General features: G+C 61.7%; 57 protein-coding genes (2 of these 57 running past the window's edge). 37 read left to right on the forward strand and 20 right to left on the reverse strand.

What is annotated here, in order from left to right; genetic code table 11:
* The 3 genes from JK202_RS05205 to JK202_RS05215 all read left to right on the forward strand — a co-directional run.
* A protein-coding gene (locus JK202_RS05205; protein WP_211558906.1) for an SIMPL domain-containing protein crosses the window boundary here: on the forward strand, positions 1-186 show its final stretch. Its footprint begins 558 nt before the window's first position; 186 of the gene's 744 nt are visible here — the last part of the coding sequence; its start codon lies off the left edge, out of view; its stop codon occupies positions 184-186.
* Positions 155-562 (forward strand): DUF393 domain-containing protein, encoded by a 408-nt coding sequence (locus JK202_RS05210; protein WP_249199688.1) that lies wholly within the window; start codon positions 155-157, stop codon positions 560-562. Before JK202_RS05205 ends, JK202_RS05210 begins: the two co-directional genes overlap by 32 nt.
* Before the next feature lie 81 nt (positions 563-643).
* Complete coding sequence (locus JK202_RS05215; RefSeq protein ID WP_211558908.1) at positions 644-2,158, forward strand: tetratricopeptide repeat protein; 1,515 nt, start codon at positions 644-646, stop codon at positions 2,156-2,158.
* A 78-nt stretch (positions 2,159-2,236) separates the two neighbouring features.
* On the opposite strand, the gene infC is transcribed toward JK202_RS05215, so the two are convergent.
* The 5 genes from infC to JK202_RS05240 all read right to left on the reverse strand — a co-directional run bounded on the left by infC (position 2,237) and on the right by JK202_RS05240 (position 7,679).
* Positions 2,237-2,758: a translation initiation factor IF-3 gene (gene infC / locus JK202_RS05220; protein WP_011252394.1), complete on the reverse strand. Its 522-nt coding sequence runs from the start codon at positions 2,756-2,758 to the stop codon at positions 2,237-2,239.
* 153 nt (positions 2,759-2,911) lie between these two features.
* Positions 2,912-4,849: a threonine--tRNA ligase gene (gene thrS, locus JK202_RS05225; RefSeq protein ID WP_211558910.1), complete on the reverse strand. Its 1,938-nt coding sequence runs from the start codon at positions 4,847-4,849 to the stop codon at positions 2,912-2,914.
* A gap of 113 nt (positions 4,850-4,962) precedes the next feature.
* Positions 4,963-6,018 carry a glycosyltransferase family 2 protein gene (locus JK202_RS05230; protein WP_211558912.1) on the reverse strand — a complete coding sequence of 352 codons (1,056 nt, stop codon included), beginning with the start codon at positions 6,016-6,018 and terminating at the stop codon, positions 4,963-4,965.
* Complete coding sequence (locus tag JK202_RS05235; RefSeq protein ID WP_211558914.1) at positions 6,015-6,935, reverse strand: glycosyltransferase family 9 protein; 921 nt, start codon at positions 6,933-6,935, stop codon at positions 6,015-6,017. The genes JK202_RS05230 and JK202_RS05235 overlap by 4 nt, the downstream gene beginning before the upstream one ends.
* A 78-nt stretch (positions 6,936-7,013) precedes the next feature.
* On the reverse strand, positions 7,014-7,679 hold the full coding sequence (locus JK202_RS05240; RefSeq protein ID WP_211558916.1) for a nucleotide exchange factor GrpE: 666 nt from the start codon (positions 7,677-7,679) through the stop codon (positions 7,014-7,016).
* A 162-nt stretch (positions 7,680-7,841) separates the two neighbouring features.
* On the opposite strand from JK202_RS05240, the gene JK202_RS05245 reads away from it, so the two are divergent.
* The gene (locus JK202_RS05245) at positions 7,842-8,612 is read left to right on the forward strand and encodes a response regulator transcription factor (RefSeq protein WP_283091778.1); all 771 of its coding nucleotides are present in this window, start codon (positions 7,842-7,844) and stop codon (positions 8,610-8,612) included.
* Between the two features lie 177 nt (positions 8,613-8,789).
* Positions 8,790-10,457, forward strand: coding sequence for a stimulus-sensing domain-containing protein (locus JK202_RS05250; RefSeq protein WP_249199711.1), 1,668 nt, complete (start codon positions 8,790-8,792; stop codon positions 10,455-10,457).
* Between the two features lie 134 nt (positions 10,458-10,591).
* On the opposite strand, the gene JK202_RS05255 is transcribed toward JK202_RS05250, so the two are convergent.
* Together JK202_RS05255 and JK202_RS05260 are read right to left on the reverse strand one after the other, a co-directional pair.
* The gene (locus tag JK202_RS05255) at positions 10,592-10,951 is read right to left on the reverse strand and encodes a UrcA family protein (protein WP_211558920.1); all 360 of its coding nucleotides are present in this window, start codon (positions 10,949-10,951) and stop codon (positions 10,592-10,594) included.
* A gap of 169 nt (positions 10,952-11,120) precedes the next feature.
* Positions 11,121-11,471, reverse strand: coding sequence for an endoribonuclease L-PSP (locus tag JK202_RS05260; protein WP_211558922.1), 351 nt, complete (start codon positions 11,469-11,471; stop codon positions 11,121-11,123).
* Positions 11,472-11,563: 92 nt separating this feature from the next.
* Here JK202_RS05260 and JK202_RS05265 point away from each other — a divergent pair, with 92 nt between their 5' ends.
* From JK202_RS05265 to JK202_RS05320, 12 genes are all read left to right on the forward strand, one after another.
* A complete protein-coding gene (locus tag JK202_RS05265; protein ID WP_211558924.1) occupies positions 11,564-12,025 on the forward strand; it encodes an HPr kinase/phosphorylase in 462 nt (153 codons plus the stop codon).
* Between the two features lie 49 nt (positions 12,026-12,074).
* Complete coding sequence (gene rapZ / locus JK202_RS05270) at positions 12,075-13,040, forward strand: RNase adapter RapZ (RefSeq protein WP_211558925.1); 966 nt, start codon at positions 12,075-12,077, stop codon at positions 13,038-13,040.
* Complete coding sequence (locus JK202_RS05275; RefSeq protein ID WP_211558927.1) at positions 13,037-13,477, forward strand: PTS sugar transporter subunit IIA; 441 nt, start codon at positions 13,037-13,039, stop codon at positions 13,475-13,477. The genes rapZ and JK202_RS05275 overlap by 4 nt, the downstream gene beginning before the upstream one ends.
* Before the next feature lie 14 nt (positions 13,478-13,491).
* A complete protein-coding gene (locus JK202_RS05280; protein ID WP_211558929.1) occupies positions 13,492-13,782 on the forward strand; it encodes an HPr family phosphocarrier protein in 291 nt (96 codons plus the stop codon).
* Positions 13,775-15,646 (forward strand): phosphoenolpyruvate--protein phosphotransferase, encoded by a 1,872-nt coding sequence (gene ptsP, locus JK202_RS05285; RefSeq protein ID WP_211558931.1) that lies wholly within the window; start codon positions 13,775-13,777, stop codon positions 15,644-15,646. Before JK202_RS05280 ends, ptsP begins: the two co-directional genes overlap by 8 nt.
* A gap of 59 nt (positions 15,647-15,705) precedes the next feature.
* The gene (locus JK202_RS05290) at positions 15,706-16,260 is read left to right on the forward strand and encodes a Fur family transcriptional regulator (RefSeq protein ID WP_211558933.1); all 555 of its coding nucleotides are present in this window, start codon (positions 15,706-15,708) and stop codon (positions 16,258-16,260) included.
* Positions 16,261-16,266: 6 nt separating this feature from the next.
* On the forward strand, positions 16,267-16,719 hold the full coding sequence (locus JK202_RS05295; protein WP_211558935.1) for a hypothetical protein: 453 nt from the start codon (positions 16,267-16,269) through the stop codon (positions 16,717-16,719).
* Positions 16,720-16,751: 32 nt separating this feature from the next.
* The gene (locus tag JK202_RS05300; protein ID WP_211558937.1) at positions 16,752-17,771 is read left to right on the forward strand and encodes an asparaginase; all 1,020 of its coding nucleotides are present in this window, start codon (positions 16,752-16,754) and stop codon (positions 17,769-17,771) included.
* 87 nt (positions 17,772-17,858) lie between these two features.
* Positions 17,859-19,286 (forward strand): sugar porter family MFS transporter, encoded by a 1,428-nt coding sequence (locus tag JK202_RS05305; protein WP_249199690.1) that lies wholly within the window; start codon positions 17,859-17,861, stop codon positions 19,284-19,286.
* An 87-nt stretch (positions 19,287-19,373) separates the two neighbouring features.
* The gene (locus JK202_RS05310; protein WP_211558939.1) at positions 19,374-19,784 is read left to right on the forward strand and encodes a hypothetical protein; all 411 of its coding nucleotides are present in this window, start codon (positions 19,374-19,376) and stop codon (positions 19,782-19,784) included.
* Between the two features lie 140 nt (positions 19,785-19,924).
* Positions 19,925-20,350 carry a hypothetical protein gene (locus tag JK202_RS05315; RefSeq protein WP_211558941.1) on the forward strand — a complete coding sequence of 142 codons (426 nt, stop codon included), beginning with the start codon at positions 19,925-19,927 and terminating at the stop codon, positions 20,348-20,350.
* Positions 20,351-20,371: 21 nt separating this feature from the next.
* A complete protein-coding gene (locus tag JK202_RS05320) occupies positions 20,372-21,109 on the forward strand; it encodes a DUF4097 family beta strand repeat-containing protein (RefSeq protein ID WP_211558943.1) in 738 nt (245 codons plus the stop codon).
* Here the strand turns inward: JK202_RS05320 and JK202_RS05325 are convergent.
* From JK202_RS05325 to JK202_RS05345, 5 genes are all read right to left on the reverse strand, one after another.
* The gene (locus JK202_RS05325) at positions 21,100-21,897 is read right to left on the reverse strand and encodes an RluA family pseudouridine synthase (RefSeq protein WP_211558945.1); all 798 of its coding nucleotides are present in this window, start codon (positions 21,895-21,897) and stop codon (positions 21,100-21,102) included. The two genes, JK202_RS05320 and JK202_RS05325, sit on opposite strands and share 10 nt — an antisense overlap.
* Positions 21,887-24,604: a DNA translocase FtsK gene (locus JK202_RS05330; RefSeq protein ID WP_211559174.1), complete on the reverse strand. Its 2,718-nt coding sequence runs from the start codon at positions 24,602-24,604 to the stop codon at positions 21,887-21,889. The genes JK202_RS05325 and JK202_RS05330 overlap by 11 nt, the downstream gene beginning before the upstream one ends.
* A 118-nt stretch (positions 24,605-24,722) precedes the next feature.
* Positions 24,723-25,322: a 16S rRNA (guanine(966)-N(2))-methyltransferase RsmD gene (gene rsmD / locus JK202_RS05335; RefSeq protein WP_211558947.1), complete on the reverse strand. Its 600-nt coding sequence runs from the start codon at positions 25,320-25,322 to the stop codon at positions 24,723-24,725.
* A 3-nt stretch (positions 25,323-25,325) separates the two neighbouring features.
* Positions 25,326-26,126 carry a pseudouridine synthase gene (locus tag JK202_RS05340; RefSeq protein WP_211559176.1) on the reverse strand — a complete coding sequence of 267 codons (801 nt, stop codon included), beginning with the start codon at positions 26,124-26,126 and terminating at the stop codon, positions 25,326-25,328.
* 32 nt (positions 26,127-26,158) lie between these two features.
* Positions 26,159-26,893, reverse strand: a complete 735-nt coding sequence (locus JK202_RS05345) for a gamma-glutamyl-gamma-aminobutyrate hydrolase family protein (protein WP_211558949.1) — start codon at positions 26,891-26,893, stop codon at positions 26,159-26,161.
* Positions 26,894-26,899: 6 nt separating this feature from the next.
* Between JK202_RS05345 and JK202_RS05350 the strand changes: the two genes are divergently transcribed.
* On the forward strand, positions 26,900-27,406 hold the full coding sequence (locus JK202_RS05350; RefSeq protein ID WP_211558951.1) for a nucleoside deaminase: 507 nt from the start codon (positions 26,900-26,902) through the stop codon (positions 27,404-27,406).
* Positions 27,407-27,524: 118 nt separating this feature from the next.
* Positions 27,525-29,090 (forward strand): Do family serine endopeptidase, encoded by a 1,566-nt coding sequence (locus JK202_RS05355; RefSeq protein WP_211558953.1) that lies wholly within the window; start codon positions 27,525-27,527, stop codon positions 29,088-29,090.
* 93 nt (positions 29,091-29,183) lie between these two features.
* Here JK202_RS05355 and JK202_RS05360 read toward each other — a convergent pair whose 3' ends face one another.
* Complete coding sequence (locus JK202_RS05360; RefSeq protein ID WP_349291823.1) at positions 29,184-30,551, reverse strand: lipopolysaccharide biosynthesis protein; 1,368 nt, start codon at positions 30,549-30,551, stop codon at positions 29,184-29,186.
* A gap of 176 nt (positions 30,552-30,727) precedes the next feature.
* Here JK202_RS05360 and JK202_RS05365 point away from each other — a divergent pair, with 176 nt between their 5' ends.
* Positions 30,728-31,843 carry a CDP-glycerol glycerophosphotransferase family protein gene (locus JK202_RS05365; RefSeq protein WP_211558955.1) on the forward strand — a complete coding sequence of 372 codons (1,116 nt, stop codon included), beginning with the start codon at positions 30,728-30,730 and terminating at the stop codon, positions 31,841-31,843.
* Positions 31,844-31,863: 20 nt separating this feature from the next.
* Here the strand turns inward: JK202_RS05365 and JK202_RS05370 are convergent, their stop codons facing one another.
* Both JK202_RS05370 and JK202_RS05375 read right to left on the reverse strand, forming a co-directional pair.
* Positions 31,864-33,222 (reverse strand): L-serine ammonia-lyase, encoded by a 1,359-nt coding sequence (locus JK202_RS05370; protein WP_211558957.1) that lies wholly within the window; start codon positions 33,220-33,222, stop codon positions 31,864-31,866.
* Positions 33,223-34,287 carry a low specificity L-threonine aldolase gene (locus JK202_RS05375; protein WP_349291824.1) on the reverse strand — a complete coding sequence of 355 codons (1,065 nt, stop codon included), beginning with the start codon at positions 34,285-34,287 and terminating at the stop codon, positions 33,223-33,225.
* Positions 34,288-34,370: 83 nt separating this feature from the next.
* Here JK202_RS05375 and folD point away from each other — a divergent pair, with 83 nt between their 5' ends.
* From folD to JK202_RS05390, 3 genes are read left to right on the forward strand one after another with little or no spacing between them, the layout of a single operon-like run.
* A complete protein-coding gene (gene folD / locus JK202_RS05380; RefSeq protein WP_211558961.1) occupies positions 34,371-35,303 on the forward strand; it encodes a bifunctional methylenetetrahydrofolate dehydrogenase/methenyltetrahydrofolate cyclohydrolase FolD in 933 nt (310 codons plus the stop codon).
* Positions 35,300-36,052 (forward strand): methylenetetrahydrofolate reductase, encoded by a 753-nt coding sequence (locus JK202_RS05385; protein ID WP_211558963.1) that lies wholly within the window; start codon positions 35,300-35,302, stop codon positions 36,050-36,052. The genes folD and JK202_RS05385 overlap by 4 nt, the downstream gene beginning before the upstream one ends.
* Before the next feature lie 32 nt (positions 36,053-36,084).
* A complete protein-coding gene (locus JK202_RS05390) occupies positions 36,085-38,085 on the forward strand; it encodes a M1 family metallopeptidase (protein WP_211558965.1) in 2,001 nt (666 codons plus the stop codon).
* A gap of 152 nt (positions 38,086-38,237) precedes the next feature.
* Here JK202_RS05390 and JK202_RS05395 read toward each other — a convergent pair whose 3' ends face one another.
* Both JK202_RS05395 and JK202_RS05400 read right to left on the reverse strand, forming a co-directional pair.
* Positions 38,238-38,657 carry a flagellar biosynthesis regulator FlaF gene (locus JK202_RS05395; protein WP_211558967.1) on the reverse strand — a complete coding sequence of 140 codons (420 nt, stop codon included), beginning with the start codon at positions 38,655-38,657 and terminating at the stop codon, positions 38,238-38,240.
* Positions 38,658-38,788: 131 nt separating this feature from the next.
* Positions 38,789-40,741: a flagellin gene (locus JK202_RS05400; protein ID WP_211558969.1), complete on the reverse strand. Its 1,953-nt coding sequence runs from the start codon at positions 40,739-40,741 to the stop codon at positions 38,789-38,791.
* A 178-nt stretch (positions 40,742-40,919) separates the two neighbouring features.
* On the opposite strand from JK202_RS05400, the gene JK202_RS05405 reads away from it, so the two are divergent.
* From JK202_RS05405 to JK202_RS05420, 4 genes are all read left to right on the forward strand, one after another.
* On the forward strand, positions 40,920-42,152 hold the full coding sequence (locus tag JK202_RS05405) for a putative DNA modification/repair radical SAM protein (RefSeq protein ID WP_211558971.1): 1,233 nt from the start codon (positions 40,920-40,922) through the stop codon (positions 42,150-42,152).
* On the forward strand, positions 42,149-43,633 hold the full coding sequence (locus JK202_RS05410) for a UdgX family uracil-DNA binding protein (RefSeq protein WP_211558973.1): 1,485 nt from the start codon (positions 42,149-42,151) through the stop codon (positions 43,631-43,633). Before JK202_RS05405 ends, JK202_RS05410 begins: the two co-directional genes overlap by 4 nt.
* A gap of 158 nt (positions 43,634-43,791) precedes the next feature.
* Positions 43,792-44,898: an HlyD family secretion protein gene (locus JK202_RS05415; protein ID WP_211558975.1), complete on the forward strand. Its 1,107-nt coding sequence runs from the start codon at positions 43,792-43,794 to the stop codon at positions 44,896-44,898.
* Positions 44,895-46,472, forward strand: coding sequence for a DHA2 family efflux MFS transporter permease subunit (locus JK202_RS05420; RefSeq protein ID WP_211558977.1), 1,578 nt, complete (start codon positions 44,895-44,897; stop codon positions 46,470-46,472). The genes JK202_RS05415 and JK202_RS05420 overlap by 4 nt, the downstream gene beginning before the upstream one ends.
* Here the strand turns inward: JK202_RS05420 and JK202_RS05425 are convergent.
* Entirely contained in the window at positions 46,466-47,134 is a 669-nt protein-coding gene (locus JK202_RS05425) for a TetR/AcrR family transcriptional regulator (RefSeq protein ID WP_211558979.1), read from the reverse strand. The genes JK202_RS05420 and JK202_RS05425 overlap by 7 nt on opposite strands.
* Positions 47,135-47,232: 98 nt before the next feature.
* Between JK202_RS05425 and JK202_RS05430 the strand changes: the two genes are divergently transcribed.
* The gene (locus JK202_RS05430) at positions 47,233-48,810 is read left to right on the forward strand and encodes an efflux transporter outer membrane subunit (protein WP_211558981.1); all 1,578 of its coding nucleotides are present in this window, start codon (positions 47,233-47,235) and stop codon (positions 48,808-48,810) included.
* 48 nt (positions 48,811-48,858) lie between these two features.
* Here the strand turns inward: JK202_RS05430 and fbaA are convergent, their stop codons facing one another.
* Positions 48,859-49,935 (reverse strand): class II fructose-bisphosphate aldolase, encoded by a 1,077-nt coding sequence (fbaA, locus tag JK202_RS05435; RefSeq protein ID WP_211558983.1) that lies wholly within the window; start codon positions 49,933-49,935, stop codon positions 48,859-48,861.
* A 170-nt stretch (positions 49,936-50,105) separates the two neighbouring features.
* Here fbaA and JK202_RS05440 point away from each other — a divergent pair, with 170 nt between their 5' ends.
* The 6 genes from JK202_RS05440 to JK202_RS05465 all read left to right on the forward strand — a co-directional run bounded on the left by JK202_RS05440 (position 50,106) and on the right by JK202_RS05465 (position 54,638).
* Positions 50,106-50,876: a response regulator gene (locus tag JK202_RS05440; RefSeq protein ID WP_211558985.1), complete on the forward strand. Its 771-nt coding sequence runs from the start codon at positions 50,106-50,108 to the stop codon at positions 50,874-50,876.
* 71 nt (positions 50,877-50,947) lie between these two features.
* Positions 50,948-52,261: an ATP-binding protein gene (locus JK202_RS05445; RefSeq protein ID WP_349291825.1), complete on the forward strand. Its 1,314-nt coding sequence runs from the start codon at positions 50,948-50,950 to the stop codon at positions 52,259-52,261.
* 117 nt (positions 52,262-52,378) lie between these two features.
* Entirely contained in the window at positions 52,379-52,942 is a 564-nt protein-coding gene (locus JK202_RS05450) for a NifU family protein (protein ID WP_211559182.1), read from the forward strand.
* 3 nt (positions 52,943-52,945) lie between these two features.
* Complete coding sequence (locus JK202_RS05455) at positions 52,946-53,566, forward strand: malonic semialdehyde reductase (RefSeq protein WP_211558987.1); 621 nt, start codon at positions 52,946-52,948, stop codon at positions 53,564-53,566.
* On the forward strand, positions 53,551-54,198 hold the full coding sequence (tsaB, locus tag JK202_RS05460) for a tRNA (adenosine(37)-N6)-threonylcarbamoyltransferase complex dimerization subunit type 1 TsaB (RefSeq protein WP_349291826.1): 648 nt from the start codon (positions 53,551-53,553) through the stop codon (positions 54,196-54,198). Before JK202_RS05455 ends, tsaB begins: the two co-directional genes overlap by 16 nt.
* Positions 54,195-54,638 carry a GNAT family N-acetyltransferase gene (locus tag JK202_RS05465; RefSeq protein WP_408872141.1) on the forward strand — a complete coding sequence of 148 codons (444 nt, stop codon included), beginning with the start codon at positions 54,195-54,197 and terminating at the stop codon, positions 54,636-54,638. Before tsaB ends, JK202_RS05465 begins: the two co-directional genes overlap by 4 nt.
* Here the strand turns inward: JK202_RS05465 and JK202_RS05470 are convergent.
* On the reverse strand, positions 54,625-54,873 hold the full coding sequence (locus tag JK202_RS05470; protein WP_211558989.1) for a sulfurtransferase TusA family protein: 249 nt from the start codon (positions 54,871-54,873) through the stop codon (positions 54,625-54,627). The two genes, JK202_RS05465 and JK202_RS05470, sit on opposite strands and share 14 nt — an antisense overlap.
* Positions 54,874-54,954: 81 nt before the next feature.
* Between JK202_RS05470 and JK202_RS05475 the strand changes: the two genes are divergently transcribed.
* The 3 genes from JK202_RS05475 to JK202_RS05485 form a co-directional block, all read left to right on the forward strand.
* Positions 54,955-55,362 (forward strand): MucR family transcriptional regulator, encoded by a 408-nt coding sequence (locus tag JK202_RS05475; protein WP_211558991.1) that lies wholly within the window; start codon positions 54,955-54,957, stop codon positions 55,360-55,362.
* A gap of 104 nt (positions 55,363-55,466) precedes the next feature.
* Entirely contained in the window at positions 55,467-56,000 is a 534-nt protein-coding gene (locus JK202_RS05480) for a Fur family transcriptional regulator (protein WP_211558993.1), read from the forward strand.
* A gap of 110 nt (positions 56,001-56,110) precedes the next feature.
* Positions 56,111-56,409, forward strand: the 5' portion of a protein-coding gene (locus JK202_RS05485) for a GNAT family N-acetyltransferase (protein ID WP_211559188.1). The gene runs 532 nt beyond the window's last position; 299 of the gene's 831 nt are visible here — the first part of the coding sequence; it begins with the start codon at positions 56,111-56,113; its stop codon lies off the right edge, out of view.

Genomic DNA, 56,409 nt, shown 5'->3' on the forward strand with positions numbered 1-56,409 from the left:
AGCGCACAGACTCTTGGTCTGCACCTCGCGCGCCTGAAAGAAATCCGGATTTCCTATCAGGAGCCTGGCCCGCGCCCCATGATGCTCATGGCAGCGCGCATGGCCGACTCCGCGCCGCCACAGCGCAGCCCGGACGAGCAGACCCTCCGTGTGAATGTCTCCGTGCAGGCTGAACTGTCGCCATGACGCGCTCTCTGCCGGGGCGTTGCCGGACATGGTGACGGTCTGGTTCGACGGGGGATGCCCATTATGTCGGCGTGAGATCGCCCTGATGAGACGTCTTGATCGTCGCGGCGCCATTCGCTTCATCAATCTGGAAACGGCTCAGGCGTGTCCGCTGGATCGGGCCACCCTGCTGGCCCGGTTCCATGCTGAAGAGGACGGGCAGCTCTATGAAGGTGCTGCCGCATTCGCCGCTATGTGGCGGGCCATTCCCCTGCTGCGGCCGTTGGGTCTGGCCGCGCGGAATCCGGCTGTGCTGGCCGTACTGCAATGGGGGTACGGAAAATTCCTGCGGATGCGGCCTCTTTTGCAACGGCTGACCCGAAATCTGGAACGTTGAGACGCAGGTAGGGGCAAAAAAACGGAAGAATTTAAGGGTTTCTTAGGGAGCGTCCGCTACCACGGAAAAAAAGGAGCCTTCATGCCCAACTCTTTCCGTTTGCTGGCGCAGGATATTCTCGCTCTTGCCGATGCGAATGACATCTCCGGCGCGATTGAAAAGCTGCATGAAGGTGTCCGGGACCTGCCTCAGGATGCTCATTCCACGTTTCTGGCGGGATGTCTGTATGAACGTCTCAGGGACTGGGCACAGGCCCGACACTTTTATCTTCAAAGCCTGCATCTGGACGTCAATGCCCCGCGTATCTGGCACCGTCTGGGTATCGTGAGTCTCGAAAGCGGAGATCTGGACGGCGCGGAACGAGCCCTGAAGGTCGCGACCCAGCAGCAGCCTTCAAACGCCCATTACCACGTCGATCTCAGTATGGTTCTGGCCAGAAAGGGAGCGTTCGACATGGCTCTTGAGAGCGCCATGACCGGTGAGGCGCTTAGTCCCGATCATGTGCCGGCTCTCAACAATATTGGTCATGTCCTTCAGGGCCTGGGGCGCAGTGCAGAATCGCTGCCATATTACGACCGGGCCATAAGCCTTGATCCTGAAAATGGTGTCTGTCGTTTCGGGCGGGCCGTCAGTCTGCTGAAGATGGGCGATTTCGAGCCCGGATGGGGTGAATATGAGTGGCGGTGGCGGTGTTCCCAGACACCGCGTACAGATCTTGCCATCCCACAATGGGAAGGTGAGGATCTGCAGGGCAAGACCATTCTGATCCATCACGAGCAGGGCTATGGAGATACGCTTCAGTTCATTCGTCTCGCCCCCCTGCTCAAAATGCGTGGAGCTACAGTCGTAGTGCAGGTCCCCATTCCTCTTGTCCGCATTCTGGAGCGGGTTGAAGGAATCGATCAGGTCGTCTCGACGCTCGACCCAGTGTTACATCTGGATGTGCACTGTCCGATGGTCGGCCTGCCACTGCGACTGAAAATAACGCCGACCACGGCGCCGGGCTGTCCATATCTGTCCGTTTCCACTGAAGAACAGGAGCGGCAGGGCGGAGCGCTGCGGCGGAGTCTGCTGGAAAACATGCAGCAGCCTGACCTGATTGTCGGTCTGGTCTGGAGTGGAGATCCACGGCCCCATGACCCTGTTGCTACTCAGGTGGATCGACGCCGGAGTGTGAAGCTGGAAAAGCTCGCACCTCTGATGGATGTGGACGGTATTCGGTTCGTCAGCTTCCAGCTTGGCATGCCTCGACATCAGATTGCCGAGACAGGATTACCGGTGATCGAAGTGACGGACGGAATCGTGGATTTCGCCGATACGGCCGCACGACTGTATGGCGTGGACCTGTTGATCAGCGTTGATACGTCCATGGTTCATCTGGCGGGAGGGCTTGGTCTGCCGGTCTGGATGCTCTCGCGTTACGATGCCTGCTGGCGTTGGGGAGAAAACGGTACGACGACTCCCTGGTATCCGAGTATGCGGATTTTCCGTCAGTCGGGTCTGGGAGACTGGGACACCCCGGTCGCCGAGATCGCGGGTATGCTGAGGCAGTTTGTAGCTCTTTACCGGGCAAACCTTGAAGCTGAAGCGGCCTGAGGCACAAGCCATAAAAAAAACCGGCCGCTTCCCGAAAAGGGGGCGGCCGGTTTTTCAGGTGCAAGATGAAAGCACCCCTTAGCGGGGAGCAATCACCATCAGCATCTGGCGGTTTTCAAGGCGGGGCATCTGCTCCACCTTCGCCTTTTCTTCGACTTCCTGTCGGATACGCTCAAGCATCTTGATACCGAGCTCCTGATGGGCCATTTCGCGGCCCTTGAAGCGCAGGGAAATCTTGACCTTGTCGCCTTCGTCAAGAAAGCTGTGAATGGCCTTGAGCTTGGTCTGGAAGTCATGCTCGCCCGTACCGGGACGAACCTTCACTTCCTTGATCTCAATGACCTTCTGCTTCTTGCGGGCTTCGTTCTTCTTCTTCTGCTGCTCATACTTGAACTTGCCGTAGTCGAGAATCTTCACGACAGGAGGAACAGCGGTCGGGCTGATTTCCAGAAGGTCGAGACCTACCGAAAAAGCGCGCATCAGGGCATCCCGGGTCGTCATGACGCCCTGCATTTCGCCTTCTTCGTCAATCAGACGAACCTGCGGAACACGGATTTCCTCGTTGACGCGCGGTCCTTCACGGGTTGGCGCGGCCTGCATCGGCGGTCTAGCTATGGTCAGCTCCTGTCATCAGTTTCGTTCGGGTCCGGCACTCTGTATCCGCCTTCATGAAGAAAGGCGGGATACGGCCATTTCCGATCCCGGTCCTTCTGCACATAGTCCTGCCTTACGCCCGGTGCAAGGGGATTACGTTCAATCCTTTGCAGCACGTGCGATGTCAGGGGCCTGAGCTTCCTTCGTGAGAGCCGAAACGGCCTCGTCGAGGGACAGGATCTCCTGTGCTGCGCCGCCCAGACGCCGCATGGCAACCTTGCGCTCCTCGGCTTCACGACGACCCAGCACAAGGATGACCGGAACGCGTGCCAGGCTGTGTTCGCGGATCTTGGCGTTAATCTTGTCGCTGCGGATGTCGGTCTCGACCTGGAGTCCCGCGGCCTTGAGTGTCGCGGCCACTTCGTTGGCGTAATCGCCGGCATCGGAGACGATGGACGCCACGACAACCTGCGTCGGCGCCAGCCAGAGCGGGAACTTGCCGGCATACTGCTCGATCAGGATGCCGATGAAGCGCTCGAAACTGCCAAGAATCGCGCGGTGCAGCATGACCGGGCGATGACGGTTGCTGTCCTCACCGATATAGGACGCATCCAGACGTTCCGGCAGAACGTAATCCACCTGAAGCGTGCCGCACTGCCAGTCACGGCCGATGGCATCGGTCAGCACGAATTCGAGCTTCGGACCGTAGAACGCGCCTTCGCCCGGATTGTACTCGTATTCGACGCCCGCGATCTCGCAGGCCTTCTTGAGCGAACCTTCCGCCCGGTCCCAGACCTCATCCGAGCCCGCACGCGTTTCCGGACGGTCGGAGAACTTCACGCGGAAACTCTCAAATCCGAGATCCGTGTAAACTTCGGCCAGCATCTTTACGAACTTCGCGGTTTCGTCTGCGATCTGCTCGTCCGTGCAGAAGATATGGGCGTCGTCCTGCGTGAAGCCGCGGACGCGCATGATGCCGTGCAGGGCACCAGACGGCTCGTAACGGTGACACGCGCCGAACTCAGCCATCCGCAGCGGCAGCTCACGATAGGAGCGCAGGCCATGACGGAAGATCTGCACATGGCACGGGCAGTTCATCGGCTTGAGTGCGAGGGTCTTGTCCTCGTCCTCGACGGTCGCGATGAACATGTTCTCGCGATACTTGTCCCAGTGGCCAGAAGCTTCCCACAGAGCGCGGTCCACGAGCTGCGGGGTGCGGACTTCCTCGTAGTTGTTCCGCTCCTGCGCGCGACGCATGTAGTCCTGCAGGACTGTGTAGAGGCGCCAGCCCTTGCGGTGCCAGAAGATCTGGCCGACGGCTTCTTCCTGAATGTGGAAGAGGTCCATTTCGCGCCCGATGCGACGATGATCGCGCTTTTCGGCTTCCTCAAGGCGCAGGAGATGGGCGTCCAGCTCCTTCTTGTCGCGCCATGCGGTGCCGTAAATGCGGGTGAGCATGGGGTTGCGGTGATCGCCACGCCAGTAGGCCCCGGCCACGCGCATCAGCTTGAACGCCGTGCCGACATCGCCGGTGGTGCGCAGATGCGGGCCACGACACAGGTCGAGCCACTCGCCCTGACGATAGATCGAGATCTGCTCGGTTTCCGGCAGGTCCTGAATGAGCTGTGCCTTGAAGTCCTCGCCCTTCTCCTCAAAGAAGCGGATGGCCTCGTCCCGGTCCCAGACCTCGCGGACGAACGGCGTGTTGGCCGCCACGATCTCGCGCATCTTCTCTTCGATGGCTGGGAAGTCTTCAGGCGTGAATGGCTTCTCGCGGGAGAAATCGTAGTAGAACCCGTCCTTGATGCTCGGCCCGATCGTGACCTGCGTTTCAGGCCACAGGGACTGCACGGCTTCGGCCAGAACATGCGCCGCGTCATGGCGGATCATTTCCAGCGCGTCCTCATCCTTGCGGGTGACGAACTTTACGGACGCGTCACTGCTGATTTCGGTGCTAATATCGACGGGGTTGCCGTCCACTTCCATCGCCATGGCGGCCTTGGCGAGACCTGGCCCGATGGAGGCCGCGATCGTCGTGCCCGTCACCGTCCCGTCGAATGTGCGGACGCTTCCGTCGGGGAGTGTGATGGCGGGCATGGAGATCGCTCCTGTGCGAGTGGGAACGGCAGATCGCTCTGCCGAAAAATGAACCGGTAAATGGCCTTAATCCCCGTCAGGCCGCAACCCCCAGACGGGCAGACGGACTGTTTTCAGGTCGCTTTGTCCATCCGAAGCACAAGAGGAGGGGCGTCCTGAGCAGCGGGCGCCCGCCCTTCGTCCCATCCGAGCGTGACATAATGGATGAGGGGCCAGATCCCGTAATAGGGGTCCTGCGTCACGTCCGGGTTGCTCCGGGCATAATACAGTGGATCGAAAAGCCGATATTCGTGCTGCTGCCCGTCATCGCGTGCCCGATGCGCCACAAAGCCGGACGGGATGCTGAGGGGAGGGTGCGGAACGCTTTCGCCGGTGCCCAGCAGGATGTCCGGATCGACGCCCAGATCCCGGAAGCGCTGCGCGATCATGGGCGCATACAGATCCGGCGTCAGGCTGTAGCTGGCGAGGAAGTCCTGATAGCTGGCGTTGAAATAATAATGCAGATGTGTGCCGTCTTTGGGGTGTTCCGGTTGTGCGCCGGTGTCCGTGGCGGCCAGTTTCTGGTGGGCGAAACGACGGATGTCTTCGTAGTCCGGCCGGTTGTGCAGATGCAGATACACGAAAGGCGTGCGGACATAACGGTTGGGGTAAATGCTCTGCGGATTGTGAAATCCGCGGTCCAGACTGACGATCGTCTGTGCCTTGAACAGACCGCGCCGGACGATCTGGGGTCGGTAATAATCCGGCGCTTCCGGTACGTTCAGCAGCAGGCGTTCGGTGATGAAAGTCGCATTTTCCTGCATCAGATAGTCGAACTGCCGCCGGATGACCTCAGGGTCGAGCGAAAGCTGGTCCAGAAAAACCGTCAGGAACTCGTCACAATCCAGCGGGACGGCAAAATCGCAGGCATTTTCCGCATCCCACTGGCGGATAATGCCCGCGATGACGTCGCCCTTGTGCAGGAAATCATTGTGCGACGCATGATTGCGGACGATCCGCACGCCTTTTTTTTCATACCGGGTCTGGATGTCCAGAACGGCGGGATCGGTCGAGCCGTTGTCGATCACCGTCAGGTTTGAGAAGCCGAAAATCGCCGCGTGCCACAGAACCCACGGCTCCAGCAGGGTCGCCTCGTTCTTCTGCATCATGACGCAACGGATTTGGGTCATCGGGTAAGCATGGCCTCGATGCAGGTCTCGACCCGGGACGCGGGCAGCATCGCCAGATCGGGCACCACGATCAGATCCGTTCGTCCGGCCGTGGGCGTGAGGGGGGCTGTCAGGCGCGGATCGCTGTCCGGGCCGAAAAGTGTGAGGCAGGGTGTGTCCATTGCGGCGGCGAGATGCATCGGGCCGGTGTCGTTGCCTATCACAAGTGTTGCGCGGTCGAGGACGCCTGCCAGTTCCACCATGGTGGTCTGGCCCGTTAAATCGAGGGCCGTTGGGCAGGCGTGCAGGATGTTCTGGGCCAGAGGCGCTTCGGCCTGCGTTCCCACGATGACCGGGCGGATGCCTTTGGCCACGAGGGCCTTGGCGATCTCGGCAAAGCGCGACGAAGGCCAGCGTTTCTGCGGGCGGTGGAACGCCGCACCCGGCACCAGAACGGCATAGGGCGTCGCAATTTCAGGCCCGTGCCCTTCAAGCCAGTGCGGAACGCTGCGGGGCAGGGGCGTGACCCCGGCGTCATGAAGCTGATCGTCCAGCCGGGCCAGCGTGTGCATGGCGTTGCGCGAGGGATTGCCGTGTGGATGGCAGCAGCCGTCGGAAATGCCGGACCAGTTCGCGGGCTGTCCGGCGAGACGGAAATAGGTTTTCGAACGCCCCGAGGTCTGAAGATCGAAAACCCGGTCATAGCCGCGCAGTTTTCGCGACAGGCGCCACAGCCCCGGCAGATTGCCCATCGAGGGGCGATCATCCGTCAGGATTTCGTCGAACCACGGCGCAGCGCGCGCCAGATCCACGAAGGGTGCGGTTGTCAGAAGGGTCAGTGTGGTGTGTGGAAACGCGGCCCGGATAGACGCGAAAGCTCCGAATGCCTGAACGAAATCGCCCAGGGCGCCGAGCTTTATGACAAGAATGCGACTCATGAGCCGACTTTAGCAGGGTGTTGCGGAACGCCAACCGTTCCCGGTCGCCGTTCCGCAAAGAAAATCCGCCCTGACAGATCAGGCTGTGGTGTTCACGCCCTGCGGTGCCGCAGCCGGCTCGCCCTTGGCGACCACGACCATGGCTGGCTTCAGCAGGCGGCCCTTGAGCAGCCATGCCGGCGTCCAGGACTGCATGACATGGCCCGACGGGTGCTGGTCGGACGGCTGTTCCGCCATGGCCTGATGCAGATTGGCGTCGAACGGCTTGCCGGTCGGGTCTTCGCAGGTGATGCCGTGGCGCTCGAGAATGTTGATGAAGGACCGCTCGGTGCCTTCGATTCCTTCACGCAGCTTGGTGATGAGGACGTCCTCGCCTTCCGTCTTGGCAGGCAGGGAGGCCAGACCGCGCTGGAGGTTCTCGGCCGCCTCGACCACGTCGCGGGCGAATTTCTGGATGGCGTACTGGCGCGCATCCTCAATGTCGCGCTTGGCGCGGGTGCGGATGTTCTGGCTTTCGGCTTCGGAACGGACCCAGCGATCCTTCAGTTCGGCAACCTGTGCTTCAAGAGCCTCGATCCGGGCTTCTGGCGTGGTCTCTTCCAGCGTTTCACCGCCGGTTTCGTTCATGCCCGGCGTTTCGTGGCCAGAGGTCTCGACGCCCTGTTCAGGCACGTCATGGGCCGTTTCCGGCGAGGCGTTGTGGTCTGTCATGTCACGACCTTCTTTGGTGGGACGGGCCATCATGCGGCCCCGTTCATCTTCAGGAGATAACGCTGATTGTCTCAAAGACAAGGGTTGCGCTGTCGCATAGCGACGCATCATGTCACTGAAAAGCCTATTTTCCGCCATCATGGATCATGGGTTATAGGTAAAAAGCCGCAACAGTTCTCAGCAGACGGACCCCTCATGGAGACGCCCCGAACCCCCTACGCGCCGCCCGCGCCTGCCTCGCAGACGCCGCCCGGAGCTTCCGCCGCGCCGATCATCGCGCTGGTGGACGATGACCGGAACATTCTTGCGTCCGTCCAGATGACGCTCGAAGCCGAAGGATTTACCGTCCACACCTATACCGATGGCGAAAGCGCGCTGCAGGGCATCACCTCGCGGCCTGTCAGCCTTGCGGTGCTGGATGTGAAGATGCCGCGCATGGACGGCATGGAACTGCTTCAGCGCCTGCGCTCGCGCTCCAACCTGCCGGTCATTTTCCTGACGTCCAAGGACGAAGAGCTGGACCAGCTCATGGGCCTGCGTCTGGGCGCGGATGACTACATCACCAAGCCGTTCTCCCAGCGTCTGCTGATCGAGCGCATCCGTGCCCTGCTGCGCCGTCAGGATGCCAGCCGGGCCGAGGCCACGGGCGTTGCGGCTGTTGGCTCCGCCATCGTGCGCGGCCAGCTTTCGCTGGACGAGACGCGTCACCAGTGCCTGTGGGGCGGACAGGACATCGCGCTGACGGTCACGGAGTTCCTGCTGGTCAAGGCACTCGCTTTGCGTCCGGGCATGGTGAAGTCGCGCGATCAGCTCATCGATGCGGCTTATGGCGACAATATCTATGTCGACGACCGCACGATCGACAGCCATATCAAGCGCGTCCGCAAGAAGTTCCGGCAGGTGGACGACGAGTTCAACCAGATCGAGACGTTGTACGGCATCGGCTACCGTTACCGGGACGAGTAAGCACGCGTGGACGAGGACTTCGCTTCCTTCCCGACAGGTCAGGCGCTCGACGCCGACCGGCTCGAACAGGGCCGGGACCGCCAGCGTGCCGAATCGGCTCGCGCGGGGCTGGGCGAGTCCCTGAGGAACGTCGGGGCAAAAATCCTGAAGCGTCTGCGGCCCCGTCAGGCATCGGAGATGTCTCTGTCGCGCAGGCGCCTGGCCTCGCCGCTTCTGGTGCGGATCCTGCTGCTCAATGCCTTGCCGCTCGCCCTTCTGGCGGTCACGCTGCTGTTTCTGGACCAGTTCCAGAACGGCCTGCTGGAAACCGACGTCAACGCCCTGCGCGAGCAGGCCCATATCTACGCCGGAGCCCTCGGCCAGTCCGCCGTCCGGGTGAGTGCCCATGCCTCCGGCCATCCTGCTCCCGGCGGCAATCTGGAGCTGGATGTCGCGCAGGCCCGCCCGCTGCTGGCCCGCCTGACCGAGCCGAGTCCCAACGCCCATGCCCTGCTGTTCGACCCCGACGGAAAGCTCGTCGTGGACAGTCGCACAGCCTCGCACGGTAAGCAGGATCATGCTGGCCCCGATCCGGTGGATGGTGGCTCGTGGCAGCCGCCCCGGAACAATTTCCTTGAAAGCTTCTATGACTGGCTGTTGTCGCTCCTGCCGCTGACCTCCAGCGAGGAAGTGACACTCGATACCAACGACACCGCCATGGACGGCCCGCATGATGCCCAGCCGTTCCATTCCCAGGCGGAGCTGCCGCCTTTCATCCGCCGCACCAAAGACCATCAGCTTGTCGTGACGGTCGTGGAGCCGGTTGTGCGCGACGGCGTAACGGTTGGCGAGATCCAGCTCACCCGTCACGCGCCGGAAGTGGACCGCACGCTCTTTGCCGTCCGGTCCTCGATCCTGTCGCTGGTTCTGGCGGCCCTCGTCGTGACGGTCCTGCTGTCCTGGTATCTGTCGCTGACGATTGCCCGTCCGCTGCTGACGCTGGCGCGCGCGTCCAACGACATGCGCGAGACGGATGGCCGCAAGGATCTTGTGCCCGAGCGGCTGCTGGCGCGGCGTGACGAAATCGGCGTGCTGGCCCGCTCGCTTCGCGGCAGTGCGCTGGCGCTCTGGGCGCGGATGGATGACATCGAACGCTTCGCCGCCGATGTCAGCCACGAGATCAAGAACCCGCTCTCCTCCATCCGCTCCGCAATCGAGACGCTCCCGCGCATCCAGATTGCTGAACGGCGCGAGAGACTGCTCGGCATCATCAACAGCGATGTCAAACGGCTGGACCGCCTCATTACCGACATTTCCGACGCCAGCCGGATCGACGCGGAGCTTTCCCGCGTGCGCCCCGAACCTGTCTCGGTTGTGGCACTACTCTCCATTCTCGCGGAAATGCACCAGACGACGCGCCGCGAAAACGATCCCGTGCTCCGGCTGGATGTCCGCGATCAGGACCCACCGCTGAAGGCGTTGGCCGTGGAAGACCGTCTGGTTCAAGTCCTGCGCAATCTGATCGGCAATGCAGTGTCGTTCTCGCCGCCGAAGGGCATCATCGCCCTGCATGCCAGCGCGCGTGACATTGCCGGGAGCGGCCCCGGAACGGGGAGCGTGGTGGAAATCACCATTACCGATCAGGGTCCCGGCATTCCGCCCGGAAAACTCGACAGCATTTTTGACCGCTTCTATTCAGAACGACCCCAGACCGAGAACTTCGGCCAGCATTCCGGCCTCGGCCTCGCGATCAGCCGGCAGATCATTCACGCCCTGCGCGGCAATCTGTTCGCCGAGAATCGGATGGATGCGTCCGGTGCGATCCGGGGTGCCTGTTTCGTGGTGCGTCTCCCCCGCGCGTCCTGACGCGGGCATCCGGACCGGTGTCAGAATGGTTATGGACGGCCCCGTTGACAGCCCGTCGATCACGCCTGGCACAAGTGTCGCTGCGAAGGGTAATGCGAGGATCAGAACCGGAAAGACATGCCGGGACATGGCCTTTACTGTCCCGTGGAAAGGGCGAGGATCACATGTCCACTCTGATGTGCGCCCTTCTGTTCACTGCGCAGTTCAAAGAGGTTGTCCCGGGCGTTGGTGAACGCATCCTGTTCGCACTCGCTCACGTCGTTTCCCATCTGCCAGCCTTCTCTGGAGAGCTGCTGGCAGAGGGTGTGTGATGCCAGGGCGACCCGCTGTGTGGCGGTGTGCCAGTCCTGAGTGGAATTGAGATCCAGGGCAGAAAGGTCAATTTTTGTGCTGGCGGTGCCGGTCCCGGCAGACTGGGCCTGAGCGGCCTGGAACGGAAGAGCGATGCTGGTAACGGAAAATGCGCAGAGCAGAAGGGCAGAAAAACGGATCATGGCACGAAGCTCCTGAAGAAAAATCCGACGCTCCTGGCGTCTGGAAATCTTCAATGCATCAAGCGTGCCAGTTTTGATTTTCTGCGTAAAAAATCTGCTCCTGACGGTCTGTTAAAGCAGTTTTTCTGGGAAAATGGTATTTCAGGCCACAAATTGGCGTCTGATGCCGTTATTCATGTGGTGTGGCGGTCAGACTCAGTGCAATGCGTTGTTCGGGAAGAGGGAAGCGCTGTACGATCCGCAGGGTCAGTGCAGGTTTTGCCGCGGCGAGAGCTTCATTCAAGGCTGCCTGGCACTGGCTGAAGGTCTGTCCTTCGCGGATCATGGCGGCAACGTGCCGGGTGTGGCCAAGAGTCAGGCCATGGTCGGCAAGGGCCAGCGAAATGGCCGAAAGGGCCGCCTGACATTCATCTGCCAGCCGACCGGGGCGTTCCCCTTCGGGGCTGAACCCGCTGAAATCAGTGCAGGTGACCTCGTCTCCATGTACGGTGACGGTTTGGTGAAGGGAGGATGCGCCCATAGCGGTTCGTAGTCCTGATCCATGTCAGAGGTCCGTCATGCCCCTGTCCGACCCAAGGTCTTAGTCCGCTCCCGTGGAGGTCGCAATCCATCATGTCCGTCCTGTCATGCCCGTCTGAAGGCTCGGTCCATGCCTGCTGTGTGGCGTGGAAGGGGAAGGGGGTTCTGATTTCGGGGCCCCCGGGTTCCGGGAAATCCGAGCTTGCCCTGAGGCTGATGGATGCGGGTTTTGATCTTGTGGCAGATGACCGGGTTCTGCTGGATGGGACAGTCGCGTCCGCCCCTGACCGCATTGCGGGACTGATTGAAATCCGGGGGGTAGGAATTCTTCGGACACCTTTTGTCATAAAGGCCACGGTCCGCCTGAGGGTCTGTTTGGGCGAGGGGCAACCCCGTCTGCCGGAACCCTGCCGAGACCCCTGGACGGGGGCAGTCATGTTGCATCTGGAGCCCGGTTTTCCGGGAACGGTGGCACGGATCAGGGCGGCCCTCAAAGCCTGCTGCGGCCCCTATGAATGGATCGCCGGAGCAGGGGGCGATGTTGCAAAAACGTGAAGGTGCGAAATAGTTCCGCACAAAAAGAAAAACGGCTAGAGTGTGGCATATGGCATCGGCGAACCATCCCGAGTCTGGCTCCTTATCCGAATACGGTCATGGCTCCCGTCGGATCCTGATCGTGACGGGTCTGTCCGGAGCGGGAAAATCATCCATATTGCGGGTTCTGGAAGATCTGGGTCATGAGGTCGTGGATAACCCACCCCTGAACCTGATCCAGGCGCTTGCTTCACGGGCCGGGCAGAATCTGGCCATCGGGATCGACGTCCGCAGTCGCGGGTTCGAAGCCTCCCGTGTGCTGGAAGAGCTCGAACGCCTGCGGCTCCTGCCTGACTGCTCGGTGCAGCTTCTTTACGCCACGGCCGAGCCTGAAATTCTCCTGCGTCGCTTTACCGCCACGCGTCGCCGCCATCCACTGGTAACCAGCGGCACCATTCTTCCCGGAATCGAACAGGAAACCGCCCTTTTGGCCCCTCTGCGGGCCAATGCGGACCTGGTCATCGACACGTCCGACCTGCCATCCCCGGAACTCCGCCAGCTGATCGAGACGCGCTTTGGCAGCACGGGCGGGGAAGGGCTGACGGTGGCCTTGATGTCCTTCGCCTATCCGTCCGGTCTGCCCCGCGAGGCGGACATGGTTTTTGATGCGCGCTTCCTGCGCAATCCGCATTATGATCCTGCACTCCAGCCCATGACCGGGCTGGATGAGGCAGTGGTGCAGTACGTGAAGTCAGACCCGGCCTATCCCGCGTTTTTCGGCCATATCCAGAGCCTTCTGGAACTCGTGCTTCCCCGTTTCGTCGCGGAAGGCAAGAAATACGCGACCATTGCCATCGGGTGCAGTGGCGGGCGTCATCGTTCGGTGACGATCGTGGAAGAGCTGGCCCGTATCCTCCCGAAAACAATGCCGGTCGGACCGATGATGGTTCTGCACCGCGAACTCGCCCGCAAAGGTCTGGCGTCCTGGCGCTGGGCCGTTCCCCCTCAGGACCCTTCACAGGACAGAACAGTATGATCGGACTGATGCTGGTAACGCATGGACGTCTTGGCGATGTCCTGCTGGAAACGCTGGTGCATGTCGTGGGTCCGCAGACGCAGGTGGGTGTGGTGGGCGTGGCGGATGACGACGATCCGGCGGTGCTGCGACCGGCCGCCGAACGTCTTCTCCAGAAACTCGATACCGGTGAGGGCGTGCTGCTGTTGACGGATATTTTTGGAAGTTCGCCGTCCAATCTGGCGCTTTCGTTGCGCGAGCCGGGTCATGTCGAAGTCGTGTCGGGCGTGAATGTGCCGATGCTGGTCAAGCTGGCGAAAACGCGGCCGGATCTGGATCTTGCAGGCTGCGTCGAAAAGGCCACAATGGCGGGGCGGAAGTATATCGCCGTGGCGTCACAGCTTCCCGCCCCCTGTCTCCATGGCGGGCCGCGTGCCTGTACGCTGCCGGTTCACTGAGTTGAGTTCACTGAATGAGCGATACGACCCTTTCTGTTCCGCCGCGTACTGTCAGCATCGTCAATCATCTGGGCCTCCATGCCCGCCCCGCCGCCAAGATCGTGACCACTGCCGAGCGTTTTGACGCCGAGGCCACGATTGCGCACGGCACCAATGTCGTCTCCGCCCTGTCGATCATGGGGCTGATGATGCTGGGTGCGGGCGAAGGGCAGGACGTGACCCTCCGTGCCCACGGGCCTCAGGCCAAAGAAGCGCTCGATGCGCTACAGGCCCTGATCGCGGACGGATTTGGCGAGCGTGACTGAAACGCCGCCCCGACCGGCCCGCAGCCGCTCTCCCCGAACGTCCCGACGCAGCACGCGCTCCGGTGTTTTTCTTCAGGGCAAGGCCATCACGCCGGGCATGGCGCTCGGTCCGGCAGGGCGCGTCGAAGAACTCCCTCTTCCGGACATCACCGAGCGCTACAGCGCCATCGGGCCGGAGGCAGAGACTGTCCGGCTGGACGAAGCGATTGCCCGCGCCTTCCACCAGATCGAAAAAATGCGGGACCGGCTGGTTGGTTTGCCGGAAGAGGGACGCGAGGAAATTGCCTCCCTCCTGACGGTCTATGAACGCATGCTCGGTCCGTCGCGGCTGGTGCGTCAGGTGCGGGGCCGGATTGCCGATGACGGGCTCTGTGCCGAGGCCGCTGTCTCGGAAGTCACGCATGAACTGGCGTTGCAGGTCTCGCGCATGGCCGAGGCTGTGGCGCGCGAGAACAACACGCAGGAAGCCGATGCCAATCTGCGCCTTGCGGGAGAGTTCGAGGAAATCGGGCGCCGTCTGGTGCGGAACCTGACCGGCATTTCCTATCGCGCGTTTTCCAGTCTGCCTCCGGGGTCCGTTCTGGTCGCCGAGCAGCTTCGTCCGGCGGATGTCGCGATGATCGATCCCGCCCGTGTTGCGGCGGTCGTCACGCAGGGCGGCGGTGGTGCGGACCACACGGCCATTCTTCTGCGAGCCCTCGATATTCCCGCTATCCTCGCCGTGCCAAACCTCATGGCGCAGGTGCAGGAAGGCGAGATGCTGGTCGTGGACGGGCATCTCGGCACCGTCACGCTCTCTCCCAATGAGAGCGAACTGCGTCTGGCCGCAGAATCCGCACAGCGCGAAGTCAAGGAAAAGCGGGCTTTCGGGCGCCTCAAGCGCCTGCCTGCCCAGCTTCAGAGCGGCGAGGACATCGAGCTTTCGGCCAATCTGGAACTGCCGGCGGAAATGCCGATGCTCCTGCGCAATGGCGCGAAGGGCATTGGCCTGCTGCGCAGCGAGTTCCTGTTTGGCGAACGTGAGGATCTGCCCGACGAAGACGGCCAGACGGAGGCCTATCGCGCCATTGTGCAAGCCATGGACGGCCGGCCTGTGACGATCCGCGTGCTGGACTGGGGCGGCGAGAAGGGCCGCGCCTGCATGCGCAGGCTGGGTCTGGCGGAGCAGGTCGCGGACGGAGACAATCCCGCGCTGGGTCTGCGGGGCGTGCGGCTTCTGCTTCGCGTGCCGGAGGTTCTGGAAACGCAGTTCGCGGCCATCCTCCGCGCCGCCGAGCCTGCGCAGGGTTGTCCCCCCGGTCGGGTGCGGATCTTGCTGCCGATGGTCACGTCGTCGGACGAAATTGTGGATGCACGCGAGATTTACGACCGCGTGGTGCGCCGCCTTAAACGCAAGGGACACAAACTCCCCGATCCGCTGCCCCCGCTGGGAATCATGGTCGAGACCCCGGCTGCGGCGCTCACGGTGGACACGCTGGCCCGACACGCCGATTTCATGGCGCTCGGCACCAATGACCTGACGATGTACACGCTCGCTGTGGACCGCGCGGATTCCATGGTGGCGGACCGATACAGCCCGCTGCATCCGGGTGTGTTACGTCTGATCGCAGCGGCTGCAGATTCGGCGCTGCGGGCGCGCCGTCCGATTTCCGTCTGTGGTGAAATGGCGTCTGATCCCCGGGTGGTGGCGCTGCTGATCGGTCTGGGTCTGCGCGCTTTTTCCATGAATTCCGCCTCTCTGCCACGCGTGAAGAGGCTGATCCGCACCCTGACGCTCGAAGACTGTGACCAGCTCCGGCGGCAGGTCATGCTGGAAACCGATCCGGTCGTGATCCGCGATCTGGTGCGGCAGTTCGCGACCTGACCTGATGTTTGCGTACGGGTCTCTCGGCAAAGCGTGACGGGGATGCCATATTGAGCACCATGCCGGATTCTTCTGCCATCGCTGATGCGCTCACCTTTTCGCCCGAGGTCACCCAACGCCTCGATCACACGGCCGACTGGTGCCAGCGCAACGGACAGCGCCTGACCGAAACGCGCCGTCAGGTGCTGGGTCTGATCCTGTCCAGCGAAAAGCCCTCTGGCGCCTACGACCTTCTGGCCCGACTGCGCCCCGCTCATCCGAAAGCCGCTCCGCCGACGGTATACCGGGCGCTGGATTTCCTGCTGGAACACAGCCTGATCCATCGTCTGGAGCGGCTGAGCGCCTTTGTGGGCTGCTCGCACGCCGTGGAATGTCCGCATGGCTGCAACCATCATGACGAAGGCGGGATGCACCGCGCGCAGTTCCTGATCTGCCGGGGCTGTGACCGGGCCTGGGAGCTGGAGCAGGAAACGATCGCCCCGATCCTGACGCGTGCGGCACAGGGCATGGGATTCCGCGCCGAGGCCGCGACCGTTGAAATCGAAGGCCTGTGTGCGGCCTGCCAGAAAGCTGGTGTCACGCCGGTGCGGCGTCCGAAAACCGCAGCGGGCTGAGACATCATGGGCCGCCGTTCCCCGTTCCCGGCGTCCCTGTTCGAGAAGCTGCCGAAGATCCGTCGCGAGCGCCCGGTCCGTTTATCGCCAAGTAGCCCCATGGATGGAGCGCAACAGCCGGACCTGCTGGACTGGACTCCACCACTGATCCATCTGGCGGCTGAGGATGTCGAGGCCTGCTTTCTGGATCCGGGCAGCTTCCGGCCTCCGGCAGGCGCGGCATTCCTGTATCATCTGACGGATGCCGAAACCGCCCGGAGTTTCGTGGCAAACGGATTGTCCCTGACGGACAGTCTCATGTTCCGCACCGCAGCCCATCTGGCCGAAGACCTCGCAGACATTCCGACGACAGGAGACATGGGCGTGGTGCGGGTGCGACGGCGCCTGATCCAGCCCTGGATGACCCCCGATCGCCAGGACGGCCGTCCGTGCTATGTGCTCGGGCCACAAACGTCCTGACAAACACCATGAGAGGCAGGGAGAGTAATCATATGGCAGCACAGTCGGGCCTTCTGGCCGAAGTCACGCGCGGCGGGCGTGTGGAATCCCACCATCTGGGCCGGGCGGTCGTCGTCGATGCCGATGGCGGCGTGGTCTGGTCCTGCGGCGATGTGGATGCCGCTGTCTTCCCGCGTTCGACCGTGAAATCCCTGCTGGCGATCGAACTGGTAGAGAGCGGCGCGGCCGACCGTCTCGGTCTGAGCCCGGATGCGCTAGCTCTCGCCTGCGCCTCGCATGGTGGTGAGAAGGCCCATGCCGAAATGGCCGCCACGATGCTGGCGTCGGTCGGGCGGGATGTGACGGCGCTGGAATGCGGCACGCACTGGCCGACCTATGAACCCGCAGGCCGGGCTCTGGCGGCGGCGCATCAGGCCGCCTGTCCGCTGCACAACAACTGCTCGGGCAAGCACGCGGGCATGGTGTGTCTGTCCTGCGATCAGGGGATTGATCCGTCCGGCTACATTGATCCGTCCCATGAGATCCAGCGCCGCGTGACAGATGTTCTCGCCGCCCTGATGGATACGCCGCATGACGACAGCAATCGCGGCATGGATGGGTGCTCCATGCCGACCTATGCCGTGCCGCTTAAAGCGCTCGCGAAAGGTTTTGCAAGATTTGGCGCGGGAACCGGACTGTCCGAAGGGCGTTTCCGTGCGGCCACACGTCTTCGTGAGGCTGTGGCGGCCAATCCGTTCATGGTCGCGGGGACGGGGCGCTATGACACGAAAATCATGGATCAGTTCGGCACACGGGCCTTTGTGAAAATGGGCGCGGAAGGCGTGATGATCGCCTCCCTGCCAGAGCTGGGGCTGGGTCTGGCCATCAAAACCGATGACGGCGCCAACCGTGCCGCAGAGGTCGCAATGTCCGATATGATGCGGCGCTTCGGCGGCGATATTTTGTGTGTGGATGAGACTGACCGCGACATTCTGGACGCAACATCGGTTCAGACGCTGCGGAACTGGAACGGGTTCACGGTTGGCGAAATCCGCTCCGCCCTCCCGCGATAAGCGATTTTGTGTTATAGGTAACGTATATGACACCTCGGTTAAAGATTGGTGTCGTTTTATGACTGAGTGAGAGGAACGCACTGCCACATGAATGATCAGGTCGGAATGACAGGGACCCCATCGTCGCAGGATGACAGCAGCACATCCATTTTTGATCCAACACGCTTCAAGATCATCGCGATCGGCGTGATTGCGGCACTGGCGGGCCTTATGTCCGGACTTGATATCGGTGTGGTTGCAGGCGCGCTGGATCTTTTCGGCAAGGAATATCACGCCTCCACCATCGCGCTGGAATGGGTCGTCAGCTCCATGATGGCCGGTGCGGCGGCCGGTGCGCTGAGCGCAGGGTGGATGTCCAAGGCGCTTGGTCGCAAACATTCCCTGATCGTGGGCGGTGCGATTTTCGTGGTCGGAACCATCGGCTGCGCGATGAGCTGGTCGGTCCCCTCCATGATTTCCTTCCGCGTCGTCATGGGCATCGCGGTCGGTATTTCCGCCTTTACGGCCCCGCTGTACCTGTCCGAAATCGCCAGCGAGGATGCGCGCGGGGCGATGGTTTCGACCTATCAGCTCATGGTGACGGTCGGCATTTTCATCGCCTTCCTGTCCGACACGTATTTCTCCTATAGCGGCAACTGGCGCTGGATGTTTGGTGTTGCGGGCATTCCGGCCGTGCTGTTCCTGATTGGTGTTCTGTTCCTGCCTTACAGCCCGCGCTGGCTGATGGCCCAGGGACGTCACAAGGAAGCCCGGCAGATCCTGCTCGACCTGCGCGACGATCCACTGGAGGCCGCCAAGGAAATCCGTGCGATCCGCGAACAGCTTGAGACGAAACAGGAAGGCTTCAAGCTCTTCCGCACCAACTCCAATTTCCGCCGGTCGGTAGCGCTGGGCGTGATGCTTCAGATGACGCAGCAGCTCGCGGGCATCAACATCGTCATGTATTACGCGCCCAACATTCTTGCGGCCGCGCATTTCGATCAGCAGTCCCAGATGTGGTGCACGGCCATCATCGGTCTGGTGAACATGCTGGCGACTTTCGTGGCCGTGGGTCTGGTTGACCGCTGGGGCCGCAAGCCGATCCTCTATGCGGGTTTCACGGTCATGGCGCTGGGCATGGGCGTTCTGGCCATGCTGCTCCAGACGGGCATGACCACGCAGTCCTCCCAGATCGCGGCCGTCTTCCTGCTGATGATCTTCTGCGCCGGGTTCGCCATGTCCGCAGGGCCGCTGATGTGGGTGCTGTGTTCCGAGATCCAGCCGCTTGGCGGACGTGATTTTGGGATCGCCATCTCGACCTTCACCAACTGGATGACCAATCTTCTGGTGGGTGTCAGCTTTCTGACCCTCATGCAGACCATGGGAACGGCGGGTACGTTCTGGCTCTTCGCCGGGCTGAACGCGCTGTTCCTGCTGCTCACGATCCTCTTCGTCCCCGAGACGCGGGGCATGTCCCTTGCTGTCATCGAAAAACGGCTCATGTCGGGAGTGAAACTCCGCAAACTGGGCCGCTAGAGTTTTCCGGGCATCACCATCGAGTGACCATGCGCCCGGCCTCTCTGGTCGGGCGTTTTCGTTTAAACCTTTCCTAAGGAAACGCGCTTGAGCGAATTTTCCCCATCCTTTCGTGACATCAACCGCGGCGGCGTCCTGCTTGTCTACGCGCTCTATATCGCCCGCTTCTTCACAGGCATCAGTCTTCTGGCGGGTGTCATCCTTGCTTACCTGTTGCGCAGATCAAGCGTTGGGGTAGAGCGGATGCATCTGAACTGGCTGGTGCGCCTGTTCTGGTATGACGTGGCCTTCATCATCGGCACTGCCGCCCTGTTCCTGGCCTGCTTCCTGAGCGAGCCGCCCGGAAGCTCCGGCCCAGGTCAACTTCTTTTTCTGTTGCCGATCAGTATTTTCGTCGTGTGGAATATTGTTCTGCTGGTCTCGCTGGTTCTGGGGCTGCGCGGCTTTCTGGCCGGGCGCGGCCCGCTTCCGGAACGATTCCGGGCGCTGGCAGAATAACTGTTCGCCAGAACTGGTGTAATTCGCCAGTTTTTGGATTCCTGGACTGGCCGTAAACGCTACAGGTCTCGAAAAAGCGGTTCTGGCACGGTTCATGCATCAAGGTTTCTGTCGAGTTTTTCTCAGAGGAATCTTCCCTCATGTACGCATCTTACGCCCCTTATGAACCTGCAAACCGCTACAGCCGCGGAAATGACGCGGAAACCGGGCGCGATCTGGTTCTGCTGATCTATGCTTTATACATTGCCGGTTTCTTCACAGGTGTGACGGCTCTGATTGGTGTAATAATTGCGCATAAGAGTCGCCGGACCGCTATGGGACTGAAACGCGCGCAGCTGGACTGGCAGATCCGGATGTTCTGGTACGGCGCACTGGCCCTGACGGTCATCGGGATGATCCATCTCATGGTCGCAGGCCTGGGCGCCATCACGGGCGGTCTAGGACTGGTGTTCATGGTGGTGCCGTGGGGGCTGACGCTCGCCTGGGGAATTCTCACGGTCTGGGCCATCGCACGGGGCGTTCATGCCGCGCTGCTCAACCGTCCCGTGGCCTCTGTACAGTTCTGAAGCCGGAAAGATATTCTCCCCATGAACCGTTTCACGATCTTCCTTCCTGTTCTCGCCCTGGGCACCGCGCTGGCCTTTCCCGTCTGTGCTGCACCACTGAGCCAGTCCTCGATTTCGGATGATATTTCCCAGTCCACCCTGCCTGAAGGTGGAAAATTCTCCACCGTCAGCGGAGACGTGACCGTCGGAACATCCGACGGACCCCTTTCCGTCCGGACTGTCAGCGGCGACATTCATGTCGAGCAGTCCAAAGGTCCGCTCGATGTCCATACAGTCAGCGGGACGCTGGACGTGGATCACGCTGCCGGTGCGGTCGAAATCCGCAGTGCAAGCGGCAACGTCACGCTGGACCATTCCGATGGAGCCGTTTCCATCCGCACCATGAGCGGCGATACGACCCTCTCCCACGTATCCCGCGACGTCATGATCCGCAGTGTCAGCGGGGATACGAGCCTGACGCTCGATGCCGCCCCCCAGATGCGCACGGTCAATATCGGCACGGTCAGCGGCGGCATGACGCTTCATTTGCCGCATGGCTTTGGCGGGACGTTCGACATCATCCTGAAACAGCGTCGCTCGGACACAACGCTCCCGCTTCAGCAGTCTCTCGGTCTTACGGTGCAGCTCGGGGACTGGAAGAAAGAATCGGGCAGTTCAGAAGACGTCCGGACGATCACGGCCACCGGCAAGGTCGGTGATGGCCGCGATCACATCATTGTCCGCAGCGTGGTCGGAACTCTGAAACTCGTTCAGGACTGAGCCGCACTTCCACAACCCATCGCCCGCAGCGTCTTCGCCATGAACTCCGGCGGAGGCGCCTGCGCGCTGAGCGTGTCGGATGGCAGGTTCAGCTCCAGATTGCGCGCCAGAAGATGCAGTCCGGGCATATTTGAATGATTCGGAGCAGGGGTGCCGTAAACCGGATCACCAAGGATCGGTGCCCCCAGTTCCGCGCAATGGATGCGCGCCTGATGCGTCCGCCCCGTGAGCAGTTCCAGCTCCACCCAGCACAGACCCTTGCTACGCCCCAGAACCCGCCAGCACGTCCGGGCTTCATCGCCTTTCGGGTCCACAACCATACGCCAGCCCGAGGCGTTAGACCGACGCAGAAGTGGCGCGTTGATCTCGCCACTGTCCTGCGGAAGATCTCCCACGACAACGGCCCAGTAGAGCTTGCGGACCTGCCGCTCCTGAAACGCCTTCTGCGCCTCGATCAGCGCCGTCTTGCGTCGTGCAATCAGCAGACAGCCGGACGTATCCGCATCCAGCCGATGCACCAGCCATGGCCCCCCGCGCGGATGCGAGACCAGCCGTGTTTCAACGGAATCCTGTGTGGAGGGGCCGGGATGAACGGCCAGACCGACCGGCTTGTCCAGAATCAGGAAGCGCGGGGTTTCCAGCAGGATGGGGAGGTCCATCCCGAGATGAAACGGCGTGCGGGGGCCTTCCGGAGCGTCGGGGGGGGCCTGTTCTGGCAGGCGGCGGGGTTTGTGTGAACTGCGTGCGGCTTTTGCACGTCGGATCCGGTCTTTCCGGTCAGTCTTCATGTTCTTCCTTGCGGCGGACAAGGATCTCGCGTTTGCCCACATGGTTTGCGGCACCGATGATGCCTTCCTTTTCCATCTGGTCGATCAGCTTGGCCGCGCGGTTATATCCGATGGAAAGATGGCGCTGGATAAAGCTGGTGGAGGCCCGGCCTTCGCGCATGACGATGTCCACAGCCTGATCGAACAGGCTGCCTTCCCCGTCACCGCCCGAATTGGCCCCTGCCATCAGACCACCGGCACTGTCGTCGTCCTGTCCTGAAACCACGTCGTCGTTATAGATCGGATCTCCCTTGGAGCGCAGATCTGCCACGACGGCTTCGACTTCATCATCGGCCACGAACGGGCCGTGGACACGCGTGATGCGGCCACCGCCCTGCATGAACAGCATGTCACCCTGACCCAGAAGCTGCTCTGCGCCCTGTTCCTGAAGGATGGTGCGGCTGTCGAACTTGCTGATGACCTGGAAGGAAATCCGGGTTGGGAAGTTTGCCTTGATGGTGCCGGTGATGACGTCAACGGACGGACGCTGCGTGGCCATGATGACGTGAATGCCGGCTGCACGGGCTTTCTGGGCCAGACGCTGCACCGCTGTCTCGATTTCCTTGCCCGCGACCATCATCAGGTCGGCCATTTCGTCGATGACGACGACGATATAGGGCAGGTTTTCCGTGGCGACCTGCTGTTCGTCGAACACCGGGCGGCCCGTTTCGGGGTCGAAGCCGGTCTGCACCCGTTTGGTGACCATCTCGCCCGAGGCGCGAAGCTGGTTCACGCGCTCGTTGTAGCCGTTGATGTTGCGGACTTGAAGCTGCGCCATCAGGCGATAGCGGCGGTCCATTTCCTGCACGGTCCATTTGAGCGCGCTGACGGCCTTGGCAGGCTCGGTCACGACCGGCGTCAGGAGATGCGGAATGCCGTCATAGATCGACAGTTCGAGGATCTTGGGATCGATCATGATCAGGCGGCACTCTTCCGGGCTGAGTCGGTAGAGCAGCGACAGGATCATGGCGTTCACGCCGACCGACTTACCTGAACCCGTCGTACCCGCGACGAGCAGATGCGGCATTTTCGCGAGGTCCGTATAGACCGGCACGCCGGCGATATCCTTGCCGAGTGCGATCTGGAGGCGGCCGGTGCCGTTCAGCCATTCCGGCGTGCGGAGAAGTTCGGAGAAATAGACCGTTTCGCGCTTGGCGTTGGGAACCTCGATGCCGATCACGTTGCGCCCCGGGACCGTCGCGATACGCACGCTCAGGACCGAAAGGGAGCGCGCCACGTCATCGGCAAGTCCGATCACGCGGGACGAACGGATGCCCGGTGCGGGTTCGAGTTCATACAGCGTGACGACCGGACCGGCATGGATGTCACCGATCGTGCCCTGCACGCCATAATCGGCCAGAACGCTTTCCAGCAGGCGCGCATTGGACTGAAGCGTTTCCTGCGACGGGCCGGTTACGGCATGGGGGGGCGGCGGGTTCAGCAGGCCTAGCGGCGGCAGTTCCCAGCCGGTTGTGACAGCATTGCGCGGCGCGGCAGGGCGTGCCGGCACGGGCTCTGGCGGGCGTTCGGGGCGGCGCATTCCGAACAGGCCACGCTTCTGGGGCTCGGGTTCGGGCGGCGTGTCAATGCTGCTCTGGGGCAGTTCTTCGTCCATTTCGTCGTCCATCTGGCGACGGACGGGCGGCACCGGCGTGTCGCGCTGACGGGCGATCTGGGCCAGACGCTCGGCATAGGGGTTGGACGGTGCCTCTTCCTCTTCCGCGGGTGTGGTCTGGCGAGCGCGGACGGCTGCGGCTTCCGTTCGGCTGACCGGGCGCGTTTCTGCCGTGGGCTGGCTGTAGGGATCGTCCTGCGTGTCCATCGGGGGCTGCATCCAGCCAGTATTCTGGGGCACGAAGGGCGCGGGACGGGACTGTGGATCGCTCTTGCCGAAGCTGCGGCGCAGGAAGGACAGCGGCGCGGCATCCGCGGCCGGGGCGCCACCGGCGGGGCTCGGCTGGAACTCGTACATGCGCGGGTCGGGCGCGGGTCGGTCGGAAGTCTGCGGGCCGTTCATGCGCTTGGCGAGCGAGAAGGGCTGGCGGCCCAGCAGCATGAGCGTCTGACCGAGCGCGCGCCATTCGCGGGCTTCAAGACCCATCGCAAGCGGCATCAGCAGGCCCATCAGCAGCAGGACGAGAATGACGGCAATTGCGTTTCCGGCGGCGCCGGCTTCGGCATGGGCTGCGCCCAGCAGACGCTGCGCGCAGGAGACGCCCATTTCGCCGCCCAGACCGCTGGCGGTTGGCCAATCGACCTGAAGGCCGGGAATGAGAAGCTGGAGCGTGCCGATGAAGGTGGCGCTGGCGGGGAGAAGGGCGAGGGCAGCCACGATCCGCAGGATCGGCAGGCTCATGCCGTGATGGCGGACCATGCGCCAGGCCCAGGCGAGCAGAATGACGATCGGCATACCGCTGCCAAGGCCGAGCCACTGGATCAGACCATCGGAGATGGTCGCGCCCGTACGGCCCAGCAGGTTCGTCGGCTGCGTTCCCGTCGAGGTGTTGAAGGATGGATCGTGCGGATTGAAGCTCCACAGGGCGATCCCGACTGCCACCGCGAAGATCAGCAGGACCAGCCCGAGAAGCTCCATGCAGCGTGCGCGCAGGGCACTGCGCAGTTTTGGTGTCATGTGCCGGTCATGCGCGTCGCGGACGATGTTGCGCACTGTACTGGTCGATCGGCTGAACGCGGCCAAGTCTCGTCACCCCGTCGGTTTTCTGGATTGCGGCTTGTAAAATTCACTCTGAACTATAGCCGACAGGGTACTGAATACAGAGGGAAAATTAAGGAAAAGTGGAGGAATGCTTCCAGATCGTCACCTTCGCCGCGCCAAAACGACGCTCACAGAGGATTTCTGGCGTCAATGTGGGCATAAAGTGTTCGGAAGGTGGCATGATCGGGGTAAATTCTTCCGTGGCGCCGGTTTCGGTCACGACCAGCGCGCCCTGCGCCAGCCAGCCGTTCCGCGCCAGCGCCCGCAGACCCGATTCGACCAGTCCCTTGCCATAAGGCGGGTCCAGGAAAACCAGCGTGTAGGGCTCCGTGGCCTTGGGCGGATGCGTGACGCTACAACTCAGCACGCGGGAGCGGTCCCGGGCCTTGCAGATGTCCAGATTGATGCGCAGGGCTGCCAGTGCATTGCGGTCACGCTCGATGAACGCGGCTTTTTCGGCGCCGCGGGACAGGGCTTCAAGCCCCATCGCGCCGGTTCCGGCATAGCAGTCCAGCACGAGGGCCTGTTCCAGCTCTTCCTGCCCGTACCAGGGTGCGTGGGCGAGCATGTCGAAAATCGCCTGTCGCGTGCGGTCTGATGTGGGGCGCGTGCTGGTTCCCGACGGCGCGGTCAGGGCGCGGCCCTTGTTGTCTCCTCCAACAATCCGCATCGATCAGCGCGTCCGCTGACGCTTTGGGGCGGGGAGGTCCGGCATCTGCTCGCGCAGGGTCTTGCCCGGGACTTCCTCCAGTTCGCGCGCCTTGAGCGAGCCGAGCTGGAACGGGCCGTAGGACAGGCGGATCAGGCGGCTGACATGCAGGTTCAGACCTTCCATGACGCGACGGATCTCGCGGTTCTTGCCTTCGCGCAGACTGACCGTCAGCCAGGCGTTATCGCCCTTTTTCGAATCCAGAGCTGCTTCGATGGAGCCGTAACGCACGCCGTCATAGTCGAAACCGTCGATCAGCGAGGCCAGACGCTTTTCGTCCACGACGCCGAAGACGCGCACGCGATAGCGCCGGATCCAGGCATTGCCGGGAAGTTCAAGGCGGCGGGCCAGTTCGCCGTCATTGGTCAGCAGCAGCAGACCTTCGGAATTGATATCCAGACGGCCCACGCTGATGACGCGCGGCAGGCCTTCGGGCAGCGTGTCGAACACGGTCTTGCGGCCTTCGGGGTCCTTGTGGGTCGTCATCAGGCCGTCGGGCTTGTGATACCGCCACAGGCGCGTGCGCTCGGGGGAGTCCACGGGTTTGCCGTCCACCAGCATGATGTCGCCCGGATGCACGAATGTGGCCGGATGCGTGACGACCTGTCCGCCCAGCTTGATGCGTCCGCCTTCGATCATGCGTTCGATATCGCGGCGGCTGGCCACGCCGGCGCGGGCCAGCGCCTTGGCGATGCGCTCGCCTTTCGGGGCCGGTGCGTCCGTTTCAGGCGCAGTGCCCTCGTGCAGGTCAGAGATTTCGGGCATCTCGGGGGCGGTGTTTTCGGTGTTGTCGTCGGTCATCGTGCAGTCTCCACAAGCGCCGCATACAGGCGACGGTCGCCGGGGTCGAGGGAGAATTCGGGATGCCACTGTACGCCAATGGCAAAACCGGGGCCATCAAGCTCGATCGCTTCGATCGTTCCATCCGGCGCGCGGGCGCAGATTTTGGCGCGTCCGGGGTCCCGCACAGCCTGATGATGCGAGGAGTTCACTGTCATACGCTCCGCCCCCACGATCTGCGCGAGTTTCGTGCCGGGGACGATGGCGATGTCATGGCCGGGTTCGTGGCGGGGGTTGGGCTGTTCGTGTTGCAATTCTTCCGGCAGGTGCTGGATCAGCGTTCCCCCGGCCTCCACGGCCAGAAGCTGCATTCCGCCGCAGATGCCCAGAACCGGCTTGCCCTGCGCCAGCGCCGCCCGCAGGAGCGCCAGTTCGGCGGACGTCCGGGCCGGGCGCGGGCTGGTCAGCGGATGGGGCGCCTCACCATAAAGCGTCGGATCGACATCGAAGGCGCCGCCCGTGACGATCAGCCCGTCCAGCCGCGCCATCAGCGCCTCGGCATCGCAGTCATAGCCCAGACAGACCGGCATCCCGCCCGCATCACTCACGGCCGTCAGATAATTTTCCCGCAGCGCATGGAACGGATAGCGTGAGAATTGCCCCACGCCGCCGGGTTCATGATCCAGCGTCAGGCCGATCAGCGGCGAACGCTGTGAAGGGGATGGACGGGGGAGGGTCATGGGCCGCATCATCGCATCATGATTCAGGGTGAGACAAGGATTCAGACCGATATTGGTCCGGCGATGCAGACGGCGCTACAGGCCGCGCGGGAAGCTGCGGCGTGCGGGGAAGTGCCGGTGGGTGCCGTCGTGCTGGGGCCGGACGGGCGAGTTCTGGCGGTTGCGTGCAATCATGTGGAGGGCGCGCATGATGCGTCGGCCCATGCCGAGCTTCTTGCGATGCGGGACGCTGCCGCCCGTCTGCAAAGCCCCCGCCTGACGGACTGCACGCTGGTTGTGACGCTGGAGCCGTGTCCGATGTGTGCGGCCGCGATCGTGCATTTCCGGATCGGGCGCGTCGTGTTCGGGGCTTATGATCCCAAGGGCGGGGGCGTGGAGCATGGGCCGCGCATTTTCGAGCGTCCGTCCTGTCTGCACCGCCCCGAGGTCATCGGCGGTGTGTGTGAACGCGAGGCGTCGGAGTTGTTAAAGGATTTTTTCCGCAGGCTCCGCAGTCCCGTGCAGAAGAGCCTTTCGGGCCCCTGAATTCACAGTCCGTCATGAACTTACGGATGTTTCACGCGCAGGTCAGCTTGCGGAACGGGAACGGGGTCCATAGTTCAACGCTATAGCCACGATGTTTTCGTAACCAGTCGGGATTGACATGACCTCACGTTTTCGCGCGTCCCTCTCCGCCCTCGCTGCAACGACCATGTTGGTCTCGGCTCCGTTCGCTTTCGCGGACACCACGCCTGCGGCCGCCCCTCAGGCCGGTGCCACGACCGCCCCCAGCGGAGCCATCAAGCCGCAGACGGGCGTTCAGACGCTCCCCAATTTCGTCAATCTCGTCAAACAGGTGAAGCCGGCTGTCGTCTCCATCACGGCGCACATCAAGACGGATGTGGCCGAGGAAGAGGAAAACGGCCCGGGTGGTGGTGGCGGTGGACAGGGCGGCGGCATGCCGTTTCCGTTCCCCTTCCCGTTCCAGATGGCACCGCAGCAGCAGCCCAACCGTACGGTCGAGGCGCGTGGCTCGGGGTTCATCATCTCGTCTGACGGCTATGTCGTGACCAACAACCACGTCGTGAACGGTGCGACCAAGGTGACGGTCACGCTCGATGACGGCACGACGCTGCCCGCCAAGATCATCGGCCGTGACCCCAAGACGGACGTCGCTCTCCTGCGCGTCAAGCCGACCGGCAAGCTGCCGTTCATCGAGCTGGGCGATTCCGACGAGGTCCAGCCGGGTGAATGGGTCATTGCCGTAGGCAATCCCTATGGTCTGGGCGGCACGGTGACGGCGGGTATCGTTTCCGCGCTGGGCCGTGATCTGCATTCGGGCGCCTATAACGACTTCATCCAGGTTGATGCGCCGATCAATCACGGCAACTCGGGCGGCCCGCTGTTCACGCAGGACGGCAAGGTTGTGGGCATCAATTCCATGATCATCTCGCCCAATGGCGGTGGCTCGATCGGCATTGGTTTCGCCATCCCGTCCGACACCGTCCGATCCGTCGTGAGCCAGCTTGAAAAGACCGGTCATGTCACGCGTGGCTATCTCGGCATCGAGGGGCAGGACATCTCGCCTACCATGGCGCAGGCGCTGAACCTCCAGTCTTCCGAACCCGGTGCCCCGCCGCGCGGAACGCTGGTGGCATCTGTTTCCAAGGGCAGCCCGGCCGAGAAGGCCGGTATCAAGAGCGGCGACGTTGTTACCACGCTGAACGGCAAGCCGATCAAGAACGGTCACGATCTGGCGGTGAAGGTCGTCTCCATCGCTCCGGGAACCGCCGCGACGCTGAGCCTGCTGCGTGACGGCAAGCCGATGACCATGAACTTCACGGTCGGCAACCTGTCTGCTCAGGATCATGCTTCGGGTGATGCCACTGACACCGCACAGTCCGGCGCGGGTAAGCTCGGTGTCTCGCTGGCGTCCCTGACGCCGCGGGCCCGTCAGGAACTGGGTCTGGATGACAGCGTGCAAGGTGCGGTCGTGGCTGATGTCGTGCAGGGCTCTCCGGCCGATCAGTCCGGCATCCGTCCGGGCGATATCATCGTCGCCGTCGGCAGCCATGTGACGCCGTCGCCCAAGGCGGTCGTGGCGCAGGTACATGACGCGCTGGGCCGCAAGCAGCCGCCGCTTCTGCGGATCCTGCGTGACGGCCAGCAGCTTTTCGTCGCCGTCTCCCCGAATGGATCGGACGACGACAGCTCCGAGGACGCCCAGTAAGTCAGGCAGTTCCAACAGAAGCGGCCTTCAAAGGCGGGAAGGATTACTCTTCCCGCCTTTTTTCATGCCTGTGTCCGACTACCAGACAAACGCTCAGGCTTTCGATTTGCCAATGCGGTCGTAGAAGAACCAGACGCCCAGGATCTGTGAGAGCAGAATGGTCGCATTGCACACCGCCGTCGACAGACAGGCCCCGGCCAGCCCGAAATGCCGGGTGAGGACATAGAGCGCCGGGAAATAGACCGCCATGACGGCCGTACGGTTGGCCATGAGGAACTTCACATGCCCCACGACGATCAGCAGCGGCTCCAGCGGGATGACCAGCAGGCTGAACACCGCCGCCAAGAGCATGATGGAAATATACAGCGACGTGTGATGCACATGGACGTGCAGCAGGAAGCGGAAGATCGTCGATCCGAAGAACGCCGACAGCAGCAGAAGCGCGAGTGACAGCCCGCTCAGGACGCCGAACATTTTCCAGGTCACGCGCTTGAGGCCCCGCCAGTCCTGCCGGTCCCGCATGCGGACCAGTTCGGGATAAAGTACGGGGGAGATGAGCTGCGCGGGGGTGACAATCCCGTCCGCAATCTGGCGGCAGACGCGGAAGACCGCGGCCTCGGCCGGTCCCAGCCCGTTTCCGACCAGCAGCGTCGCGACATGACCCGAAATATTGCCCAGTGTCTGGTTGACGCTGGCGGCGCGCGTGAACTGCCACATGCCCGGAAGCTGCCAGCGCCAGTGCCGGAAGGCCCGGAAATACTGGAAGCGGAATTTCCGTCGCAGGATGTCCAGTGCGTAGTGGATGTAGAAGCCATAATCGATGACGATCGTCATGGCCCAGACGAACAGGAAATATCCGAGCTTGAGATGCAGCACATAGCCCAGAAGAACGCCGAATGTCTTGGCGAGGGCCGCGCAGCTGTCGATGATCGGGACGAGATGGAACTTTCCCGCCATCCGCAGGATGCCGTTCGCCCAACCTGAATACATCAGTGGACTGACGAAGACGTACAGATCCGCCAGAAACCGTACATGCGCGGACCAGTGCGCAGTGTGTCCGTAAATCTGCACACCTGCCAGGCCGAACACGATGGCGAACGCGGCCGAGAGCGTATCGAGGCGGATACAGAAATGAATGACCCTGTGCAGGGCGTCCGTGTCCCCGCTGCCGAAGCTCTCACTGCCGAAACGGATCAGCGTTTGCCAGGACTGGAGCCGGGACAGGACCGAACTGGTCGAGGCCAGCGAATGGATCAGGATCAGCAGGCCGAAATCGGACAGGCCCAGCGCGCGGACCGCCACGGCAATATAGATGAAACTGCACAGCGCATTGGCAATGCGGCCAAGTGTGAGAACGCTGACGCTTTTAAAAATGGATCTGAAAACGGAGCGCTCGCCGGACATGCGGGCCTTACTGACCACAAAGCCCCCGGAGTGTCCATGCCGCAGGCGGAATGTCACGGGCGATGAAGTTCCTTGACAGGGTGTGGGCAGGGATTATGAAGAAAATATTACATATATCGTTGTCAGGGTTTCTGCAGACAGGATCTGGCGGCGATCCGTCTTCTGCTGAAGGCCCCAATCCGGAAAACGCAGGTTTCAGCCTGCTATTTCAGGCAGGACGCAACTGATCAGTCATGAAAATTGCCTTCATCTATATTGCTGAACCGTATCAGTGTTATCACACCGCGTCTGTCGCCAGCGCACTGGCCGCAATTCCCGGTTATGACGTGGTCGAATATTACAGTTTCCCGGAAACGGTGGAGCACCTCGCTCGGATCCGTCGCGCGCTGGAGGTTCCGTCCCTGCCTCTGAAGGCTTTTCCCAAGTCCCTGAAGGCCCGTATTCTGAAGCGCGCAAGACGGCTTGATAGCGAGCGGCTTCTGGTGCTGCGCGAAAACATTGCCGAGTTGAACCAGTATGATGCGGTCGTGGCCACCGAATATACGGGAGGTGTGCTCAGGAACATGGGATTGTCCGGTCCGAAACTCATCCTGCTCATGCATGGTGCCGGGGACCGCTACGTCAATGACGAGCATCTGGTCCGTGAGTTTGATCTGACGCTCGTTTCCGGTCCCAAGATCGCCAGCTATTTTCAGGACAAGGGACTGCTGCGCGAGGACACCACACGGGTTGTCGGCTATCCGAAGTTCGATGTCTTCGAAGCCGTGCAGCGGGAAAATTCTGTCTCGTTCAGCAATGGGCGCCCGTTCGCGCTTTATAATCCACACTATCAGCGCAAACTGACGTCGGCTTCAGGCTGGATGATGCCGTTGATTCAGGGGTTCAAGGCGCAGAGCGACTACAATCTGGTCGTTGCCCCTCATATCAAGACTTTCCACAGGGGCTTCGGCATCCGCGAACGTCAGCTCAGACAACAGCGCAGCCCCGAAGTGCTGGTTGATACGGGGTCGTCTGCCATGCTGGACATGACCTATACGTCTCAGGCCGCGCTTTATATCGGCGATGTGAGCAGCCAAGTTTACGAATTTCTGGCCATTCCGCGCCCCTGCGTGTTCCTGAATCCACGCAAACTGCCCTGGCAGGACGATCCGTATTTTCTGCACTGGACGCTCGGAGAGGTGGTCGAGGATATCGACGATCTCATGCCCGCCATCTCGCGCGCGCAGGAGCAGCATGCAACCTACCGTCCAGCGCAGGAAGCCCTGTTCCACGAAACCTTTGGCGAGCCGCTGCTGGGCGCGTCGCAGCGTGCTGCCGATGCGATTGCGCAGTTCATGATCGCGGCCTGAACGCTCTCAGCACCATACCATCAGCATTCGGGAAAGTTGACCGCCAGCCCGCCGAGGGATGTTTCCTTGTAGCGGTGGTTCATGTCGCGGCCCGTCTCGGCCATCGTGCGGATGACCTGATCGAGCGACACGTGATGGGCGCCATCGCCGTGCATGGCGAGGGAGGCCGCGTTGATGGCCTTGATTGCGCCGAACGCATTGCGCTCGATGCAGGGGATCTGCACCAGCCCGGCCACCGGGTCGCAGGTCATGCCAAGGTGGTGCTCCATCCCGATTTCGGCGGCGTTCTCCACCTGAAGCGGGGTTGCGCCCAGTGCCGCTGCCAGTCCGGCAGCGGCCATTGAGGACGCAACGCCCACTTCGCCCTGACACCCGACTTCCGCGCCCGAAATCGATGCATTTAGCTTGAACAGACCGCCAATGGCCGCAGCCGTCAGCAGGAAACGGCGCTGTCCATCGAGCGAATATTCGGGGCAGAACTCCCGGTAATAGCGCAGCACGGCCGGGATCACGCCCGAGGCGCCATTGGTGGGGGCCGTGACGACGCGGCCACCGGCAGCGTTTTCCTCGTTCACGGCAATGGCGAACAGGCTGATCCAGTCCATGATGCCGTGCGCGGAGGGCTGGTTGCTGCGGCTCTGGTCCTTGAGCCGTTCATACAGCGCGGCGGCCCGTCTGCGGACGTTCAGCCGACCCGGCAGCGTGCCGGAGCGGTGCAGCCCGGCGTCCACGCAGTCCATCATCACGGCGACGATCCGGTCCAGATACGCCTCAACCTCGGCGCGGGGTCGCAGCACGCTTTCATTCGCCAGAACGACGCCTGCGATATCGAGTGCCGTGTCCTGCGTGCGTTTCAGAAGTTCCGCGCCGCTGGTGAAGTCATACGGCATGTCGGGCTGGGCGTAGGTCGCGGTTTCGGTTGCCTGTTCATGGACGATGAACCCGCCGCCCACTGAGCAGAACCGCGCCGTTGCGAGCACATGGCCCTGTGCGTCGAACGCCTCAAACTGGAGCGTGTTGGGATGAACCGGCGGGATGGTTTTCGTGTCGAGAACGATGTCCGTGTCCGGGTTGAACGGCGTTGGGTGGCCGTTGAACGGCATCAGATGTGTTTGTGTCACGGACTGCACGATGCCGTCTGCGAGCATGGGGTCCATCGTGTCGGGTTTTTCGCCCGCCAGCCCCAGAATGACGGCCCGGTCCGTGCCATGTCCGCGTGCGGTCCAGGCGAGGGAGCCATAGAGCGTGACGCACAGGCGCGCCACGTCCTGTGTGTGGGGCAGGGAGTCTGCAAAGCGGGCCGCTGCGCGCATGGGGCCGACGGTATGGGACGAGGATGGCCCGATGCCGACCTTGAACAGATCAAACAGGCTGATCATTCAGGCGGAAATTTCGGCCAGCAGCGCATCGACGTCTTCGATGCGTGTGTGGAAACTTGGCACGAGGCGGATGAGCGTGCCCGATACACCTTCCGGTGTGGGCCAGCGATAAAATCCATATCCCGCCGCTTCCAGCTCTTTGACGAGAAGGTCAGGCAGAATGACGAAGACTTCATTGCCCTGCGTCTCGAACGGAAGCTGGGCACCGGCATGACGGCGCAGGCCTTCGACGATCCGCTGTGCCATCTCGTTGGCATGGGCGCTGTTTTTCAGCCACAGTCCATCTTCCAGCAGCGCCAGAAGCTGCGCGCTCAGGAAGCGCGCCTTGGACCACAGATGCCCGCTGCGCTTGATGCGCCGCTCGAAATCCTTCAGCACCGGGCGCGTGCGCTCATTGACGAAAAATACAACCGCTTCCGCAGCCAGTGCCCCGCATTTCGTGCCGCCGAAGGACAAAACGTCGACCCCGGCCTTCCATGTGGCTTCGGCTGGCGTGCAGCCCAGATGCGCAACGGCATTGCTCAGCCGGGAGCCATCCAGATGGACGGGCAGGTCATGCTCATGCGCGATGGCACAGAGCGCTGCCAGATTCTTCAGCGCATAGACCGTACCCCATTCGGTCGCCTGCGTCAGGGACAGGGCCTGGATGGGGGGCTTGAGAATTCCGCCTTCCGCATTGGTCCGCAGACCCGTCCGCAGGCCCTCGGGGTCCATCCGGCCGTCGGCGGAGGGCAGCGTGACGAGCTTGGCACCATGCATGAAGAACTCGGGCGCGCCGCCCTCGTCATTGCTGATATGCGCACTCTGGTCACACAGGACCGCGCCATAGGGTGCCACGAGCGAGGACAGTGCAAGGCTGTTGGCCGCAGTCCCCGTCACAACCGGGAAAACTGCAACTTCTGTCTCGAAAACTTCCCCGAACCGTGCGTTCAGGGTTCGGCTCAGCATATCGTTGCCATAGGACCCGACGCAGCCTTCATTGGTGCGCAGCATGGCCTCCATGACAGCGGGGCATGCGGGGGAAACATTGTCACTGGCGAAGTTCTTGCGTATTTCGTCGGTCACGAGACCATCCTCAATTCCTGCGACCGTTACGGCCCGTCGGTGAGCGTAACTGAAACGTCCGCCTGTTGTCATCCGGAGAGCCCATGAGCCCGTTGTCCCCCGAGAAGCCTTCCGATCCGGTATCCCATATCATTGATGGCAAGATCATCGACGGCAAAGGTATTGCCCGCGCCCTGACCGATCAGGTGGGCCGCGAAGTGGCAAAATTCGTCGAGCAGGGCAATACGATTCCCGGCCTGGCCGTTGTTCTGGTGGGAAATGACCCGGCGTCGGAAGTCTATGTGAAGAACAAGGCGATCCAGACCCATCGCGTGGGCATGCGCTCCTTCATGCACATGCTGCCGCAGAGCACATCGCAGGACGAACTGCTGGACCTGATCGCGCAGCTCAACGCCAACCCGAAGATCCATGGCATTCTGGTGCAGCTCCCGCTCCCGGTCCAGATCGATCCGGTCAAGGTGACGAACGCCATTGCGCCTCACAAGGATGTGGACGGTCTGGGCGAGGTTAACGCCGGCCGCCTGTCGCTCGGGATCGATGGCATCGTGCCCTGCACGCCGCTGGGTTGCCTGATGCTGCTCCAGTCTGTTCACAAGGACATGACCGGCAAACATGCGGTGGTGATTGGTGCGTCCAACCTTGTCGGCAAGCCGATGGCGCAGCTCCTTCTCAAGGAAAACTGCACGGTGACGGTTGCGCATATCCATACGCGCAACACGAAAGAACTGGCCCGGGAAGCAGATATTCTGGTTGTTGCGACCGGCAAGAACGGTCTGGTGCGTGGTGACTGGATCAAGCCTGGGGCGACCGTCATTGATGTCGGCATTACCCGTATTCCGGCGGAAAACGGCAAGACCCGTCTGGTTGGTGACGTGGCATTCGACGAAGCCCTTCCGGTCGCCGGTTACATCACGCCGGTTCCGGGCGGCGTGGGCCCGATGACGATCGCCTGCCTGCTGCACAATACGCTTCAGGCCGCCCGTGCCACACAGGCGGCCGCCGAGGCTTCTTCATGACGCGCGTTTCAGTCGAACTGGTTCCGCGCTCCACAGAGGCTGTGCTGGCGGACGTCCAGACCGTACGCGATGTCCTGCCGCAGGTCAGCACGCTGAATGTTCCGGATCTGATGCGTTTTGATCTGCGCAGCCATGATGCTGCCTCGCTGGTCACGAAACAGGCCCCGTTCGAGGTTATCCCGCATATCCGCGCGGTCGATATCGCACCGGGGGTGCCGCTGCCGGGTGCGGACCGTCCGGAGTTGACCTCCATTCTTGTGGTTGCCGGTGATCCGCCAGCCGAAGGGAGCGACTGGAAGGTCTACCCCAATACTTCCGCGCAGATCATCGAACGCTATCGCCGCGAGGCGCCGCATCTGAAGGTCTATGCGGTGTTCGACCCCTATCGCCGGGCACCGTATCAGGAACTTGAAGATATTGCCCGCAAGCGCGATGCCGGGGCCTGTGGATTCTTCACGCAGCCACTCTTCGATATTCCGATGCTCGAATACTGCATGGACTGGCTCCGTGACGACACAGTGTTCTGGGGCATTTCCCCGGTTCTGGGTGATCGCTCGCGCCGGTACTGGGAGCGCGTCAACCACGTGGTTTTTCCGCGCGATTATGACGGTACGCTCGAGGGGAACGTCGCTTTCGCACGCAGGATGCTGGGCGTTATCCGCGAGAAAAACGATAATGCGTACCTGATGCCGCTGAAAGTTGATCTGGCATCCTATCTGGGAGCGCTCGGCGACATTATAACGGGATAACATCGAACCACCGAATGGAGGGTCCGCCCCGGATGTCTGTGCGCCTTTTTCTGCTTTCCCTGCTGGGAGGCGTGCTCGTTCCCGCCGCCCTGCTGCCCGAGACCGTCTCCGCGAAGACCTTCGCTGATCCCAAAGCGGTCTTCGCCCCTCTGACGCTCCCCGATGCCCCGAATGCCTATCGGTCAGGATCAGGTCTTCCCGGGCCGCAATACTGGCAGAACCGCACGGATTACGTCATCCATTCCCGGATCGACACACAGGCTCATGTGCTCCACGGCTCTGAAACCGTGACTTACAGCAACAACAGCCCTGAGACGCTGGATGTCCTGTGGGTCCAGCTCGACCAGAACATCTATCGTGCCGACACCCGGGGCGAGGTCGGGGCGATCCCCGGCAGTCACATGATGACGGGCAATCACACCGATGGCATGGCGATCGAACACGTCTCGGTCATTCAGGGTGGCCGGGAGGTGGACGTTACGCCCCTGATCTCCGATACGCGGATGCAGCTCAAGCTGCCGCGCTCGCTGGATCCGCATGGCGTGGCTTTCGTAAAGATCGACTGGCACTACACTGTGCCCGGCCCATGGGGCGGCCGTACCGCTGTCACACCCGCGCGGGAAGGCGACATCTATGAAATTGCGCAGTGGTACCCGCGTCTGAGCGTTTATGATGACCGCCGTGGCTGGAACACGCTGCCCTATCTGGGGCAGGAGTTCTTTCTGGAATACGGTAGCTTCGACTACAGCGTGACAGTGCCGTGGAACTATACGCTGGTCGGTTCGGGTGCGCTGCTCAATCCCGAACAGGTTCTGACCCCCGTCGAGCGCAACCGTCTTGCGCAGGCGGCGCAGAGCGATACGCGTGTCCTGATCCGAACACTCGATGACATCACCGACCCGAAAAGTCACCTGAAGCAGAGCGGCGAAGTCACCTGGCATTACGGCATGCGCAACACGCGTGACGTGGCGTTTGCAGCGTCACCGGCCTTTGTGTGGGACGCCTCACGGATCAATCTGCCGCCCATCGTTCCCTGGACGAACTATCGCGCCGTGCCCCGGCTTGCGATGTCAGTCTATCCGCGTGAAGGGATCGGGCCGCATGGCTGGGATCGCTCGACGGACTACGTCAAACACGCCATCGAATATTTCTCGTCGCAGTGGTTCGAATACCCCTGGCCGAACGCCATTAATCTGGGCGGTCATGGCGCAGGGATGGAATATCCGGGCATTGTTTTCGACGGCATGAGCGACCGTGACCCGGAGCTGTTCTGGATTACAACGCACGAACTGGGCCACGGCTGGTTCCCGATGATCGTGGGCACGGACGAACGCCGCAATGCCTTCATGGATGAGGGCTTCAACACGTTCATCGACGTCTATGCGTCCGATCACTTCAATAACGGCGAGTTTGCCCCGAAACGCGATTCCGAGTTTGCTCCCAAAACCGGCAATCCCGCGCAGGACATCGTTCCGGTGTTGACCGATCCTGAGGCGCCCGTGCTCATGACGGCCGCCGATGGCGTGTCCGAAAAATACCGCCATAGCGTGACGTATTTTAAAGGTGCCTATGGACTGAAACTGCTGCGCGAACAGATCCTGGGCCCGGTCCGGTTTGACGCTGCCTTCCGGCGCTATATTTCCGAATGGTCGTTCAAACACCCGTCGCCGTCGGATTTCTTCCGCCTGATGAGCAGCGAAGCGGGTGAGGATCTGGGATGGTTCTGGCGTGGCTGGTACTTTACCAATGCTGCCCCGGATTACGCACTGGGAGACGTCCATCATGACGCCGGAAAGCCCGTAACCGTACAGGTCCGCAATTACGGAGCACTTCCACTCCCTGTGCTACTGCGTGCCGATTATACAGATGGTAAATCGGAAGAACTCCGTATCCCGACGGAAGCCTGGCGTCAGAGCAGCGATATCGTTGTTTCACTGCCGGCCCATGATGGCCTCAAGGCCGTCACGCTGGACCCGGATCATGTCATCCCGGATATTGATCGTTCCGATAACCGGCTTGCGATCACGCCTTGAGACTCTCGAAGAAGTGCGAGGCTCAAAATGCCTCGTACTTCTTCGCCACTGAATAAAAAAAGGGCGCTTGGCCAAGCCAGCGCCCTGAATATTCCCGATCCCGGGTTTCTGTATGGATCGGAAGAACCCGTCTCCTGAAGCGGCCTGTCTCTTCAGCCAACCAGTTCCAGAGATGACGTCTGGGCCGATCCGGAATAAGCCTGCGGGGCTGCGGCCATGGCATAAGGCGCGGGTTCCACGGACAGGCCTTCGATCATGTCATTGTTGACGTCAATCAGGGGCTGCAGGTCCTTCGGCGCATTGAGGGCCGCGTTGGAATAGCGCATCGACCACAGGCCAACCTTGATGATGTCATCCCGCAAAACGGGCGGAAGAGGGCTGTCGACCCGCTCGACACTCATCGACAGGAGGCTCCAGAGTTTCAAATTGGCAGCCAGAGCAGCCACCTTTTTCGGGTGATCCTTGGCCTGTGACAGCAGGGAATTGACATGCCGGAAGGCCATGACCTCGATTTCCCGGGAGGAAAGGTAGCTTCCGGACTGTTTCTGGTACTGTGAGGATGCGTAAGTCACGAAGGCAAACTCCTTTCAGGAAGACTGTTTCAAAAGCCGCTGCGGAATATCAACAGCAGGCGTCTGAAGCAGTCCCGCGCGGGGCAGGGGCCTGAAGGGCACCGGAAAACCGGTACCCTCCAGAAACCTGATCAGCCGCGGAAGAGGCTGAGCAGGGTGGAAGACTGCGAGTTCGCAATCGAGAGCGACTGAACGGCCAGCTGCTGCTTCGTCTGAAGCGAGGTCAGCTTGGCGCTTTCCGCTGCCAGATCGGCGTCCGTCAGGGCGCCCACACCCGTCGTCAGGGCATCGGACAGCGAGCTGGTGGCCGTCTGAAGCTGGGTCACGGTGTTGGCGGAAACGCCGAAGCCCGCAGAGATCTGGTTGACCTTGGTCAGAGCGGCACTGACCGCAAGCTGTACCACGGCTGTGCCGGAGGTTGTGCCGACAGTGGGTTTTGCTTTCGAGGCAGTGATGCTGGTACTTGGCGTCACATTGGAAGCGGCTGTATCGAGCGTGTATGTCGAGTCGGTCCCAGCTGTAAGACCTGCTGTTGTTGCGAGGCTTGACGTCCAGGATGTTTTGTCCGTACCGGAAAAGAACTTGTATGTGGTCGAATTTCCGGAGCTGTCCGTGAGAGTAAGGCCGCTGGAAGCATTCCCGGTTGCGGTCCATGAGGTTGCTGCAGTACCGCCAAGTGAAACAGAGCCGTCAGCGCCAACGGTAATGTCTGCAGCGGTAGAATCGCCTGTAAGGGTTTCAAGCGTGCTCTGCAGAGCTGACTTTGCACCACTGCTTAGAGCAGAAGTTGTAGAAGAGGCCGAATCGAGGGCAACGTAGGCTGTTGAAGTGGTGCCGTCTTTGACCGTCAGGGCTGTTCCACCGTCTGTGAAAGTTGCGCCCGACATATCCAGTGAAGTGCCTTCGGCAATATTGCTTGTTGTAACACTCCCTGTTGCAGTGGAAAGATTGCCACCAGCCAGCGTCAGGGTGCCATCATTAGCGCGAGAGACGCCAAATCCGGCATTGCTCATGGCTGTCATAAGCGTCGTGGTACGGTCGGTGTTCTGCTGCGTCGCATCCGTTGTGTTGGTTGCGGCTGTGCTCGTGTTGACGTCCACGACTTTCGCCAGGCTGGTGGCATTGCCATTGCTGTCGGTAGCCGTCGTGACGCTGTAGGTGAGATTGCCGCTGGCATCAGCCTTGGCGGTAATGCTCTTGCCGTTCGTCATCGTATAGGTTGTGGTGCCGTCGGACGTCGTGACTGGTGCATTGCTGCCGAAAGCCGAGGATGTCAGGGTTCCATCAGTGCCGACCGTTACGGTAGCAGTGCTTCCGAGAGCTGTTGAAACGGCATTGGACAGTGCGGTGCCAATGGTTGCCGTGGACGACAGGCCACTTGTGTTGTCGTCAAGGACAAACTCGGTCGTGGTGGCGGGGCTCGTGGCCGTGCCGCTGCCGTTTGCCGCTGCCTGATTTTTCAGGGTAATCGTGGATGCGGCTGCCGTGTTTCCGGTGTCAGCTGCAGTGTAGGTCGCGCCTCCCAGATCGAGCGTTGCACCCTTCATGGTGGTGCTCAGGCCTTCAAGGCCTAGGCCGGATGCCGTGGCATTGGCGCCGTTCTGAACGAACAGGTTGCCGTTGATGTCCTGTGCGGCCGAGACGGACGTGTAGGACACGCCGCTACCCGTGGCGCCGGACAGCAGGTTGACGCCCTGGAAGGTGGCGCTGTTGGCGCTGGCGTCGATCTGGGAAGCCAGGCTGGAGAGCTGGGAGTTCAGCGTATCCTGATCTTCGGCGTTGTTGGCGGCGTTCGTGACCGTTGTGGACACGCTGCTCAGCAGGCCGGAAATCGTGGAAGCCTGTGTGCTTGCCGTGGAGAGAACCTGCCCGGCGAAGCTCAGACCGGTCGAAACGCCGGACAGGCCTGAAATCTGGGAGTTCATCGACTGGGCGATGGAATAGATGGCCGGATTGTCAGACGCGCTGTTGACGGACTTGCCGGTGGAGACGGCATTTTCGGTCTTGTTCAGATCGGTCGTCGTCTGGTTAAGGCTCTGGAGTGCGGCCATTGCCGCGGTATTCGTATTAATTGACAATGACATTGAATTCGTTCTCCGTCGGTGCAGGTTTGCGTCCTCAGGATAGGGGGGAGTGGTTAACGGAAGCTGAATCGGTTCCGTTAAAAAAAGTCCTTCAAAAATAACGGAAAACCGGGAAAAAACTGGTTAATTTCACGGTTTCTCTTGCGCTCCATACTCTGGAACGAAATAAGAACACAGTATGAAAAAAACACTCTCCCAGAGACTGGCGATTCTCTCCGATGCGGCGAAATACGATGCGTCCTGCGCATCGAGCGGCTCCACGCACAGGGATTCTGAAAAGAACGGAGGGCTGGGGTCCACGACCGGGAACGGGATCTGTCATTCCTATACGCCGGATGGGCGCTGCGTGTCGCTGCTCAAGATCCTGCTGACCAATTTCTGCGTTTATGACTGCGCCTATTGCATCAACCGGTCGTCTTCGAATGTGGAGCGTGCGCGCTTTACGCCCGAGGAAGTTGTGTGGCTGACGCTGGAGTTCTATCGGCGCAACTGCATCGAGGGGCTGTTCCTGTCCTCGGGCATTATCCGCTCGTCCGATCACACGATGGAGCAACTCGTGCAGGTGGCGCGGGATCTACGGCTGAAGCATGGGTTCCGGGGGTATATCCATCTCAAGACCATCCCCGATGCCTCGCCGCGTCTGCTGGAAGAGGCGGGGCGCTATGCGGACCGGCTCTCGATTAATGTGGAAATGCCGACCGTCGCCGGGCTGGAGCAGTATGCGCCGCAGAAAAAGGCCGGGGGTATCCGCCAGGCGATGGGAGAGATGCGGCTGAAGATCGATGCGGGCAAGGAACGCAGTCATACCGGGCGCCGGGCCGAGCGGTTTTCGCCGGGCGGGCAGAGCACGCAGATGATCGTGGGGGCCGATGCGGCGTCCGATCAGGATATCCTTGCCAGCAGCGCCAATCTTTACGGCTCTTACGGGCTGCGTCGCGTCTATTATTCTGCCTTCAGTCCTATTCCCGATGCGTCCGCCCTGCTGCCGGCGACAAGTCCGCCGCTTCAGCGCGAACACCGGCTCTATCAGGCGGACTGGCTGTTCCGGTTCTACGGCTTTGCTTTCGGCGAGCTGACGGCAGGTCGCGCGGATGGAATGCTGGATCTGGAACTGGACCCCAAACTGGCCTGGGCGCTGGATAACCGGGCGCTGTTTCCGGTGGATCTGAACCGGGCGTCGAAGGAGATGCTGCTGCGGGTGCCGGGGCTGGGGGTGAAGGCTGTGGCCTCCATTCTCAGGGCGCGGCGGCATCAAGCCGTGCGGCTGGAGGATCTGGCGCGGCTGAATGTGTCCATCCGCAAGGTCCGGCCCTTTGTGCAGACGCCGGGCTGGAGCCCGGCCCGTCTGACGGACCGGCATGATCTGCGCAGTCTGTTCAGCCCCGCACCCCAGCAGATGAGTCTTCTGTGACGCGCTACGTCCTGAGTGTTGAGGATAGCGCGGTATTCGAGCCCTGGCGGGAGATGGCCCGCGCGGCATTACAGCGCGATCTTCCGCCTCAGGCCATCGACTGGCGCATCCGGGGTGGGGAGATGGATCTGTTCGGGCAGCAGACCAATGACAGTGACGGCATGGTGGCGCTGACGGAGGCGCCGGTTCTGAAAAGCGTGACGCTGCGTGCGTCCTGTATCGCGCTGTTGCGGGACATGCTGTGCCATTCCGATCCGGGCCGGTTCGCGCTCGCTTACCGGATCGCCTGGAGGGTGCAGGGCAATCCGCATCTGCTGGATGTGGCGACGGATGCCGATATCGCAAAAGCGCGGATCATGGTGCGGCAGAACCGGCAGGACTGTCACAAGATGATGGCCTTCGTCCGGTTTCGCGAGCAGCCTGTGCAGGGGGAAGGGGCGGGTCGGCGGCGGTTCCTCGCATGGTTCGAGCCGCAGCATCATATTCTTGAACGCATTGCGCCGTTTTTCTCGAAGCGCTTCACGGACATGGACTGGATCATCCTGACTCCGCGCGGTTCGATCTGCTGGGACGGGAAGGATCTGGCCTACTCCTCCGAACCCTGCGAACAGCCGGAACTGGATGACGGGTTCGGGGATCTGTGGAACACCTATTATGCGTCCACCTTCAATCCCGCGCGCGTTCGCACGAAGGCCATGCGCCGTGAGATGCCCGGCCGCTATTGGAAAAACCTGCCTGAAACGCGCCTGATCCCGCAGCTTGTCTCCGGGGCTGAAGCGCGCGTCCGGACGATGGCGGAGCAGGAGCTTCTGCCAGCGCCCACCTTCCACGACCGGCTGCGAGCCCGTGACAGTCTGCCGGTTGAGCCGCTGCCGGATACTCTGGAGGCTCTGGCCGCAAAGGTCCGGACTTGCACGGCCTGTCCCCTGCACTGTGAAGCGACACAGGCTGTTGTCGGGGAAGGGCCCGCCCATGCGCGGATTATGGTGGTTGGAGAACAGCCGGGCGATCAGGAAGATCTGGCCGGGCGTCCCTTTGTTGGGCCTGCGGGGCAGCTTCTGCATGAGGCGCTTGGGGCAGCCGGGGTTGATCGCAGTGCGCTGTATCTGACCAATGCCGTCAAGCATTTCCGTTTCCGCCTTCAGGGGCGTCGTCGCATTCATCAGACTCCGGATGCCGGACATATGGTGGCCTGCCGTCCCTGGCTGGAGCAGGAAATCGCATTGATCCGGCCGAAGCTCATCGTCTCTCTGGGAGCTACGGCGCTCAGGGCGCTGGATGGTCCAGGCATGGCGATGGCGGATGTGCGCGGAACGTCGTGGAGGGTGGGAAGCGGTGAAACCGCCGTTCAGCGACTGGCGCTCGCCCATCCGTCCTGGCTGCTGCGATTGGGGGATGGAGCACAGGGCGACAGCGAGAGACAGCGTTTCGCTGAAGGTCTTTCGCGCGTGCGTGAGTTTCTGCATCAGCCGGGGTCGTGAGGGAGAGAATGGAAACGGATCAGTTTTTTCCCGCTTGAAGCCCATGAGACGATATGTCATGGATGACCGAACCGATCGGTCAGTAGAGGGTTTTCAGGCCCCGCACAGCACATCCGGTCATGATCTGACAGACCTGTTTTCAAAGCGAGACAAACATTATGGCGCAAGGCGATCAGGCCGATCACGCGCAGGGTGACACGACATCCGACAAGAACGGAAAGCCGCAGAAAAAGCGTCATCCCCTTGTCCGGATCGCGCTGATCCTGCTGGTGGTTCTGGTTCTCGTGGGTATCGGGGCTTATCTTTTCCTGACCCGCAACAACATCGAGACGGATGACGCCTACACGGCAGGTCGCAAGATCGCCATTGCGCCCCACGTCAACGGTTACGTCACGCAGCTTCTGGTGAACGACAACCAGTTCGTCCACACGGGCGATCTGCTCCTGCGGATCGACAGCCGCGACTATGCAGCGTCGCTGAACAAGGCCGAAGCCGCCGTCTCGCAGGCGAAAGCCAATATTGATGCGTACCAGCTCATGCTGGCCGTGGCGCACAAGAACTTCCCGGGACAGCTCGTTACCGCGCAGGGCAATCTTGCCGCCGCGCAGGCGCAGCTCGTCAAGGCTGAAGCCGATTATCGCCGTCAGCGTTCTGTGGCCCGTGCCGCCACCTCGCAGCAGGATATCGACTACGCCCGCGCCGCACTGGATCAGGCGAAAGCCCGCGTTCTTCAGGCTCAGGGTCAGCTGACGCAGGCCGAACCGGTCAAGGAAAACGTGGCCAATGCCGATGCCCGCGTCACGCAGGAACAGGCTTCTCTTGCTTCGGCCAATGCGGATCTGACCCAGGCCCGCCTGAACCTCGAATGGACGGAAGTCCGTGCCCCGCATGATGGCTGGATTTCCCAGCGTAACGTCGAACGCGGCAATTTCGTGCAGGCCGGTCAGCAGATGTTTTCCATCGTCGAGCCGGAAGTCTGGATTGTGGCGAACTACAAGGAAACGCAGCTCACTCACATGCGTCCGGGCCAGAAGGTGGACGTCGAGATTGATGCCTACCCGCAGCTCGAACTGCATGGGCATGTGGATTCCATCCAGCTTGGCTCGGGCGAATCCTTCAGCGCATTTCCTCCGGAAAACGCGACCGGAAACTTCGTGAAGACGGTACAGCGTATCCCGGTGAAGATCGTGCTGGACAGCGGCCTTGATCCGAATCTTCCGCTGGCGCTTGGCCTGTCTGTCGTGCCGACGGTTTATGTGAAATGAGCGATACTGCCGGGCATCAGGACTGGAAACCCAGTCACAATCCGTGGCTTGTGGCCGTCACGGTCACGCTGGCGGCCTTCATGGAGGTGCTGGACACCACCATCGTCAACGTGGCGCTGCCGCATATCGCGGGATCGCTCGGCAGTTCGTATGATGACGCCACCTGGGCGCTGACGTCCTATCTGGTGGCGAACGGAATCGTTCTGACGATTTCGGGCTGGCTGTCGCGGCTGTTTGGTCGCAAACGCTACTTCCTGATCTGCATCACGATGTTTACCGTCTCGTCCTTTCTGTGCGGACTGGCGACGTCGCTGCCGATGCTGGTGGTATTCCGGCTCATGCAGGGCTTCTTCGGAGGCGGCCTGCAACCGAGCCAGCAGTCCATCATTCTCGACACGTTCCCGCCTGAAAAGCGCGGAGCGGCGTTCGGCCTGACCGCCATCGCCACCATCGTCGGCCCGGTTCTCGGCCCGATGCTGGGCGGCTACCTGACGGATAATTTCTCCTGGCGCTGGATTTTCTTCGTCAACGTGCCTTTCGGTATCCTGACGGTCATGGCCGTGACGGCCTTCGTTGAAGATCCGCCGTGGGAGCGCAAGAAGCGTGAGAAGGTGGATGTGATTGGCATCAGCCTGATTACGCTGGGCCTAGGCTGTCTTGAAGTCATGTGCGATCGTGGCGAGGACGACGACTGGTTCGGCTCGCCCTTCATCGTCACGATGGGCATTCTGGGCGCCATTGGTGTTATCGGGGCGATCGTCTGGCTGTGCTATGCCAAGAACCCGCTGGTTCGCCTGTCCGTGCTCAAGGATCGTAATTTCGCGACCGGCATGCTGCTGATCTCTATGGTCGGCGCGACGCTCTATGCCTCCGCCATCGTCGTTCCGCAGTTCGCCCAGCAGGTGCTCGGCTATACCGCGACGAATTCCGGCCTACTGCTTGCCCCCGGCGGTGTGGCGGTGATCTGCCTGATCCCGATCGTGGGCCGGCTGATGAAGTTCATCCAGATGCGCTACATCATCGCATTCGGGTTCTTCGCGATGGGCATGGCCATGTTCCAGGCATCGAATCTCTATGCCGCGGTCGATTTCAGGCATCTGATGCTCTACCGCATCAGCCAGACGGCCTCGCTGGCCTTCCTGTTCGTGCCGATCTCGACAATTGCGTATTCGACCCTGCCGCGTGAGCTGAACTCCGATGCCTCGGCCCTGTTCTCGATGGCGCGAAACTATATCGGCTCACTGGCCATCTCGCTCGCCACAGCGGCGATCATCGAGACCCGTCAGCGCCATCAGGGCTACGTCGCCGATCACATGACTCCGGCCAATCCGGAGTTCAACGCCTACATTGCCAACGCGCAGCAGGCTGCACAGGCGCACGGGATGCCCGCCGCGCAGGCACATAATTTCGCGATTTACCGGCTGTTCCAGGAGTTCACCTCGCAGGTCGCCATGCTGGCCTATAACGAGGTCTTCGACTGGATCGGTGTGATTGCGCTGTTCGTCGTGCCGCTGTGCTTCCTGCTGTCACCCAACGGCAAGAAGGCAGCCCAGGCCTCGGGCGGCGGTCACTGATGGCGCGGTTCGTAGATCTTCAGGAAGCTGTCGGCCGTGAAGGCGGCAAATTCCGCGATGGCGGCGTCGCTGTCATCGACTGGCAGGCCAAATCGCCGGCGCTGGATGATGCGGGCCTGGCACATGAGCATGAACTGCTCGGCCGAGAGGCGCGGATCAGCGATCTCCAGCTCTCCGCGGGCCACGCTGCGCGTCAGGTATTCCGTCAGGTTGCCAAGCGTACGGTCGAAGCCGTAGCGCCAGAACGTGTCGGCCAGATTGGGGAATTTATCGACCTCCCCGACAATGATGCGATACAGCCCCAGAGCCATGGGCGAGACAAGCAGATGAACGGTCATTTCCGCGAACCGCACCAGCGTCACGCGGACGGACTGTCCGTCACTGCGCGAAAGCGCCTCGATCGGTGCGAGCCGGCAGCGGGCCTGCTCTTCGAAGAACGCGGAGAACAGGGACGCCTTGCCATCGAAATGGTTGTAGAGCGTCCCTTTGGACACGCCCGCCATCTGCGCGATCTGGGACATGGACGCCCCTTCATACCCGTTTGCCAGAAAGATCGTTCCGGCACCTTTCAGGATCTGTTCGCGCTTGGCGCATCCCGCAGGATCGGTGCCCCCGGCTCCGTCGGGAGTGCCCGCGTTGCCGTCGTCCATGATGCCCGTCATGTGAGCGAAAGGTCCTTCTGTCCGTCAGGTCGAGTTCCTGACATGCTGACCGAACCGGTCGGTCACCGCAAGATCATTTCCGCCTCAGGAGTTTCTTTGTGAGCGCAGCCTTCACTTCCCGCGCGCTGCTTTGCGGCTGCGCCCTGTTCACCCTGTCCGGCTGCCTCATGGTGGGACCTGAGTATCACGCGCCCAAGCCCTGGTCGCCGGCGCATTACACCGATCATATGGCCGGCGCGCCTGACAGTATCGTCAGCGAAATGAAGGCTGACAGTCATTGGTGGCAGGTCTTCCATGACCCTGAGCTGACGTCGCTGGAAGACCGTCTGGTCAACCAGAACCTGTCTTTCCGCCTCGCAACCGCCAATCTGGCGCAGAGCCGCGCGCAGCTCATCATGGCGGGTGCTGAACGCTTCCCGGCCCTGAGTGCCTCGGGCTCGTACCAGCGCAGCCAGTACAGCACCAAGCAGCTGCAGGAAATCATCGGTCACGTCGCAGGCGGTATCGCGAAATCCGAGGGCGGTTCGATCGGCAGCACGGTCGGTCCGATGCTCCAGAGTTCGGCTGGCGGGGCGACCATCCCGCTGCTGAACCAGTGGCGCAGCGCGATCGACGCGACTTACGAAATCGATCTGTGGGGCCGTGTGGCGCATCAGTATGATGCCGCCAAGGCCGACCTTCAGGCCACGGATGAAGAACGCCGTTCGGTCCTCATCGCGCAGCAGGCCGATATGGCGCATGGCTATATGAGCCTGCGTGGTGACCAGCAGCGTCTGAAGATCCTGCGCGACAACCTCAGCATCCTCACGCAGATCACCTCCATTGCGCAGGAGCGCTATCGCGGCGGTCTGGTGACGGAGCTAGACGTGGATTCCGCACAGGCCCGCCTGCATGACACGCAGGGTCAGGAAGCGCAGCTCGAACAGGCCGTGGCGCAGGAAGAAAACGCCCTCGCCCTGCTTCTGGGCGCCCCGCCGGAAAGCCTGAACACTGAGCTGGAAAAGAACGCCGGCGTTCCCGTCGTTCCGCCGGTCGTGCCCGTGGGTATTCCGTCCGAACTGGCCCATCGCCGCCCCGATATCCGCGAGGCCGAAGCCCGTCTGCGCGGTGCGGTCGCCGAAGTGGGCGAGGCGACGGCGGATTTCTATCCGAAGGTCACGATCAATGCCGATTTCGGCTTCCAGACTCTGTCCTTCCGGGATCTGGGCTTCTGGAATGCCCGTGCGTGGAATGTTGGCCCGTCCATTTCCCTGCCGATCTTCCAGGGTGGCCGTCTGTACGGCCAGCTTGAACTGAAGAAATACGCGCAGAAGGCGGCCGCGATTTCCTATCAGCAGACGGTCATCAAGGCCTGGCATGATGTGGATAACGCGCTGATCGCCTATCGGGACGAGCAGCTGCATCGTCAGGGGCTACAGAACGCCGTCAACGACAACGGCAAGGCACTGGCACTGGCGCAGAGCCAGTATCGTAGCGGCCTGACGAACTACCTGAACGTCCTGAACGCACAGGCGCAGCTCCAGTCTGCCCAGCTTGACCTCGCCAACAGCGACGCCACGCTGGCGACCAATCTGACGCGCCTTTACAACGCGCTCGGCGGCGGCTGGGAAGATGCACTTCCCGACAGCCGGGACGTGGCCAAGGCCCAGCTCGCTTCCGCCACACCCGGCCCCTGATTCCACAGACCCATTCAGGAGGCCGGAGCCTCCTGAATTCCGGTCCCGTCAGGATTTACGGGCGATGGACCGGCCTTTGGAGCCAAGGATCTCGAAGGCTTCATCTAGACGTTCGACAATGGATTTTTCGCCCACGCGCAGCCATTTGCGCGGGTCATAGAGCGATTTCATCGGCTTGTCGGTGCCGGGTTCGATCTGGTGCTGGAAGGCCACCGGATGCTCTAGAACATAGCTGCCCACGCCATGCGCGAACGCGAACTGGATGTCGGTATCGAGGTTCATCTTGAACACGCCGTAGGACACGGCCTCGTCGATTTCCGCGATCGTCGAGCCCGACCCGCCATGGAACACCAGCGGCAGCGGCTTGGGGCCGCTCTGTGTCGCCTTCTGCACCGCATCCTGCGAATTCTTCAGGATTTCGGGGCGAAGCTGCACATTGCCCGGCTTGTAAACGCCATGAACATTGCCGAAAGACGCGGCGATCGACACGGTTCCGATCGGGGAGAGCAGGTTCCACGCCGTCAGCACGTCTTCCGGCTGCGTATAGAGATGCGCGTTGTCCGCCCCTTCTTCGAGGTCATGGCCGATGCCATCTTCCTCACCGCCCGTGACCCCCAGCTCGATTTCCAGACCCATGCCCAGAGGGGCCAGCCGCTTCAGCATGGCGGCCGAGGTCCCAAGGTTTTCTTCCAGCGGCTCCGTAGAGAGGTCGAGCATGTGGGAGGTGAACAGCGGCGTGCCGGTCGCCTTGAACTCATCCTCGCTCAACGTGATCAGATCATTCAGCCAGGGGATCAGCTTGCGATCGGCATGATCGGTATGAAGGATAACGGCAATCCCGTATTCCTTGGCCAGAAGATGGACATGCCGTGCCATCGAAGCTGCGCCGAGAACGCGGGCACGATGGGCATCCGGCAGCCCCTCACCGGCATAAAACCGCGCACCGCCGTTGGAAACCTGGATGACAACATCCGATCCATTGCGGGCCGCCGCTTCCAGAACCGCGTTGACGCTGTCGGTGCCGACGACATTGATGGCGGGAAGGGCATAGCCCCCTTCATGGCAGGCCTTGATCAGGGCCGTATAACTGGCGCCACTGACGACGCCGGGTGAAACTCTTGACATTGGCGGCTCCAACTGAACGCATGAAACAGGCCAGCAAAACGGGCATGGCCATGATGCGTTGTACTGTACGATGCTAATCCGGTTTCGTCATGAGCGTTCAAATCACGCGAACAGTAGCTGTCAGGATTTGTTGCTTGTGATGCCCGCCCTGTGGAGACTATGGAAAAGACATGGTGCCAAATCTTTCCGACCCTGATCTTCCCGCCCGTATCCTCGTTGTCGAAGATGACGCCGGTATGCGGACCCTCATTCTCCGTGCCCTTCAGGGGGGCGGCTTCCGTGCGCGGGGTGTTGCCTGTGGAGATGAGATGTGGGCCGCGCTTGAAGTGGCGCCCGTCGATCTCATCATCATGGACATCATGCTGCCCGGTAAAAGCGGCATTGAACTCTGCCGCGCCCTGCGCAGCGGACAGGGTGCCTCGCATGAAAACGAGACCCCACCCGCGCAGGTGCCGATCATCATGGTCTCGGCCCGTGGCGAGGAACGTGATCGCGTGAACGGTCTCGAATCGGGCGCGGACGACTATGTGCCCAAGCCCTTTGGCCAGCGCGAACTGCTGGCGCGTGTGCGGGCCGTGCTGCGTCGTGGGATTGCCACCACCGGTGCTCCGCAGGAGCGTGTGCGTCGTGAAACGCTGCGTTTTGCCGGCTGGACACTGGACCTGCGCCGTCGCGAACTGACGGACCCAACGGGGGCCACGGTCGATATTTCCGGCGCGGAACACGATCTGCTGACCAGTTTTCTGGACAATCCGCAGCGGGTTATCGCCCGTGACCGGCTTCTGGAACTGTCGCGGACCCGTCTGGGCGATGTGTCGGACCGCAGCATCGACGTGCTTGTCAGCCGTCTACGCCGCAAACTGGGGTCTGATGCCGATCAGCTGATCCGCACCGTGCGCGGTCTGGGTTACATCTTCGTTGCCGAGGTTGAACGGGTCTGAACATTCAGAATCGCATTCTGCTATGGCCGCTGGGGCTGGTCGGGCGCGTCTGCGTCGTCCTGACCGTCGCAGTGACTTTGGTGTTCCTGACGAACGCCATTTTCTACGGTCAGGCAGAAACCTATATCGTTGATGACGTGCGCATCGCCCAGCTGGGCGAGGCGCTGAGCACGGATCTGCGTGTGCTTGCCGCCGCCCCCGTCAGCCAGAGATCTTTTCTGGCCGTCATGCTCTCGGGCAGCGAACTCAGCGTGGCGTGGCAACCGGCCTCCATCACACCCGTGCTGCCGGGACACCATCCGGTTGCGCTGACACAACTTGTCAGGCGTCTGACGGCAGACGATCCCATTCTTGAACAGGCCCATCTGGACCTTTACACGCTGGGACCGGGAAGCGCGGATGTGCTGGGCTCCCAGCGTCTGCCGGACGGCAGCTTCATTCATTTCCGTGTGCCAGGGATGCTCGGCCATCACCGCGTCACGCGCGGTCTGGCTTCGGCGGCCATCGCGGCTGGTGCCGTGGCCATTGCTGCGACCATGCTGATCCGGGGCCTCAGCATGCCGCTTCGGGCGCTCGTCTCGGTGGCGGACCGCATTGGCTCCAGCGAGAAATGGGTCCCTCTGGCCGAGCGTGGACCGCCTGAAGTGCGCGGTCTCGCCCATGCCATCAATGCCATGCAGGACCGGATCCAGAGCCTCATCAACGACCGCACGCAGGCTCTGGCGGCCGTCTCGCATGATCTGCGTACGCCGCTGACGCGCCTGCGCCTGCGCTGCGGCTTCCTCAATGACGGGGAGGCCCAGACCGCCATTGAGGCCGATCTGGACGAGATGGAAGCCATGGTGAATGGCATTCTCGCCTATCTGGCCGGCGCGGATGATCCGGAAGTCCCGCGCACCATCAATATCGTCGCCACGCTCGAAACCCTTGTGGACGACCATGTCGATCGCGGGCACGAGGCCCGTTACGAAGGACCGGACCGCGCGCTGGTCCATGTCCGTCCGCTGGCCATGAAGCGCGTCCTGTCGAACCTGATCGAAAACGCCATCAACTACGGCGGCAACGTGCTCGCCACGTTGCGGACCCGGGAAGACGGCGCGCTGGAAATCGCCATCAACGATAGCGGCCCTGGTATTCCGGAAAGCGAATACGAACGCGTGCTGACCCCGTTCTATCGTCTGGAAGGTTCGCGTTCGCGGGCCACGGGGGGAATCGGGCTGGGACTGGCCATCGTCCAGCGCGAAATTTCCCGTGAAGGCGGGACGCTGGTGCTGGGACGCGGAGATGCGTCAAAAGGCTATGGAGGCCTGCGTGCCACTATCATCCTGCCCAAGGGACTCCCGTCTCCGTCAAGGAAAACCGAGGGTCAGGGCGAGCAGGTCTGAAAAGACGCGGTCTGCCGTTAAAAACACGGGAAGTCGGACCAATGCAGTCCCGACACTTGCACCTTGGGACGAAGTGGCACATGTCAGGGCGGACTGGAACGCAAGGACATGATCACGATGTTCATCGAGACCGAAGACACTCCCAACCCCGCTACCCTGAAATTCCTGCCCGGCCGCAGCGTGACCGGCGATGCCCGACCCGTTGATTTCGGCGATGCGGATGTTGCCGCCGGACACTCCGAACTGGCGACGGCATTGTTCGACCAGCCGAACGTGCGCCGCGTCTTCCTCGGCGGCGATTTCGTCTCCGTCACCAAGTCCGACGATATCAGCTGGGGCGACCTCAAGCCCGTCGTGCTGGGCACGATCACAACGTTCTTCGAAAGCGGCCGTCCGGTTCTTTCTGGTACGCAGTCCGCTCCGGAGCATGATGTTTCCCCTGAGGACATCGAAGTCGTCAGCCGTATTCAGGACCTGCTCGACACGCGCGTGCGTCCTGCCGTGGCCGGTGACGGCGGCGACATCGCATTCCGCGGATACAAGGACGGCGTTGTCTATCTGGCCATGCAGGGCGCATGCTCTGGCTGCCCGTCGTCCCGCGCGACCCTGAAGCACGGCGTCGAGAACATGCTGCGGCACTATGTTCCCGAAGTCGTCTCGGTCGAACAGGTCGAGGACTGAACGATGGACGGCCAGACATACCCAGACTGCGCACCGGTTCCGGGCGCAGAAGCCCTGTTCACGCAGGCCCGGACCCCGCGCAGCTTCTCGCCGCGCCCGGTCGGGGAGGATGTCCTGCGCCGTCTGTACGATCTGGTGAAGCTGGGGCCGACCTCCGGCAACTGCTCGCCGGGTCGCTTCGTTTTCCTGACAACGCAGGATGCCCGCGAGCGTATCCGCCCGGCCCTGTCGCCAGGAAACGTGGCCCGCGCCATGGCCGCTCCTGTTCTGGCGGTCGTTTGTCATGATCCGCTGTTTTTCGAAGCGCTGCCCCGTCTGAACCCGCAGGAGGGTCTGCGCGACTGGTTCGCAGCCGATGTGGGTCTGTCCGACGAGACCGCGTTCCGCAACGGCACGCTGGAGGGGGGCTATCTCATCATGGCTGCCCGGATGCTGGGCCTGTCTGCCATGCCGATGTCCGGCTTCGACAGTTATATGGTCGAGGACACGCTGCTGAACGCCACCGGCTGGCGCGTAAACTTTCTTGTCGGGCTCGGTTATCCGGCGGAAAACGAACCCGCGCCAGATCATGCTGAACCCCGCGCCGCGCGTCTGGACTTTGGCGAGGCGTGTCTGTGTCTGTAAAGGCAAGTCCTGTCAGGACAGTGGTCTTCAACGGGGCAGGGGCGGGAGCCGGCCTGACCAGCCTCGTGGCGCTGATCGAAGACGGGCATGTTGTTGCTGAAAAGCTCATGGCCGGTCGCGGCGCTTCAGAGCATTTTGCGCCTGCCATCCGCGATCTTCTGACGCAGAACGGCTGGACCACGTCGCCTGATCGTGTCGTCGCCGTGGTCGGGCCGGGATCGTTCACCGGCCTGCGTTCTTCCCTGTCACTCGCGGCAGGACTGGCGGCAGGCTGGAACTGCCCGACAATCGGCGTCACGCTGGGGGCGGCCATCCGCGCCACGCTCGGCCGCCCGGATGCCGTCTGTGTCAGCATCGCCCGTCGCGGACGCGTCTTCGTGGACCCACCACAAGGCCCCGTCGTCGCCAGCCAGACCGTAGACCTCGATCCAGCGGACTGGGCCTGTGTGAGCGGGGATGCCGTCGGCGAAAAGACCGACTGGCCCTGTCCCGTCCTGCCCTGCGAGGCTTCTTATGCCCTGGGTATCGTGCAGGCCGCGGAAAGCGCGCAGCCCGGGCCGCTCATGCCTCTTTATGTCGATCCGCCAGAAGCGAAGCCCCCCGCAGCGGGTCTGAGGCCTGCGCCACTGTGAGCAGTCCTGAAAAGGATTTCCAGTTACAGGCAATGGGTCCCGAATGTGCATCTCTTCTCGCGGCGTTGCATGAAGTCACGTTTCGCGGCGGTGAAGTCTGGGATGCAACTTCCTTTAAGTCTTTGCTTTCAGTGACGGGAACAGAGGCAACTATTGCGCTGGTAGACAACTGCCCTGCCGGTTTCATTCTTTCCCGCACCGTTCTCGATGAGACGGAAATCCTGACTCTGGCCGTTCATCCGGATTTCTGCCGCAGAGGTATCGGACAGTCTCTGGTGCAAAACGTTCTGCGCAAAGGGAAAGTATTTCTGGAAGTCGCAGTCTGTAACAATCCGGCGATTGCGCTTTACAGGAAGTGCGGTTTTGTAAAAGCGGGCATCCGCCGCCGTTATTACAGGGATGGAAGTGACGCCCAAGTGCTTGTTTCTAGCGATGTTTAACGTTCAGGCAGTAAAGATCCGCCTCTTCAGCAACAGGTGAATCCGCCAGAATTGTATGCCCTAGTGCCTGCACGGAGGCCCGGACGTTCTTCCGTGTTTCTGTTCCACGCAGCCTCACTTCAAGTCTCTGCCCCGAAGTCATGGCATCGAGTTTGGCGCGCACATATACTGTCGTCATGGGGCATTTTTTTTCAGTTATATCTATGAAAAATGTTTCATTTTCTGTCACGCACATGTTTCTTTCTTTTTATGCTTGAACGCAGCAATTTATGACTGCTACATGCTCACTCGCTCAAGGATGAAGGACTTAACTACAATGTCGCAAGAGACAAATGCTCCCGAACTGCATCAGCTGACCGCGCAGATCGTTACTGCTTACGTATCGAACAACGATATTCCGGCTGACGCTCTTCCCGCCCTGATCCGGTCCGTTCATGAATCTCTTGCAACGGTGAACGTTCCGGAAGAGGCGCCTGTTGAAAAGCCGGTTCCGGCCGTTTCACCTCGCAAGTCGGTTTTCCCGGACTACATCATCTGCCTGGAAGACGGAAAGAAGCTGAAGCTGCTCCGCCGTCACCTCAAGACCGCATACAACATGACGCCGCAGGAATACCGCGAGCGCTGGGGCCTGCCGCCGGAATACCCGATGGTTGCTCCCAACTATGCGAACCACCGTTCGTCTCTCGCCCGCAAGATCGGCCTCGGCCGTCGTCGCGAAGACTGAGAGCCTCTTTTTTCTGCCGCCGGTTTCTTCATCCCGGCGGCAGGGAAAGCCTGACAGGCTCCACAAAGTGGACAACACGCCTGTTTTTCGGCTAGGCCGCAGATATGGTCGCAGATACGAAAACCGCTGAGAGACGCGCCAGCCCAGGGAATCGGAAGGCCCCTTCTTCCCCTGTGCCGGATGATTCGCACATTGCCCGCCTCTGTGTGGAAAGCGGTCTGAAAATGACCGGCCAGAGACGTGTGATTGCCCACGTCCTGTCCGTTGCCGACGATCACCCCGACGTCGAAGAACTCTATCGCCGCGCATCCGAGATCGACAGCCGCATTTCCGTTGCGACAGTCTACCGGACTGTTCGTCTGCTGGAAGAAAAAGGCATTCTCGAGCGCCGCGATTTTGGTGGCGGCCGGGCACGTTACGAAGCCAGTGACAGCGGCAATCACTACCACCTGATTGATGTGGACAGTGGTCGCGTCATCGAGTTCGAGGACGAGGAACCGGTGCGTCTTCTGGCCCAGCTGGCCGAGCGTCTGGGTTTCGATCTTGTCTCCCACCGTATCGAGCTGTTCGGCCGTCGGGCCGAGCCTGATGACAGGAAGAAATCTCCTTCAGAAAACAGGAACAAGAGCGGATCATGACCACCAAACCGGCTGGCACGCCCCTTTCCGCTCCGGCAGACGACACAGTCGCTCCAGTCTTGGCTCCGGCCTCGCATACATTGACCAGTAGCGAAGAAACCCTGCGACAGATGGAGACGCTCTCCACCCTGGCGCTGAATCGCGATGGTGGTTTTCAGGAGCTGCGGGGCGGTACACTGGGTGTGCGGATTGCCGAGACGGCCGAAGAACGCGACGCCGCGCAGGCCCTGCGCTACCGCGTCTTCTTCGAAGAACTCGGTGCCCATCCCGATGAGCGCGCCTTCCGCACCAAGCGTGACGTAGATGAATTCGACGAAGCCGCCGATCACCTTCTGGTCATCGACCACTCCAAGGGCCCCGGCGCCGCTGGTGTTGTCGGCACTTACCGTCTCCTGCGTTCCGACGCCGC

This window comes from Gluconobacter sp. Dm-62, assembly GCF_018256155.1.
Classification (GTDB): domain Bacteria; phylum Pseudomonadota; class Alphaproteobacteria; order Acetobacterales; family Acetobacteraceae; genus Gluconobacter.

Bases quoted from the DNA above. Each gene is read 5' to 3' on its own strand.
- folD (WP_211558961.1), top strand. From the start codon at position 34,371: ATGAGCCCGTTGTCCCCCGAGAAGCCTTCCGATCCGGTATCCCATATC.
- JK202_RS05250 (WP_249199711.1), top strand. From the start codon at position 8,790: ATGTCTCTGTCGCGCAGGCGCCTGGCCTCGCCGCTTCTGGTGCGGATC.
- JK202_RS05255 (WP_211558920.1), bottom strand. From the start codon at position 10,951: ATGATCCGTTTTTCTGCCCTTCTGCTCTGCGCATTTTCCGTTACCAGC.
- JK202_RS05320 (WP_211558943.1), top strand. From the start codon at position 20,372: ATGAACCGTTTCACGATCTTCCTTCCTGTTCTCGCCCTGGGCACCGCG.
- JK202_RS05440 (WP_211558985.1), top strand. From the start codon at position 50,106: ATGGTGCCAAATCTTTCCGACCCTGATCTTCCCGCCCGTATCCTCGTT.
- JK202_RS05280 (WP_211558929.1), top strand. From the start codon at position 13,492: ATGAGCGATACGACCCTTTCTGTTCCGCCGCGTACTGTCAGCATCGTC.
- JK202_RS05455 (WP_211558987.1), top strand. From the start codon at position 52,946: ATGGACGGCCAGACATACCCAGACTGCGCACCGGTTCCGGGCGCAGAA.
- infC (WP_011252394.1), bottom strand. From the start codon at position 2,758: ATGCAGGCCGCGCCAACCCGTGAAGGACCGCGCGTCAACGAGGAAATC.
- JK202_RS05210 (WP_249199688.1), top strand. From the start codon at position 155: ATGTCTCCGTGCAGGCTGAACTGTCGCCATGACGCGCTCTCTGCCGGG.
- JK202_RS05315 (WP_211558941.1), top strand. From the start codon at position 19,925: ATGTACGCATCTTACGCCCCTTATGAACCTGCAAACCGCTACAGCCGC.
- JK202_RS05235 (WP_211558914.1), bottom strand. From the start codon at position 6,935: ATGAGTCGCATTCTTGTCATAAAGCTCGGCGCCCTGGGCGATTTCGTT.
- JK202_RS05405 (WP_211558971.1), top strand. From the start codon at position 40,920: ATGAAAAAAACACTCTCCCAGAGACTGGCGATTCTCTCCGATGCGGCG.
- thrS (WP_211558910.1), bottom strand. From the start codon at position 4,849: ATGCCCGCCATCACACTCCCCGACGGAAGCGTCCGCACATTCGACGGG.
- JK202_RS05295 (WP_211558935.1), top strand. From the start codon at position 16,267: ATGGGCCGCCGTTCCCCGTTCCCGGCGTCCCTGTTCGAGAAGCTGCCG.
- JK202_RS05260 (WP_211558922.1), bottom strand. From the start codon at position 11,471: ATGGGCGCATCCTCCCTTCACCAAACCGTCACCGTACATGGAGACGAG.
- JK202_RS05370 (WP_211558957.1), bottom strand. From the start codon at position 33,222: ATGATCAGCCTGTTTGATCTGTTCAAGGTCGGCATCGGGCCATCCTCG.
- JK202_RS05415 (WP_211558975.1), top strand. From the start codon at position 43,792: ATGGCGCAAGGCGATCAGGCCGATCACGCGCAGGGTGACACGACATCC.
- JK202_RS05290 (WP_211558933.1), top strand. From the start codon at position 15,706: ATGCCGGATTCTTCTGCCATCGCTGATGCGCTCACCTTTTCGCCCGAG.
- JK202_RS05450 (WP_211559182.1), top strand. From the start codon at position 52,379: ATGTTCATCGAGACCGAAGACACTCCCAACCCCGCTACCCTGAAATTC.
- JK202_RS05475 (WP_211558991.1), top strand. From the start codon at position 54,955: ATGTCGCAAGAGACAAATGCTCCCGAACTGCATCAGCTGACCGCGCAG.
- JK202_RS05275 (WP_211558927.1), top strand. From the start codon at position 13,037: ATGATCGGACTGATGCTGGTAACGCATGGACGTCTTGGCGATGTCCTG.
- rsmD (WP_211558947.1), bottom strand. From the start codon at position 25,322: ATGCGGATTGTTGGAGGAGACAACAAGGGCCGCGCCCTGACCGCGCCG.
- JK202_RS05300 (WP_211558937.1), top strand. From the start codon at position 16,752: ATGGCAGCACAGTCGGGCCTTCTGGCCGAAGTCACGCGCGGCGGGCGT.
- JK202_RS05230 (WP_211558912.1), bottom strand. From the start codon at position 6,018: ATGACCCAAATCCGTTGCGTCATGATGCAGAAGAACGAGGCGACCCTG.
- JK202_RS05355 (WP_211558953.1), top strand. From the start codon at position 27,525: ATGACCTCACGTTTTCGCGCGTCCCTCTCCGCCCTCGCTGCAACGACC.
- JK202_RS05245 (WP_283091778.1), top strand. From the start codon at position 7,842: ATGGAGACGCCCCGAACCCCCTACGCGCCGCCCGCGCCTGCCTCGCAG.
- JK202_RS05340 (WP_211559176.1), bottom strand. From the start codon at position 26,126: ATGCCCGAAATCTCTGACCTGCACGAGGGCACTGCGCCTGAAACGGAC.
- JK202_RS05265 (WP_211558924.1), top strand. From the start codon at position 11,564: ATGTCCGTCCTGTCATGCCCGTCTGAAGGCTCGGTCCATGCCTGCTGT.
- fbaA (WP_211558983.1), bottom strand. From the start codon at position 49,935: ATGTCAAGAGTTTCACCCGGCGTCGTCAGTGGCGCCAGTTATACGGCC.
- JK202_RS05240 (WP_211558916.1), bottom strand. From the start codon at position 7,679: ATGATGGCCCGTCCCACCAAAGAAGGTCGTGACATGACAGACCACAAC.
- JK202_RS05470 (WP_211558989.1), bottom strand. From the start codon at position 54,873: ATGTGCGTGACAGAAAATGAAACATTTTTCATAGATATAACTGAAAAA.
- rapZ (WP_211558925.1), top strand. From the start codon at position 12,075: ATGGCATCGGCGAACCATCCCGAGTCTGGCTCCTTATCCGAATACGGT.
- JK202_RS05345 (WP_211558949.1), bottom strand. From the start codon at position 26,893: ATGATGCGGCCCATGACCCTCCCCCGTCCATCCCCTTCACAGCGTTCG.
- JK202_RS05325 (WP_211558945.1), bottom strand. From the start codon at position 21,897: ATGAAGACTGACCGGAAAGACCGGATCCGACGTGCAAAAGCCGCACGC.
- JK202_RS05425 (WP_211558979.1), bottom strand. From the start codon at position 47,134: ATGACGGGCATCATGGACGACGGCAACGCGGGCACTCCCGACGGAGCC.
- JK202_RS05390 (WP_211558965.1), top strand. From the start codon at position 36,085: ATGTCTGTGCGCCTTTTTCTGCTTTCCCTGCTGGGAGGCGTGCTCGTT.
- JK202_RS05215 (WP_211558908.1), top strand. From the start codon at position 644: ATGCCCAACTCTTTCCGTTTGCTGGCGCAGGATATTCTCGCTCTTGCC.
- JK202_RS05305 (WP_249199690.1), top strand. From the start codon at position 17,859: ATGAATGATCAGGTCGGAATGACAGGGACCCCATCGTCGCAGGATGAC.
- JK202_RS05365 (WP_211558955.1), top strand. From the start codon at position 30,728: ATGAAAATTGCCTTCATCTATATTGCTGAACCGTATCAGTGTTATCAC.
- JK202_RS05385 (WP_211558963.1), top strand. From the start codon at position 35,300: ATGACGCGCGTTTCAGTCGAACTGGTTCCGCGCTCCACAGAGGCTGTG.
- JK202_RS05400 (WP_211558969.1), bottom strand. From the start codon at position 40,741: ATGTCATTGTCAATTAATACGAATACCGCGGCAATGGCCGCACTCCAG.
- JK202_RS05480 (WP_211558993.1), top strand. From the start codon at position 55,467: ATGGTCGCAGATACGAAAACCGCTGAGAGACGCGCCAGCCCAGGGAAT.
- JK202_RS05420 (WP_211558977.1), top strand. From the start codon at position 44,895: ATGAGCGATACTGCCGGGCATCAGGACTGGAAACCCAGTCACAATCCG.
- JK202_RS05350 (WP_211558951.1), top strand. From the start codon at position 26,900: ATGATTCAGGGTGAGACAAGGATTCAGACCGATATTGGTCCGGCGATG.